Source organism: Flavobacterium sp. YO64 (assembly GCF_004119505.1).
Lineage (GTDB): Bacteria > Bacteroidota > Bacteroidia > Flavobacteriales > Flavobacteriaceae > Flavobacterium > Flavobacterium oncorhynchi.
This window is the reverse complement of the sequence record NZ_NRQV01000018.1, coordinates 1-57,671: the sequence shown is the minus strand read 5'-3', so window position 1 is coordinate 57,671 and position 57,671 is coordinate 1. Positions and strand designations below refer to the sequence as shown.

The 57,671-nt window shown below is 33.1% G+C and carries 47 protein-coding genes and 4 tRNA genes (1 of these 51 running past the window's edge); 41 read left to right on the top strand and 10 right to left on the bottom strand.

Annotation, left to right across the window (positions count from 1 at the left end; all coding sequences use genetic code 11):
• On the bottom strand, positions 1-26 hold the start of the coding sequence (locus BOW57_RS13950) for a hypothetical protein (protein ID WP_129055074.1). The gene continues 412 nt to the left of window position 1, outside the view; the window shows 26 of its 438 coding nt (coding positions 1-26); it begins with the start codon at positions 24-26; its stop codon lies off the left edge, out of view.
• Positions 27-218: 192 nt separating this feature from the next.
• Here BOW57_RS13950 and BOW57_RS13945 point away from each other — a divergent pair, with 192 nt between their 5' ends.
• Together BOW57_RS13945 and BOW57_RS13940 are read left to right on the top strand one after the other, a co-directional pair.
• Entirely contained in the window at positions 219-1,244 is a 1,026-nt protein-coding gene (locus BOW57_RS13945) for a 2-hydroxyacid dehydrogenase (protein ID WP_129055071.1), read from the top strand.
• 38 nt (positions 1,245-1,282) lie between these two features.
• The gene (locus BOW57_RS13940; protein ID WP_129055068.1) at positions 1,283-1,879 is read left to right on the top strand and encodes a hypothetical protein; all 597 of its coding nucleotides are present in this window, start codon (positions 1,283-1,285) and stop codon (positions 1,877-1,879) included.
• 97 nt (positions 1,880-1,976) lie between these two features.
• Here BOW57_RS13940 and BOW57_RS13935 read toward each other — a convergent pair whose 3' ends face one another.
• Positions 1,977-2,420: an STM3941 family protein gene (locus BOW57_RS13935; protein ID WP_129055066.1), complete on the bottom strand. Its 444-nt coding sequence runs from the start codon at positions 2,418-2,420 to the stop codon at positions 1,977-1,979.
• 118 nt (positions 2,421-2,538) lie between these two features.
• The gene (gene lysS, locus BOW57_RS13930; RefSeq protein WP_129055064.1) at positions 2,539-4,239 is read right to left on the bottom strand and encodes a lysine--tRNA ligase; all 1,701 of its coding nucleotides are present in this window, start codon (positions 4,237-4,239) and stop codon (positions 2,539-2,541) included.
• A 225-nt stretch (positions 4,240-4,464) separates the two neighbouring features.
• On the opposite strand from lysS, the gene BOW57_RS13925 reads away from it, so the two are divergent.
• From BOW57_RS13925 to BOW57_RS13900, 6 genes are all read left to right on the top strand, one after another.
• On the top strand, positions 4,465-5,181 hold the full coding sequence (locus tag BOW57_RS13925; RefSeq protein ID WP_129055062.1) for a hypothetical protein: 717 nt from the start codon (positions 4,465-4,467) through the stop codon (positions 5,179-5,181).
• Positions 5,182-5,241: 60 nt separating this feature from the next.
• A complete protein-coding gene (locus BOW57_RS13920) occupies positions 5,242-6,021 on the top strand; it encodes a hypothetical protein (RefSeq protein WP_129055060.1) in 780 nt (259 codons plus the stop codon).
• 68 nt (positions 6,022-6,089) lie between these two features.
• Complete coding sequence (locus BOW57_RS13915; protein WP_129023208.1) at positions 6,090-6,839, top strand: hypothetical protein; 750 nt, start codon at positions 6,090-6,092, stop codon at positions 6,837-6,839.
• A gap of 5 nt (positions 6,840-6,844) precedes the next feature.
• Complete coding sequence (gene lipB, locus BOW57_RS13910) at positions 6,845-7,558, top strand: lipoyl(octanoyl) transferase LipB (RefSeq protein ID WP_129023207.1); 714 nt, start codon at positions 6,845-6,847, stop codon at positions 7,556-7,558.
• A gap of 99 nt (positions 7,559-7,657) precedes the next feature.
• Positions 7,658-8,227 (top strand): Crp/Fnr family transcriptional regulator, encoded by a 570-nt coding sequence (locus tag BOW57_RS13905; RefSeq protein ID WP_241687449.1) that lies wholly within the window; start codon positions 7,658-7,660, stop codon positions 8,225-8,227.
• Between the two features lie 63 nt (positions 8,228-8,290).
• On the top strand, positions 8,291-9,031 hold the full coding sequence (locus BOW57_RS13900; RefSeq protein WP_129055058.1) for an SDR family oxidoreductase: 741 nt from the start codon (positions 8,291-8,293) through the stop codon (positions 9,029-9,031).
• A 46-nt stretch (positions 9,032-9,077) separates the two neighbouring features.
• Here the strand turns inward: BOW57_RS13900 and BOW57_RS13895 are convergent, their stop codons facing one another.
• Complete coding sequence (locus BOW57_RS13895; protein WP_129055056.1) at positions 9,078-9,737, bottom strand: ribonuclease HII; 660 nt, start codon at positions 9,735-9,737, stop codon at positions 9,078-9,080.
• Between the two features lie 698 nt (positions 9,738-10,435).
• On the opposite strand from BOW57_RS13895, the gene BOW57_RS13890 reads away from it, so the two are divergent.
• The 7 genes from BOW57_RS13890 to BOW57_RS13860 all read left to right on the top strand — a co-directional run bounded on the left by BOW57_RS13890 (position 10,436) and on the right by BOW57_RS13860 (position 20,951).
• The gene (locus BOW57_RS13890) at positions 10,436-13,579 is read left to right on the top strand and encodes a TonB-dependent receptor (protein ID WP_129055053.1); all 3,144 of its coding nucleotides are present in this window, start codon (positions 10,436-10,438) and stop codon (positions 13,577-13,579) included.
• Between the two features lie 11 nt (positions 13,580-13,590).
• Positions 13,591-15,066: a RagB/SusD family nutrient uptake outer membrane protein gene (locus BOW57_RS13885; protein WP_129055051.1), complete on the top strand. Its 1,476-nt coding sequence runs from the start codon at positions 13,591-13,593 to the stop codon at positions 15,064-15,066.
• A 282-nt stretch (positions 15,067-15,348) separates the two neighbouring features.
• Positions 15,349-17,316: a putative porin gene (locus BOW57_RS13880; RefSeq protein WP_089053861.1), complete on the top strand. Its 1,968-nt coding sequence runs from the start codon at positions 15,349-15,351 to the stop codon at positions 17,314-17,316.
• 47 nt (positions 17,317-17,363) lie between these two features.
• Positions 17,364-18,725 carry a pyridoxal-phosphate dependent enzyme gene (locus BOW57_RS13875; RefSeq protein WP_089053860.1) on the top strand — a complete coding sequence of 454 codons (1,362 nt, stop codon included), beginning with the start codon at positions 17,364-17,366 and terminating at the stop codon, positions 18,723-18,725.
• 82 nt (positions 18,726-18,807) lie between these two features.
• Positions 18,808-19,290, top strand: coding sequence for a 3'-5' exonuclease (locus BOW57_RS13870; RefSeq protein WP_129055049.1), 483 nt, complete (start codon positions 18,808-18,810; stop codon positions 19,288-19,290).
• Positions 19,291-19,364: 74 nt separating this feature from the next.
• Positions 19,365-20,633, top strand: coding sequence for a DUF2851 family protein (locus BOW57_RS13865; protein ID WP_129055047.1), 1,269 nt, complete (start codon positions 19,365-19,367; stop codon positions 20,631-20,633).
• A gap of 90 nt (positions 20,634-20,723) precedes the next feature.
• A complete protein-coding gene (locus tag BOW57_RS13860; RefSeq protein WP_007810860.1) occupies positions 20,724-20,951 on the top strand; it encodes a PspC family transcriptional regulator in 228 nt (75 codons plus the stop codon).
• Between the two features lie 74 nt (positions 20,952-21,025).
• Here the strand turns inward: BOW57_RS13860 and BOW57_RS13855 are convergent, their stop codons facing one another.
• Positions 21,026-22,477 carry an amino acid permease gene (locus BOW57_RS13855; RefSeq protein ID WP_089053858.1) on the bottom strand — a complete coding sequence of 484 codons (1,452 nt, stop codon included), beginning with the start codon at positions 22,475-22,477 and terminating at the stop codon, positions 21,026-21,028.
• Between the two features lie 274 nt (positions 22,478-22,751).
• Here BOW57_RS13855 and BOW57_RS13850 point away from each other — a divergent pair, with 274 nt between their 5' ends.
• From BOW57_RS13850 to BOW57_RS13755, 20 genes are all read left to right on the top strand, one after another.
• Entirely contained in the window at positions 22,752-23,639 is an 888-nt protein-coding gene (locus BOW57_RS13850) for a helix-hairpin-helix domain-containing protein (RefSeq protein ID WP_129055044.1), read from the top strand.
• A 14-nt stretch (positions 23,640-23,653) separates the two neighbouring features.
• A complete protein-coding gene (locus BOW57_RS13845; RefSeq protein ID WP_089053856.1) occupies positions 23,654-24,796 on the top strand; it encodes an acyl-CoA dehydrogenase family protein in 1,143 nt (380 codons plus the stop codon).
• A 148-nt stretch (positions 24,797-24,944) separates the two neighbouring features.
• On the top strand, positions 24,945-25,139 hold the full coding sequence (gene rpsU / locus BOW57_RS13840) for a 30S ribosomal protein S21 (protein WP_089053855.1): 195 nt from the start codon (positions 24,945-24,947) through the stop codon (positions 25,137-25,139).
• A 128-nt stretch (positions 25,140-25,267) separates the two neighbouring features.
• On the top strand, positions 25,268-26,161 hold the full coding sequence (locus tag BOW57_RS13835) for a tyrosine-type recombinase/integrase (protein WP_129055042.1): 894 nt from the start codon (positions 25,268-25,270) through the stop codon (positions 26,159-26,161).
• Positions 26,162-26,195: 34 nt separating this feature from the next.
• A complete protein-coding gene (hpf, locus tag BOW57_RS13830) occupies positions 26,196-26,498 on the top strand; it encodes a ribosome hibernation-promoting factor, HPF/YfiA family (RefSeq protein ID WP_129055106.1) in 303 nt (100 codons plus the stop codon).
• A 90-nt stretch (positions 26,499-26,588) separates the two neighbouring features.
• Positions 26,589-26,662 (top strand) — tRNA-Thr (locus tag BOW57_RS13825).
• Positions 26,663-26,724: 62 nt separating this feature from the next.
• A tRNA-Tyr gene (locus tag BOW57_RS13820) sits at positions 26,725-26,805 on the top strand.
• Positions 26,806-26,888: 83 nt separating this feature from the next.
• Positions 26,889-26,960, top strand: a tRNA-Thr gene (locus BOW57_RS13815).
• 55 nt (positions 26,961-27,015) lie between these two features.
• The gene (gene tuf, locus BOW57_RS13810; RefSeq protein WP_089053853.1) at positions 27,016-28,203 is read left to right on the top strand and encodes an elongation factor Tu; all 1,188 of its coding nucleotides are present in this window, start codon (positions 27,016-27,018) and stop codon (positions 28,201-28,203) included.
• Positions 28,204-28,267: 64 nt separating this feature from the next.
• Positions 28,268-28,338, top strand: a tRNA-Trp gene (locus BOW57_RS13805).
• 18 nt (positions 28,339-28,356) lie between these two features.
• Complete coding sequence (secE, locus tag BOW57_RS13800) at positions 28,357-28,554, top strand: preprotein translocase subunit SecE (RefSeq protein WP_008466927.1); 198 nt, start codon at positions 28,357-28,359, stop codon at positions 28,552-28,554.
• Positions 28,555-28,564: 10 nt separating this feature from the next.
• Positions 28,565-29,116 carry a transcription termination/antitermination protein NusG gene (gene nusG / locus BOW57_RS13795; RefSeq protein ID WP_089053852.1) on the top strand — a complete coding sequence of 184 codons (552 nt, stop codon included), beginning with the start codon at positions 28,565-28,567 and terminating at the stop codon, positions 29,114-29,116.
• A gap of 67 nt (positions 29,117-29,183) precedes the next feature.
• Positions 29,184-29,621, top strand: coding sequence for a 50S ribosomal protein L11 (rplK, locus tag BOW57_RS13790; protein WP_007807442.1), 438 nt, complete (start codon positions 29,184-29,186; stop codon positions 29,619-29,621).
• Positions 29,622-29,634: 13 nt separating this feature from the next.
• Positions 29,635-30,324, top strand: coding sequence for a 50S ribosomal protein L1 (gene rplA / locus BOW57_RS13785; RefSeq protein ID WP_089053851.1), 690 nt, complete (start codon positions 29,635-29,637; stop codon positions 30,322-30,324).
• Between the two features lie 22 nt (positions 30,325-30,346).
• A complete protein-coding gene (rplJ, locus tag BOW57_RS13780; protein WP_041517376.1) occupies positions 30,347-30,850 on the top strand; it encodes a 50S ribosomal protein L10 in 504 nt (167 codons plus the stop codon).
• 91 nt (positions 30,851-30,941) lie between these two features.
• A complete protein-coding gene (gene rplL, locus BOW57_RS13775; RefSeq protein WP_025572412.1) occupies positions 30,942-31,313 on the top strand; it encodes a 50S ribosomal protein L7/L12 in 372 nt (123 codons plus the stop codon).
• A gap of 262 nt (positions 31,314-31,575) precedes the next feature.
• A complete protein-coding gene (gene rpoB, locus BOW57_RS13770) occupies positions 31,576-35,388 on the top strand; it encodes a DNA-directed RNA polymerase subunit beta (RefSeq protein ID WP_129024104.1) in 3,813 nt (1,270 codons plus the stop codon).
• 260 nt (positions 35,389-35,648) lie between these two features.
• Positions 35,649-39,959 carry a DNA-directed RNA polymerase subunit beta' gene (gene rpoC, locus BOW57_RS13765; protein ID WP_129055040.1) on the top strand — a complete coding sequence of 1,437 codons (4,311 nt, stop codon included), beginning with the start codon at positions 35,649-35,651 and terminating at the stop codon, positions 39,957-39,959.
• 10 nt (positions 39,960-39,969) lie between these two features.
• The gene (locus BOW57_RS13760; RefSeq protein ID WP_012024017.1) at positions 39,970-40,281 is read left to right on the top strand and encodes a DUF3467 domain-containing protein; all 312 of its coding nucleotides are present in this window, start codon (positions 39,970-39,972) and stop codon (positions 40,279-40,281) included.
• Between the two features lie 342 nt (positions 40,282-40,623).
• Positions 40,624-41,358, top strand: a complete 735-nt coding sequence (locus BOW57_RS13755; RefSeq protein ID WP_129055038.1) for a hypothetical protein — start codon at positions 40,624-40,626, stop codon at positions 41,356-41,358.
• A 77-nt stretch (positions 41,359-41,435) separates the two neighbouring features.
• On the opposite strand, the gene BOW57_RS13750 is transcribed toward BOW57_RS13755, so the two are convergent.
• A complete protein-coding gene (locus BOW57_RS13750) occupies positions 41,436-43,028 on the bottom strand; it encodes a peptide chain release factor 3 (RefSeq protein WP_071636614.1) in 1,593 nt (530 codons plus the stop codon).
• A 344-nt stretch (positions 43,029-43,372) separates the two neighbouring features.
• Between BOW57_RS13750 and BOW57_RS13745 the strand changes: the two genes are divergently transcribed.
• The 4 genes from BOW57_RS13745 to BOW57_RS13730 all read left to right on the top strand — a co-directional run bounded on the left by BOW57_RS13745 (position 43,373) and on the right by BOW57_RS13730 (position 51,396).
• Complete coding sequence (locus BOW57_RS13745; protein ID WP_129055036.1) at positions 43,373-44,803, top strand: peptidylprolyl isomerase; 1,431 nt, start codon at positions 43,373-43,375, stop codon at positions 44,801-44,803.
• A gap of 78 nt (positions 44,804-44,881) precedes the next feature.
• Positions 44,882-45,835 (top strand): MoxR family ATPase, encoded by a 954-nt coding sequence (locus BOW57_RS13740; protein WP_129055034.1) that lies wholly within the window; start codon positions 44,882-44,884, stop codon positions 45,833-45,835.
• Positions 45,836-46,241: 406 nt separating this feature from the next.
• Positions 46,242-49,013: a bifunctional aconitate hydratase 2/2-methylisocitrate dehydratase gene (locus BOW57_RS13735; protein ID WP_129055032.1), complete on the top strand. Its 2,772-nt coding sequence runs from the start codon at positions 46,242-46,244 to the stop codon at positions 49,011-49,013.
• Positions 49,014-49,131: 118 nt separating this feature from the next.
• On the top strand, positions 49,132-51,396 hold the full coding sequence (locus tag BOW57_RS13730) for an aconitate hydratase (protein WP_129055030.1): 2,265 nt from the start codon (positions 49,132-49,134) through the stop codon (positions 51,394-51,396).
• Between the two features lie 81 nt (positions 51,397-51,477).
• On the opposite strand, the gene BOW57_RS13725 is transcribed toward BOW57_RS13730, so the two are convergent.
• Positions 51,478-51,810 carry a helix-turn-helix domain-containing protein gene (locus tag BOW57_RS13725; protein ID WP_129055028.1) on the bottom strand — a complete coding sequence of 111 codons (333 nt, stop codon included), beginning with the start codon at positions 51,808-51,810 and terminating at the stop codon, positions 51,478-51,480.
• A 95-nt stretch (positions 51,811-51,905) separates the two neighbouring features.
• On the opposite strand from BOW57_RS13725, the gene BOW57_RS13720 reads away from it, so the two are divergent.
• The gene (locus tag BOW57_RS13720; protein ID WP_129055026.1) at positions 51,906-52,508 is read left to right on the top strand and encodes a nitroreductase family protein; all 603 of its coding nucleotides are present in this window, start codon (positions 51,906-51,908) and stop codon (positions 52,506-52,508) included.
• 93 nt (positions 52,509-52,601) lie between these two features.
• Here BOW57_RS13720 and BOW57_RS13715 read toward each other — a convergent pair whose 3' ends face one another.
• Entirely contained in the window at positions 52,602-53,993 is a 1,392-nt protein-coding gene (locus BOW57_RS13715) for a carboxypeptidase-like regulatory domain-containing protein (protein WP_129055024.1), read from the bottom strand.
• A 247-nt stretch (positions 53,994-54,240) separates the two neighbouring features.
• Here BOW57_RS13715 and BOW57_RS13710 point away from each other — a divergent pair, with 247 nt between their 5' ends.
• Positions 54,241-55,680, top strand: a complete 1,440-nt coding sequence (locus BOW57_RS13710) for a LysM peptidoglycan-binding domain-containing protein (RefSeq protein ID WP_129055022.1) — start codon at positions 54,241-54,243, stop codon at positions 55,678-55,680.
• A 6-nt stretch (positions 55,681-55,686) separates the two neighbouring features.
• Here the strand turns inward: BOW57_RS13710 and BOW57_RS13705 are convergent, their stop codons facing one another.
• Both BOW57_RS13705 and BOW57_RS13700 read right to left on the bottom strand, forming a co-directional pair.
• The gene (locus BOW57_RS13705; protein WP_089053839.1) at positions 55,687-56,082 is read right to left on the bottom strand and encodes a response regulator; all 396 of its coding nucleotides are present in this window, start codon (positions 56,080-56,082) and stop codon (positions 55,687-55,689) included.
• A complete protein-coding gene (locus BOW57_RS13700; RefSeq protein WP_129055020.1) occupies positions 56,072-57,496 on the bottom strand; it encodes a HAMP domain-containing sensor histidine kinase in 1,425 nt (474 codons plus the stop codon). The genes BOW57_RS13705 and BOW57_RS13700 overlap by 11 nt, the downstream gene beginning before the upstream one ends.
• Positions 57,497-57,671 lie beyond the last annotated feature (175 nt).

The following is a 57,671-nucleotide window of genomic DNA, read 5'->3' as shown; positions in this document are numbered from 1 at the left end:
AAAGCAGCGATAAATAATTTTTTCATGATGTAAGTTTTTTAATTGTTTATATCGATTAGACAATGTTAAAATCAATAGGTTTAATTAACTAAGTTAGAATTGTGCTTTATTTAACAAATTGAAACGTAAAACTTTAAAGCTTTATTTTAAAAGAAGCATCTAGAATTATTTTTGTATTTTTAAGGTATAAACAAATTAAAATCCAAGAACAATTCATTATGAGTTTAGTTACTACAATCAGCGGAAGTAAAATCGCCTTTTTTTCAACACAGCCTTACGATAAATCTTTTTTTAATAAATACAATGCCGATTTTGGTTTTGAATTGGATTTTTTTGAAACGCAGCTTAATCCTCAGACTGTTATTTTAATTGAAAATACCGCTGTTGTTTGTGTTTTTGTAAACGATATAGTAAACGAAACTGTAATTAAGCAGCTGGCAGAAAAAGGAGTAAAAATTATTGCATTACGTTGTGCAGGTTTTAACAATGTCGATTTAGAAGCAGCTAAGAAATATAATTTAAAAGTTTGCCGCGTTCCTGCTTATTCTCCGCAAGCTGTTGCAGAACATGCAATGGCAATGATTTTAACATTGAACAGAAAAACGCATAAAGCGTACAATCGTGTTCGCGAACAAAATTTTTCTCTAAACGGATTGTTAGGTTTTGATTTGTTTGGAAAAACGGTTGGAATTATTGGAACTGGAAATATCGGAAAAGCTTTTGCTAAAATAGCTTTAGGTTTTGGTTGTAAAGTACTGGCTTATGATATTATTACAAATGATGAAATGATAAAGGACGGTGTGGCGTTTGTATCGCTGGAAACGATCTTTAAATCAAGTGATATTATCTCGCTCCATTGTCCGTTAAATGCTCAAACAAAGCATGTTATTAATAAAGATTCAATTGCGTCTATGAAAGATAATGTGATGATTATTAATACAAGTCGAGGCGGATTGATTGAAACTGCTTCGGTTATTGAGGGCTTGAAAGAAGGTAAAATAGGTTATTTAGGAATTGATGTTTACGAACAGGAAGAAAAATTGTTTTTCAGAGATTTATCTGCAGATATTATTCAGGATGATGCTATTCAAAGGTTAATGAGTTTTCCTAATGTTTTGGTAACAGCACATCAGGCATTTTTTACCAATGAAGCTTTAACTCAGATTGCGTTGGTTACTTTTAATAATATTAAAGGATTGTTGACTGAGAGTGACATTGAAAATAAGGCAGCTTTGCTTGTTTAGAATTGATTATAGAGATATAAAATTTAAAAGAACAAACTATGAAAAGTAAAATCGTAATTGCAATTGCAATTTTGGCATTGTATTCATGTCAAAATAAAACAGAATCGAAAAATATAGTAAAAACTATTGTGCAGGATACTTTGTCTAAAACATTGGGAGGAACTGCAAATCTCAACGAAGCGCCTCCAAGAGATGATAAAGCAGTCGAATTGATTAGGAAACAATTAGGTGTTTTGTTGAAGAAAGATATTCCAGTTATGACAAAAGACGATCGTTATTTTTATTATCAAGAATTTGATTTGAATAATGATAAGAAAAACGAATATTTTGTGGGTTTCTCAAACTCTTATTTCTGCGGAAGCGGAGGCTGTTCAGGATATATTTTAAATAATGATGGAAGTGTAATCAATCGTTTTACTGTAACCGATTATCCAATTTACGTAACCACTTCATCAACTGAAAAGTTTTATGATCTTATATTTGAAAGCGGAGGAAAATTTCATCTTTTAAAAATGAAAGGCGGAAAATACCCTTCAAATCCATCTGTTCAGGAAGTTATAAAAGGTAATGTTCCTAAAGAAAGTACAAAGGTTTTGGATGTTAATTCTAAAAAATTAGAGAAATATTCTTTTTAAAAATAAAAAACCCGACAGATTTTTAAAATCTGTCGGGCTTGAATATTGTTATATTTTGGAATTTGGAATTTTTAAAATAAGGCTGTAAGTTTCTTATTTATTGTTCTTTAACCTGTTGTTTGGCGCTTAAAAGATTTTTGATTAATCTATATAAAGCCATGAGTAAACCGCCTCCGAAAAATAATATTCCAGCGTAACCAATTATCATTTTGATTACCAGATTCCCTCTTTTAAATTCTTCAGGATATAAAACCAGAAATAAACAATTTAAAACAAAGATTAAGCATCCAAAAAACATTGTAATATTGGTTTTAAAGCTGTCTTTACTTTTGTCAATTTTATTTTCTGTTATAAGATAATAGATGCAGCCTAAACCTCCAAAGAGAAGTATGCCGCTAAGATATTTAAGTCTCATTTTGAATAGAATTACTTCTGAAAATTGTAATTCTGGATTTGTAAATGAATCAATTAATTCATAAACAGAAAGAACTGTGAATAAAATGAATATTGTATAAAGGAAGTACTTTTTAATTTTTGGCATAAATGTTTCTAAGTCAGTAAATTTAAATAAAAAACCCGACAGATAATCTGTCGGGTTTGTATTTTATAAAAACCCATTTTTGAAATTTAGAATTTTCAAAAATGGGGATTTTAATAATCTATCCTACCAATTCCACAAATTTAAATTCACCTTCAACGGCAACTTTAGTCAAACCATGTTTTGATAAATTTTTCATAGCTGCATCCCATTTTTTACCGCTTAAATTAGCTGTAACTTTTAGTTGTGCAAGATCCATTTTGTTTTCGTTCTCTTTAAGGAAGTGAATAATTGCTTTCTCTTCGTCAGATAATTCAATTAATTGTTTTTTCTCCGGACGCATTTGCGGGAACAATAAAACTTCTTGAATAGAAGCATTGTTTGTTAAATACATAATCAAACGATCCATTCCAATTCCCATTCCAGAAGTTGGAGGCATTCCGTACTCAAGTGCTCTTAAGAAATCTTCGTCGATAATTCCGTTAGCTTCATCATCACCCTTTGCAGCCAAACGCATTTGATCTTCAAAACGCTCTCTTTGGTCAATTGGGTCGTTTAATTCAGAATAAGCATTTGCAATTTCTTTACCACAAACCATTAATTCAAAACGCTCAGTCAAGTCTGGATTATCACGGTGCTCTTTACAAAGCGGAGACATTTCTTTTGGATAATCAGTAATGAAAGTTGGCTGAATATAGTTTCCTTCGCATTTCGCTCCGAAAATTTCATCAATCAATTTTCCTTTACCCATTGTTTTGTCCACTTCAATTCCCATTCCTCTTGCCGCTTCAAACAATTCTTCTTCCGTTTTTCCAGAAATGTCAAAACCAGTAAAATGTTTAATAGAATCCGTCATCGTAACACGAGCGTAAGGCGCTTTAAAGTTGATTTTGTGTTCGCCAAAAGTAACTTCGCTAGTTCCGTTTACGGCAATTGCACAATGCTCTAATAAGCCTTCAGCAAATTCCATCATCCAGTTGTAGTCTTTGTAGGCTACATATATTTCCATTGCGGTAAATTCAGGATTATGCGTTCTATCCATTCCTTCGTTACGGAAGTTTCTAGAAAACTCATAAACACCTTCAAATCCACCAACAATTAATCTTTTTAAGTATAACTCATTCGCAATACGCATATAAAGCGGAATATCAAGCGAATTATGATGCGTTATAAAAGGTCTCGCCGAAGCACCACCAGGAATTGACTGTAAAACTGGGGTGTCAACTTCAAGATATCCTGCATCGTTAAAATAACCACGCATTGCTGTAAACAACTTTGTACGTTTGATGAAAGTTTCTTTTACTTGTGGATTTACAGTTAAATCCACATAACGCATTCTATAACGTAATTCAGCATCATTAAATGCATCGTGAACGTTTCCTTCTTCGTCAACTTTTGGTAACGGAAGCGGGCGTAATGTTTTACTCAAGAAAGTAAAACCGCTTACACGAATACATTTTGCTCCAACCTGAGTTGTAAACAATTCACCTTCTATACCAATAAAGTCACCTAAATCAGTTAATTTTTTAAATACTTGGTTGTATAAAGTTTTATCGTCGCCTTCACACAAAACATCACGATTCACGTACAATTGAATACGTCCTTCGCTATCCTGTAATTCAGCAAAACAAGCTTTACCTTGATCACGAACACTCATCAAACGCCCCGCAACGATAACCTTCTTACCTTCTTCAAACGACTCCTTTATTTGCTTCGAAGTATGATTTACAGGAAAAAGATTAGCTGGATAAGGATTGATTCCTAAGCTGCGTAAGTTTTGAAGTTTTTCTCTTCTGATGATTTCTTGTTCTGATAATGCCATTTTTGTGCTTTTTTTAAGAGTGCAAAGATAAAGAAAAGAATGTAGATTTTAGAATGCGTATTTTAGAATTTTTGCAGCAGCAATTTATTGTATTTCAATCCCCTTTTGCCCCGTATAGATTGGTGTGGGGACTCTGTATTGTTTTAAAATAAAATAGTTTTGTAAGAAATTGAATCAGAATCTAGTTATCTTAGCGACTCATAAAAACTCAGAATCTCCTAAAAAATGAAATTTATATCAGCCTTTTTATTACTAATTCTGCTTACAAGCTGCACTATAACTGAAACGATAATAATAAACCCAGACGGAACTGGAAATATTGAAGTTTACAGTCTTCGGGATGAAAATAGTGTTATGCAGTTAGGGAGAAATAGTTCTGATTCAGAGAAATTTATAGATACCATATTTGTTTTTAAAGATTATATTACTAAGTATCAAGAAACTTTTGTGAGATATAGTAAAACAGATCAGGCATTATTTCAAGAACATTCTAATGTGAAAATGCATGTGAAAATGGATCCAATTCAGATGGAGAATTTTAATATTGTTTCGTGTGATTTTAAAAAGATAGAAGAAGTTCCTAATGTTTATAAAAGCCTTAGTTTAGCTAGTTGTTTAAAAGAAAATTATACGGTAGTTCAGCCGTTTTATAAAATAAAATACAGTTTTGATGGTGTTACATTTAGAAGAAATTTGGTAATCACTGATCAAGAAAAATTTGATGAGAGAAGGAAAGAAGTAGAGGGCAAAAAAAATGTATTTTCTAACTATAAATTGAAACAATCTTATGTTTTAAACTACTATTTTCCAAGAAAGATAAAATCGATTTCAAACGAAGAAGCGGTTATAAGTGCCGATAGAAAATCGTTAAGTTTAGAATTTCAGCTTTCAGACTGCCTGCAAAATCCTAATAGGACAAATTTGGAAGTGATTTTAGAATAAAACTTAAATTATTATCAAAAGAAGGTATCTTCGCGGCTTACTAACCAAAAATTTAAAATCATGAAAAAAGGACTGTTTTATATCCTTGCAGTATTATGTATGTCAAGTTGCACCATTAAAGAAAAAGTGGTTATAAATGAAGATGGCTCGGGATCTTTTTCGTATGGATTTGACATGGCGGGAATGTATAAAATGGGAATGAAAAGTTCGGATTCTTTAAAGGATAAAAAGGTTATTGATACTACGTTTAATTTTAAAGAATTATTTGATAAAGCAAAAGATAGTATAGCAAAATTGCCGGCAGCAGAGAAAGAAATGCTTAAGGTTTTGGAGAATTTTAAAATCAGCTTAAAGGTGAACGAAGAGCAGAAGCAAATGGAGTATAATATGATATTTGATTTTCCTAATTTAAACAGTATTCAGAAAATGGCATCTCCAACTCAGGCGATGGAAAAATTAGCTCTTTCTGATAAAAAGCGACTTGGAGCTTTAAGTGCAGCACCAAAATCTGAAGATAACAACTCTACTTCGTTTCTTTATGATGGAAAGAGTTTTACTAAAGTGATTTCGAGTACAGAGGATAATAAAAAAGCAGTTTCGAAGCCTAAAAAGAAAAAGGGAAAAGAGGAAGATGATCCTTTTTCTAAGAAAATGGATGATATGATGAAGGAATGTAAATATTCTATGGAATACCATTTTCCTAAAAAGATAAAAACGGTTTCTTTGAAAAATGCTGTAATTGCTGCTGATAGAAAGAGTTTTGTTTATGATGTTCCTTTAGAGAATATGCAGGATAACAGCAATATGAATATTGGGTTTAAGGTAATATTCGAAGATTAGAAAGCAGGTTTACAAAGTAATATTCTTTTGAATAGAGTTCGTATATTTGATAAAAAAATTACACAACGATGAAATTATTAAAATTATTAAGTTTTTCTTTTTTATTAGCCTTTTTAACAAGTTGTACTTTTACTGAAAGTATTTATATCAATGATAACGGAACTGGAAAATTTTCTGTAGATATGGATGGTTCTGCCTTGATGGAAATGGCTGGCGATCAAATTGGAAGTCAAATGGGAGCTGATGCCAAAAAAGATATTGATTCTAGTTTTACTTTCAAGCAATTGTTTGAAGAGAAAAAAGACAGTATTGCCAAGTTGTCTCCAGAAGTTCAGAAAGAGTTGAAGAAACTGGAAAGTTTTGCTGTTCATACTAAAATGAGTAGTGAAAAAAAGCAATTTTTAATGACTTTATCGACTGATTTTAAAAATGTAAATGAACTGCAGGATATTTTGCAAACTGCCAATGTGCTTCAAAAACTTGAAGGAGGAGCAGGAGCAAGTCCGTTAGGCAATGGTATTGGGAACAATAATAGTGTATTGACTTATACATATGATGCTAAAAAGTTTACTAGAAAGGCTATAATAGATCCTAAGAAAGTTGCCGAAATGGTTAAAGATTCTGCTGGAATGTCAAAAATGATGTTTGCATCTTCAACTTACGTTGTGAGTTATCATTTCCCGAAAAAAATCAAAAAAGTATCAAATCCGAATGCATTATTCAGTGACGATCGAAAATCAATTACAATTCAATACCCTTTTACGGATTATATGGAGAATCCTGACAAACTCAACTTTGAAGTAGAGTTTGAAAAATAATTAAAATGAATAAAAAAATTCAACTTCAAGATCTAGGAAACAGAGATTATAAATCGACGTGGGAATATCAGGAAGAGCTTTTTAAAGCTATAGTTGATTTAAAAATCAAAAATAGAAGGGAAGAACTCGATTTGCCAACTCCCAATTATTTATTGTTTGTTGAGCATCCGCATGTTTATACTTTAGGCAAAAGTGGTGATTTAGAAAACTTGTTGTTAAACGAGAAACAGCTTGAAGCTAAAGGAGCAACTTTTTACAAAATTAACCGCGGAGGAGATATTACTTATCACGGACCGGGGCAAGTTGTGGGTTATCCAATTCTAGATTTAGAAAACTTCTTTACAGATATTCATAAATATTTACGTTTCTTAGAAGAAGCAATTATTCTGACTTTGGCAGAATATGGATTAGAGTCGGGCAGGAGTGAAGGCGAAACTGGAGTTTGGCTTGGTGTTGGTACACCATTTGCCCGTAAAATATGTGCAATGGGCGTTCGTGCTTCGCGTTGGGTTACCATGCACGGATTTGCATTAAATGTAAATGTAGATTTAGGATATTTTGATAATATAATTCCATGTGGTATTCGTGGTAAAGGTGTTACCTCTTTAAACGTTGAACTTGGCGTTGAACGAGTTGATGAGGAAGAAGTGAAGTCTAAAATAAATAAACATTTAGCTCATTTGTTTGAAGCTGAATTTATTACAGAAAAATCGAATTAAAACTAGTTTTAGTTTTTTGAATATTTAGTTTATACCTATTGAATATAATTGCTTTTATGTAAATTATATTCAACGGGTTTTTCTGTTTTAGATATGGATATGATCGATAAAAAGGCAATTTTAGATAGTTTAAGACTTCCTGAAAATGAGCTGGAGGAATTATCGAATATCTGCGAGCATAAAATAATTGATAAAGGAGATTATTTTATTGTGGCAGGTCAAATTCCGCGTAAGATGGCTTTTGTTTTAAAAGGATTGTTTCGATATGTTTATAGTAATGAAAATGGTAACGAGTTTACAAAAAGCATCATTACCGAAAACAACTTTATAAGTTCCTATTCAGCAATGATTCATAATAGTATTTCTCATTTTTCTGTAGAAGTTTTGGAAAATGCAGAAATTTTAGAAATTGATTATTTGAGATGGCTGGAAATGAAAGAGAAAAACTCTTTTTGGAGTGTTTTTTTACTTCAAATATTAGAAAAAGCTTTTTGTGTTAAAGAGAAACGAGAGCGGGAATTACTGCTTTTGGATGCAGAAAAACGATATGAAATTTTTGTTGCTGAGTTTCCAAATTTAGAAAGTAGAGTTTCGCAGCAAATTATAGCTTCATATTTGGGTATTCAACCTGAATCACTTAGTAGAATTAGAAGAAAATTTAAGACTTAACATAGATCAATGCATAGTTTTGCGACGATGGGTATTTTTGATGCTTAATTTAAATATTGAGCTATGAAAATCACGAATAGTACTGTCGTTATTACTGGAGGAAGTTCAGGTATAGGATTTGAAATGTGTAAACAGTTTTTAAAACAAGGTAATACAGTAATTACTTGTTCACGTTCTGTTGAAAAACTCAAAGAAGCTCAAAGAATACTGCCCGATCTAATTGTTTATCCTTGTAATATTGCAAATGAGCATGAATGTGAAGTGTTTGCAAAATGGATTGAGGCTTCTTACCCTCAGATAAATATCTTGATTAATAACGCTGCGATTGTTCATAGAACGGCTTTTATAGAAGATGATTTGATTTTGCAAAAAATGAATGATGAAATTTCAACCAATTTTGAAGCTCCAGTTCGTTTGATAAAATTGTTGTATCCTATTTTAATCAAAAATAAAAATTCTAAAGTTATAAATATTACAACTGGTTTGGTGTATGTGCCAAGAGGTGTTTATACTTTTTACAATGCTGTAAAATCAGCCTTACACTCCTTTACCCAAGTCTTAAGGTATCAGCTTAAAAATGAACCAATACAGATTATTGAGGTGTTATTTCCAGTTGTAAATACACCTTGGCATAATGGTAAACCTCCTAAAATTGCTATATCTTCAGAAAAGGCTGTTGCAGAAATGTTTAAAGGGCTTGCTAAGAATAAGTTGGAAATAAGAATTTCGAAGGTGAAATTATTATACCTGCTTTTTAGAATTGCTCCGCATTTTGCATTCAAAAAAATAAATAGTTTGAATTGATAGTTTTTATTGTAAAATCAAATGAAGCCAATTTTTGCTTTATGATTTAAAATTCTAGAGTTAATTGATCAGGTAAAAGTCTGAAACTCATTCGGTGATATTTTGTTGTTCCGTATTTTTTAATTGCTTCTCGATGCTCTTTGGTTGGGTATCCTTTGTTTTTTTTCCAGTTATACATTGGAAATTCTTCGTGAATTTGATCCATATATTCATCTCGATAAGTTTTTGCTAATACTGATGCCGCTGCAATACTTAGAAATTTGGCATCACCTTTCACAATACTTTTGTTTGGAATAGATTTTAACAATTCTATTTCAGCAGGAGAGAACTGTTTTCCAACCGTATTTTTTAGCCCTAGTTTTGCATTCAAGGCACGGTTTCCGTCTACAATAATATATTCAGGAACTTGACTTAATTTTAAGATGCATTCCTGCATTCCCTTCATTGATGCATTTAAGATATTTATTTCATCAATCTCATCAGGAAATAAATGTGTTACTGAAAAACAGAGCGATTGCTCTTCGATAATTGGTTTTAATAGTGCACGCGTTTTTTCAGACAATTGTTTACTGTCATTTAAAATTGTATTCTCAAAATCTTTTGGAAGAATTATAGCCGCCGCTGTAACAGGTCCTGCTAGACAACCACGTCCTGCTTCATCTGTTCCTGTCTCTAATGTAAATCCTGAATAATTAAGCTGCAGCATCTAGTTCTTTTTTTGAAGTGCAAATATTGTATTTTTTTTCAAAATTTATTAAAAAGGCAAATTGATCAATATCAGTAGAACATATGTATGTTTTCTTTGAATTTTATTTAGATGGATAAGGTGTAGTTCGATAAAATAATTCAAAACACAAATTGTATTTCGTACCAAGATGTTAATTTGTCTTTGATACGTGTTTTTTAATACTGTTTAAATTGAAGATTACTTTCATTTTAGTTAAGATATACTCTAATTCGTAAACAGATCATGTAGTAATTGTATTTTTTCTCAGCTGCATCTATTATGTTAAAAAAAATAAAAACTATTGAATCGAAAGTGGGGTAATTTTTGGGCTTTCAATTGCAAATAATGAACTTAAATAACTAGTTAAGTGTGGAAATGTGCCTTTTTGTTATTTTTTTTGTTAGGATAATTGTTACATTTTAAACAAAACGCACTCTGTTTTAAGGGTTTTGTTACAGTTTAAAATGTTAATATTATGTTAAAATTGTAAAATTAGATATATTCCAGATAGAGCTGTATTGTTATATATAATAGGGTTTTAGCTAAAAAATGTTGATTTACTGCGTTTTACTGTTAATGCGCTATTAAAGTAATGTTGGTGTTCTGTTAAAAAGGCTCTTGTTATTTTAAGAAATAATTAAGATGTTTGTCGCATACTAATTCAAATATATACCAAAATGAAATTAAAATTACAATGGATCTATTCGCTATTGATAGCGCTTTCTATTCAGTTTTCTTATGCTCAAGAGAGGACTGTTACAGGTATCGTTTCGGGTGATACAGGAGTTATTCCAGGAGTTAATGTTATTGTTAAAGGAACAAAAGTTAGTACACAAACAGATTTTGATGGAGGTTTCTCTATTAAAGCTAAAACTGGTGATGTACTTCTTTTTTCTTATGTTGGGATGGATCAGGTTACAGCTGTTGTAGGACCTTCTTCTACAGTAAATGTTAAAATGAAAGATTCAGGGAAAGCTTTAGATGAGGTGGTTGTTGTTGCCTATGGAAAAGCAAAGAAAAGTTCTTATACAGGTTCTGCTGCTTCGATCAAAGCAGAAGATTTTGCAAATAGAGCAGTAACAAACGTTTTATCTACAATTGAAGGAGCTACTTCAGGTGTTCAAATTCAAAGTGCGTCTGGACAACCAGGTGCTGCTCCAGCAATTAGAATACGTGGTTTTAGTTCTATCAATGGATCAAATACACCGTTGTACGTTGTAGACGGAGTGCCGTTTGCAGGTGATATTAGTACTTTGAATTCTGCTGATATTGAAAGCTTAACAGTTTTAAAAGATGCATCTTCAACTTCTCTTTATGGATCAAAAGCTGCTAATGGTGTAATTATTATTACTACTAAAACAGGTAAATCATCAAAAGATAAGTTCTCTTTAAATGTAAGTCAAGGTTTGACTTCAAGATTGATTAAAGAATACGATAGAGTTAGTGCTTTTGATTACTATCCTTTGGAGTGGGAAGCTATTAGAAATAGCCGTGCAATGGGAACACCAGCTCAAATAGCTGCTGCTAATACATATGCATCTGCCAATGTTCAACCTCTGTTGGTTACAAACCCATTTAATGTTCCAAATGGACAAGTTGTTGGAACAGATGGTAAATTAAATCCAAATGCTCAACTTTTGTATCCAAATGATTTAGATTGGACTAGAGAATTAGAAAGAGCTGGAACAAGACAAAATGCTGATTTTTCTTACCAAGGTAAATCTGATAAATCAAATTATTTTGCTTCTTTGGGGTATCTTAATGAAGAAGGATATCTTCAAAATTCTGATTATGAGAGAATTTCTGCTCGTTTAAATATTAATACTACTTTTAATGATTGGTTAAAGACTGGAATTAATTTATCAGGAACTACAACTGATTCTAATTTGGCGGTAAACGGAGTTGATAATTCAACTTCTGTTAATAATCCATTTAGAGCAACTAGATTTATGGGGCCTATTTACCCTGTTTATGATCATAAACCAAATGGAGATTTTTTATTAGATCCAATTACTGGGGATAAAATTTATTCAATTAGTAGAGGTGCTAGTGCTGCACCAGGTAGAAATATTGTTTATGAAACATTAAACAATACCGATAATCAAAAAGGGACGGCTTTATCAGCAAGAACATATGTTGAGTTCAAATTTTTGAAAGATTTTAAATTTACTGCAAATGCAGCGCTGGATAAAACATATTTTAACAGAACGTATTCTTATAATCCAGAAATTGGTGATGGTGCTCCAACAGGGTTAATGGCTAAAGAGAATAGAGTTCTAACTGGTGTTACTTATAATCAGTTATTAAACTATGATAAAAAAATTGGAGAGCATACTATATCAGTTTTATTAGGACATGAAAGTTTTGATTACGAAAGAGAATGGTTAAATGGAACTAAAACAGGTCAGGTTTCGCCAGATAACGTAGAGTTTATTAATTATGCTACGGTAACAGACTTAAATTCTTATACAAGAAATTACGGAACTGAATCTTATTTTTCAAGAGTTGGATATGACTATAAAGATAAATACATCCTTTCAGGATCTTTTAGAAGAGACGGTTCTTCAAAATTTACAAAAGATAACCGTTGGGGTAATTTCTGGTCAGTTGGTGGTGCTTGGGTACTTACAAAAGAAAGCTTCTTAGAAAATAGCGGTTGGATTAATGAATTGAAATTAAGAGCTTCTTTTGGAGAAGTTGGTAACGATTCTCATATCAACCATGACGATTTAAGTTTTTATGCAGGTCAATCTACTTTTAGTTTAGGATATGATAATGGAAGTGAAGGTGGAGTTGTTACAAACGCTAGTGGAGCTGCAAATTTAAAATGGGAAAAAAATACTCAGAAAGATATTGCTGTTGAATTTGGATTGTTTAAAAACAGACTTAGAGGTAGTGTTGAGTATTATAACAGAAGCACAGATGATTTGATCTTTTCTGTACCAAATCCTTTATCTTCAGGACTTGATAACAGAATCGAAAATATTGGTTCTATGTTTAATAGAGGTTTCGAAGTTTCTTTAGACGGGATTGTTGTAAAAACAGCTGATTTTTCTTGGGGATTGAATGTAAATGCATCAACAATTCACAACGAAATTACTAAGCTTCCACAAAAGGAGATTATTAATGGAACTAAGAAATTAATGGTTGGACAGTCTATGTATGACTACTGGTTGAGAGATTGGTATGGTGTAGATTCAACAGACGGATATGCTCTGTATGTATCAGATCCAACTTTAATTGTAGCTGGTGATATTACTCAAAGAGTGGTGAATGGAGTAAATGTAACAACAGATCCAAATAAAGCATTATACCATTATGCTGATTCAGCAATTCCTGATTTGTTTGGAAGTTTTGGTACTAACTTTGAATATAAAGGTTTAAGATTAGAAGTTTTATTTGCTTATCAAATTGGTGGAATGATGTATGATACTAATTATGCGTCACTTATGCATACTGGAAGCAGCTACGGATCAGCTTTAAGTGTAGATGCTCTTAACAGATGGCAAAAACCAGGTGATATCACTGATGTTCCAAGAATGGATGTTAGTAGAAACACACAGTCAAGCGCTGCTTCTGACAGATGGTTGATAGGTTCAGATTATTTATCTTTAAGACAAGTTAACTTATCTTATAAAATGCCATCAGAATTAATCTCTAAATTAGGAGTAGACAATGCTACCTTGTATGTAAATGGTGAAAATTTACTTTTATTCACTAAACGTCAAGGAATGGATCCAAGTCAAACTTTTAATGGAACAACTCAAAATAGATACATGCCATCTAGAGCTATTACATTAGGGTTAAACTTAAACTTTTAAAAAATAATATTATGAAATCAAATTATATAAAACAGATATTTATTGCAATATCGTTATTAGCACTGACGTCATGTTCAGAAGATTTTTTAGATAAAAAACCGACGGAATTTGTTGATTACGACGGGGCGACTAAAACTACTGAAAATTTAATGACGCTTTTAAATGGTATACATAGATCATTGTATATCAGATATGAAAGTAATCAGAATGAGAATGGACTAGGGGGAATGATGCAACAGATGGATATCGTTGGAGATGATTTAGTTTATCCTTCTAATAACACTTGGTTTTTACAAGTTTACAACTGGAATGGTGTAGCAAATGAAAATGCCCAAGATGTTAGATTTCCATACCGTACTTATTATAGAATAATTAGAAATGCTAACACTATTTTAGGTGCAGTTGATGCGTCAACAGGTCCAGACGCAGATAAAAAAGTGTTAAAAGGTCAAGCTTTGCTTTATAGAGCATTTTCTCATTATCAATTGGTTCAGATATTTGGTAAAAGATATGTTAACGGAGTTGATAATTCACAAATGGGTGTTCCTCTTGCTTTAACTGTTAGCGATCAACCTATGGCTCGTGCAACTGTTGAACAAGTTTACACACAAATCAATAAAGATTTAGATGAAGCAAATACGTTATTAGTAGGTTACACAAAACCAAATAATTCTCATTTAGGTTTAAGTGTAGCACAAGGTTTGAAAGCTAGGGTAGCATTAACTCAAGGAAATTGGGCTATTGCTGCAGATTATGCTGCTAAAGCTAAAACGGGTGTAGCATTAATGAATGCTGAAGAATATGTAAAAGGGTTTAATGACTTTAACGCTAAAGAATGGATGTGGGGAAGTCATGTTAACGAAGTTCAAACAGATTATTTTGGTAATTTTGGGGCTTACATGTCTAGAAATTTTAATTCAACAGTTATCCGTGTTTGTCCTAAGGCTATCAACAGTAAGCTTTACAACTTAATCCCAACAACTGACGTACGTTCAAAGTTGTTTGACAAAACAGGGGCACATGCTTCATTAAATCTTTCATCAGCTTTTACTAAATTTCCTTATACAAGTCAAAAATTCTTAGCGGTAAGTACTGGTGACGCTAGATGTGATATTCCTTACATGCGTGTTGCCGAAATGTATCTTATCGAAGCAGAAGCAAAAGCAAGATTAGGACAAGCTGATGCAGCTACTGTATTATTTAATTTAGTAAAAACTAGAGATACTGGATATACTTTGTCTACAAAAACAGGACAAGCTTTAGTAGATGAAATTTGGTTTCAAAGAAGAATTGAATTGTGGGGTGAAGGTTTTAGATTTTATGACTTAAAGAGAACAAATTCTCCTCTTGATAGATCAGGTGCTAATCATAATTCAACAATTACAAACGGAGTAATCAATGTTCCTGCAACAGACAAAAGATGGCAATGGTTGATCCCTAGAGCAGAGATCAATGCAAATCCATTACTTAAGCAAAACGAATTATAATAAATTGTAAAATTTAGTTTAATGGAATTTCTAATTTTTTAAAGATTTTACGATTATTAGAAAATTAAAACGAATGCCCAGATTAAGTTTGTTTTACAATAAATAATAAATATTTTGATTTTTCTTGAAAACCCCGTTTACGTTTGTAAACGGGGTTTTCATTTTAGAAGCGGTTATAAAAATGCAGGTATACTAACATTTTGTTTTTTTTCGTTTATACGTTTTTATCTTTTACCTTTGCTCGACAAATTTTGCCGAAATAATTTTATATAACATTATCAAATGAGAATATTCATTTTTCTATATCTATTAATTATACCAACCTTATTGTTTTCTCAAGAAAAGACTACTTCAAAAAGTAGTTTAGATATGAATTCAAAATATTCAAGTATAACAGACACTGTTAAAAAGAAGAAGGCGAAAATTGCTAAAATAGATCAATATCAGATTATTACTCTAGAGCATGATACTACTTATGTAGATACATCATTGACAATAAAAAGTGCATACAAACAAAACCATCTGCGAAAAGATCTTTTTGGACTGCTGGAGTTCTCAAATATTGGGCAGCCTTTAAATGTTTTACAATACAGTTTAACTAGTTTTTCTCCTTACCCAGAAATTGGCTTTTCGGCAATGCACTATAATTATTTGCAAGCAGATGATATTAGATATTATTCTGCAGCGACTCCTTTAACAGAGTTGTTTTTTAATACCACAATTAATAAAGGACAAAATGTAGACTCGTTTATTACTTTAAATACTTCAAAAAACCTTAATTTTTCTATTGCTTATAGAGGTTTACGTTCAGAAGGAGATTATATAAATCAGTTGGTAAGTTCAGGAAATTTTAGATTTACTACAAGTTATGCAACAACAGATAGAAGATATGCTTTAAATGCACACTTTACTTTTCAAGATAATTCAAACGAAGAAAATGGAGGTATTACCACACCAGAGGATTTTGAAAGTGATAATCCAGATTTTAAAAACCGTCAGCGATTACAAGTTTACTTGACAGATGCAAAATCTTTTTTGAAAGGAAAAAGATTATTTTTTGACCACGCTTTCAGAGTGAATCCAAAAAACGGAAATAATAATTTGTATATAAATCATCAGTTTAACTTCGAAAATAAATTTTTCGAATACAATCAACCTACTGTTCTTTCGACTGTTGACGGACAGCAAGTGCAGCGTTTTGGAGCGTCATATACTACAAGTGGTATAAATGACCAAACTCATTTTGAAAGATTGTACAATAAAGTTGGATTGGCTTATGAAAATTCTCTATTAGGGAAGTTTAATTTTTTTGTAGATGATTACAGATCAAATTACAAATATGATCGAATTTTAGTTGATAAATCAGGAGGAGTGGTTCCAGATAATTTATTTCTTCAGATCAATAATGTAGGTGGACAATATGAATATCAAAAGAATAAATGGAATGGTCGTTTTTTATATACAAGATCTATCACTAACCAGTCACTTTCTGATCTTGATGCAAAATTACGATATAACTTAAATGAGAAAATCCAGTTCGATTTTAAGTATAGAAACGTAAATAAACTGCCAAACAATAATTACAATTTATATCAAAGCAGTTATGTACAATATAACTGGTCGAATGATTTTAAAAATGAAAAAATTAATACGCTTGGAGCCAGCGTGTATACACCATGGCTAAATGCCGAGGTTCAGTATACAGTTTTAAACGATCATTTGTATTTTAAAGATGTTTCAACTCCTGCTCAAGTATTAGCACAAACACAAATTGTAAGACCGGAGCAGTACGGAAATGCTATTAATTATTTAGAAATAAAAGCAAGCAAAGAATTTAAATTTGGGAAATTTGCATTAGATAATACTCTTCTATATCAGAAAGTAGATCAATCTGATTTAATTTTAAATGTTCCAGATTTTGTAACAAGAAACACATTCTATTATTCAAATCACTTTTTTAAGAAAGCATTATTTGCACAAGCAGGTGTTGTCTTTAATTATTTTACAAAATATTATGGTAATGGATATAATCCGGTAGTTGGAGAGTTTTTTGTTCAAAATAATAAAGAGATTGGAAATTATCCACTTTTTGATCTTTTTATAAATGCAAGAATTCGTCAGACACGTTTTTATCTAAAAGCAGAACATATAAATGCTCTTTTTGCAAAAAGTGATTATTATTCGGCACCTAATAATCCTTATCGTGATTTTGTATTGCGATTTGGCTTAGTTTGGAATTTCTTCCAATAAAACAATAAAATTTATTTTATAATACCACATATTAAAACTTAAACAAAATGGACTTTTCAAAAAATATTTTAGAAACAATTGGTAATACACCATTGGTAAAACTCAACAAGATTGTTGCTGAAATTGATGCATTAGTATTGGCAAAAGTCGAGACCTTTAATCCAGGAAATTCTGTAAAAGACAGAATGGCTGTAAAAATGATTGAAGATGCAGAGGCAGATGGACGATTAAAACCAGGCGGAACTATTATTGAAGGTACTTCTGGAAATACAGGAATGGGGTTAGCACTTGTTGCAATCATTAAAGGATATAAATTAATCTGTGTAATATCAGATAAACAGTCTAAAGAAAAAATGGATATTCTTCGTGCTGTTGGTGCAAAAGTAGTAGTTTGTCCTACAGACGTTGAGCCTACAGATCCTCGTTCGTACTATTCAGTTTCAAAACGTTTAGCCGAAGAAACACCAAATTCTTGGTATGTAAATCAATACGATAATTTATCAAATTCATTAGCACATTATGAGCAGACCGGGCCTGAAATTTGGAAGCAAACCGAAGGTAAAATCACTCATTTTGTTGTGGGAGTAGGAACAGGAGGAACAATTTCTGGAGTAGGGAAATATTTAAAAGAGCAAAATCCAAATATTAAAATTTGGGGAATTGATACTTATGGTTCTGTTTTTAAAAAATACCACGAAACTGGAATTTTTGATGAAAACGAAATTTACTCTTATATAACAGAAGGAATTGGAGAAGATATTTTACCTAAAAATGTTGATTTTTCATTGATAGATGGATTTACAAAAGTGACTGATAAAGATGCTGCAGTTTATACTAGAAAAATTGCATTAGAAGAAGCGATTTTTGTTGGAAATTCAGCTGGAGCCTGTATAAAAGGCTTGCTGCAGTTAAAAGAACATTTTAAACCAGATGATGTCGTAGTTGTCCTGTTTCATGATTCAGGAAGCCGTTATGTAGGTAAAATGTTTAATGATGACTGGATGCGAGAGCGCGGATTTTTGGAAGAAAATGTTACCAAAGCTGAAGATGTTATTAAAGATCATATCGATAAAGAATTGATCGTTGTTCGTACAGAAGAATTAGTTTCTCATGCTATTGAGCGTATGCGTAAGTATAAAATCTCACAGATTCCAGTTGTTGATATAAACGGTTTCGTAGGTTCTGTTGATGAAACAGATCTGTTTAGGAGTTATGTTGCAGATAAAAATGTAGCTGAAAAACCGATAAAAGATGTAATGGGAAAACCATTTCCAATTGTAAAATTAGGAACTCCAATCGAAGAAGTTTCTAAACTTTTTACAAAAGAAAATGATGCTGTTTTAATTGATTTAGGAAATGGAAATCATCACATCATCACTAAATATGACATTATTGGATCTATTAAATAGAACAAAGTAATACTTTTATGAAACCATAAATCTATTTATTAACGATAGATTTATGGTTTTTTTATCCTATAAAATTTTTAAAATGAACTTTACTGCAATTGATTTTGAAACAGCAACGGGTTATCATCCATGTTCTGTGGGAATTGTTACTGTCGAAAATGGAATTATTGTAGATGAGTTTGTTACTTTAATAAAACCGCCAAATAACGAGTATAATCCATTTACGATTCGAGTACACGGTATTTATCCAAAAGATACGGTCAATTCAAAATCATTTTTACAGGTTTATCCAGAGATCGAAAAAAGATTAAAAAATAGAGTAGTTGTGGCTCACAACGAAAGTTTTGATCGCAATGTTTTGGTGAAATCAATGTTACTTTACGGATTAAATTATGAAGATTTAAATATCGCTTCTAAGTGGGAATGTACTGTTAAGATTTATAAAGCAAAAGGTTTAAAGCCTACAAAACTGAGCGATTGCTGCAGAGAAATGAAAATACAACTTAATCATCATGAGGCACTGTCAGATGCGCGTGCTTGCGCAAAACTGTATATGCTTCGATAAAAACATTTTATAATTTGTAAGAATAATAGTAAAAATGTTTATTTTTAGTTTTTATTTCAATTAAAAACCTAAAAATGAAAGAAGACTTTCTTCATTATCTCTGGAAATTCAAAAAGTTTGATACTCTGAATTTAAAAACAGTTCAAGGTGAATTAGTTACGATTATTAAAACTGGCGACTATTTGCAACGTTCTGGGCCTGATTTTTTTAATGCTTATATTAAAATTGGAGATCAAAAATGGGCAGGAAACGTTGAAATTCATCTAAAATCATCAGACTGGTATTTACATAATCATGAGAATGATTCAGCCTATGAAAATGTTATTCTGCACGTAGTTTGGGAGAATGATACTGCGATTTTTAGAAAAAATAATACTGAAATACCAGTTTTAGTCCTTAAAGATTATGTGAAAGCAGAAGTACTTGCAAATTATCAAAACTTGCTTTCTACTAAAACTTGGATTTCTTGCGAAAATCAAATAATTGAAATTGATGAGTTTGTTTTTAAAAATTGGCAGGAAAGATTGTTTTTTGAGCGATTAGAACGCAAATCAGAGCTTGTTTATAAGTTGTTGGAAGAATTCAATCAAGATTGGGAAGCTGTTTTGTTCTGTCTATTAGCTAAGAATTTTGGCTTAAATACAAATGGTTCTTCTTTCTTACAAATAGCCAAATCAATTCCCTTTTCAATTATTAGAAAAGAAAGTTTTGAAGCAGAGAATTTAGAATCTTTATTTTTTGGAACAGCCAATTTATTAAGTGAAGAGAAAGAAGATGAGTATTTTAAAGATCTAAAATTTAGATATTTTTATCTCTTACATAAATACCAATTAGAAAGATCTTACATCGATCCTCTTCAATTTTTTAAGCATAGGCCAGACAATTTCCCAACAATTAGGCTTTCACAATTGGCAGTTCTATATCATACACGTCAGAATTTATTCTCGAAGATTATTAGAATAAAATCAGTTAAAAGTGTTTACGAAACCCTGAACGTTTCTACTAGTTCTTACTGGAAAGGGCATTTTCAGTTCGATAAAGAAAGTCCAAAGAAAGAGAAAACACTATCAAAGTCATTCCTTGATTTAGTAATCATTAATACTATTATTCCAATTCAGTTTGCATATTCAACAACTATTGGAGAATCTATTTCCGAAGACTTAATTAGTTTTATGAATGAAGTCTCTCCAGAAAAGAACTCAATAATAGAAAAGTTCACCTCTTTTGGTATTAAATCAATAAATGCATTCGAAACTCAGACTTTATTGGAGCTTAAGAATGAGTATTGTAATAAAAAAGCTTGCTTGAAATGTGCTGTTGGAATGGAGCTTTTGAAAAAATAATTGGATAATTAGAAAATGTGATAATGAGATAATTTGTACTTTTGTAATCAAAAATCATCCTGATATAATTAGGATTAAAAAAAACTAAAAATGTCGGCTATTTTAAAATTAAAATTCTTTTTCGAAAAATATGGCTTTCATGTATCGTCAAGACTAGCAGACAAACTTGGTATGCGTGTAACAAGCGTGAGGTTGTTTTTTATTTACATCTCTTTTGTAACGGCTGGTTTGGGTTTTGGGGTTTATTTAACCTTAGCTTTTTGGATTCGATTAAAGGATTTAATACGTGCGAAAAGAACTTCAGTCTTTGATTTGTAATTTATAATAAGCATAAAAAAAAGGATCTTAAAGAGGTTAAACTCTAAGATCCTTTTTTATTTATATGCTAAAAATTATTTTTCCGGATTGTTTAATTTACTGTTTTTCTTACCGTATACAAAATAAATTAAGACACCTAATGCCATCCAAATTACTAGTCGTGCCCAGCTTTCGTTTGGTAAAGAATACATCAAAGCTAAACAAATTAGGATTCCTGCAATAGGTACAAAAGGAACTAAAGGAGTTCTAAATGATCTAGGTGCATCAGGCATTTTATAACGCATTACCATAACTCCAATACATACAAGAACAAACGCTAATAAAGTTCCAATGCTTACCATATGTCCTAAGTCACTTACAGGAACTAGTCCAGCAAATAGACTTACAAATATTAAAAAGAAAACATTGGTTTTCCAAGGTGTGCGGAATTTTGAATGTATTTCACTAAAGAATGGAGGTAATAAACCGTCTTTACTCATAGTGTAAAACACACGGCTTTGTCCCATAAGCATTACCAGAATTACCGAAGTGTATCCTGCTAAAATTGCAATGATTAAACCTGTTTGTAAAAAATCATATCCTGTAACAGCAAATGCAGTAGCAGCAGGTTTTGCATCTCCAGCAAATTTGTAGTAAGGTACAAGTCCTGTCATTACGTGAGCAAATAATACATATAATATTGTGCAAATTACTAAAGATCCTAAAATACCAATCGGCATTCCTTTTTGAGGATTTTTAGCTTCTTGAGCAGCAGTCGATACAGCATCGAAACCAATAAAAGCAAAAAATACAGTTGCTGCACCAGTTGCGATTCCTGACCATCCAAACTCTCCGAAAACTCCAGTATTTTTAGGAATATATGGAGTATAGTTGCTAGTATCAATAAATTTCCATCCTAAAACAATAAAAACGATAACTACAGCTACTTTTACTACAACTAATACATTGTTGATAGTTGCAGACTCTTTTGTTCCTTTAATTAATAATAATGAAAGCAGTGAAACAATGAATATAGCAGGTAAGTTTACAATTCCGCCTTCAATTACGGTACCATTACTAAGTGTTAAAGTTTCCCATGGAGAACAAATTAAGCTCGGAGGAAGATGAATGTTAAATTTTGCTAATAACTCTAATAGGTATCTAGACCAGCTTACACCAACTGTAGCGGCTCCTAAGGCATACTCTAAAACTAAATCCCAACCAATAATCCAAGCCATGAATTCTCCCATAGTGGCATAAGAATAGGTGTAGGCACTACCTGCAACAGGTATCATAGAAGCAAATTCGGCATAGCAAAGTCCTGCAAAACCACAACCTATAGCTGCTAATATAAATGAGATAGTTACTGCAGGTCCGGCATGTTCTGCGGCGGCAATTCCAGTTAAAGAGAATAGCCCAGCTCCAATGATGGCGCCAACTCCAAGTGCAACAAGCGAACGTGAAGATAAGGTTCTTTTTAGTCCTTTTTCAGATTCGGATGCTTCACCGAGCAATACCGAAAGAGGTTTAGTTTTCCAAATTGACATACTATAATATTGGTTTATTTGTTATTAAGCTCCAAATGTATCGTTTTTTGTAAAAAATAAAAACAATTATCATGTTTTAAGTTATAAAATATTTAAAATTTTAAAGAAACACTCGGTAAAGCCTTATGACAAGCTGACAATCATTAAATTAATTGATAGAAATTTGCGGAATGTATAATTCTGACAAAAGTTAAATTTTAATGTATTTTCTTGTTAAGTTTGGTAGTTTTCTTGTATTTTAGATCCCTTACAAATAGTTTAATTTATAATAGCAATGAGTTTTAAGAAGATTATGATGCATTTTAAGTTTACTAGTCAACAGCGAACTGGTATTTTTTCATTATTCGTTGTCGTAATTGTTTTACAGCTTTTTTATTTCTTTTTTGATTTTAATAAATCAGAGGTTTCTTTTGGTGCAGAAAAACAATGGATGTCTTTGCAAAAAGATATAGATGCGGCTAGAATAGAAAAATTAACTGAAAAAGGAAAGGTATATACTTTTAATCCAAATTTTATTTCAGATTATAAAGGTTATAAACTTGGGATGTCAGTTCAAGAAATCGATAGATTGTTGGCTTTTCGAAAAGAGAATAAATATGTAAACTCTGCAAAAGAGTTTCAGGAAGTGACACATATTTCTGATTCACTTTTAAAAGTGATTTCCCCATTGTTTAAATTTCCTGATTGGACACAGAAAAAGAATGAGTTTAAAATAGAGAAAAAAGAATATCCTGCGAAAATACCTTTTAATAAAGTGACCATAGTACTTTCAGATATTAATACCGCCAGTCAGGAAGATTTGATAAAAGTATATGGGATTGGCGAAGCATTATCTTTGAGGATATTAAAACAAAAAGAGATTCTAGGAGGTTTTGTTTCTATGGAACAGATGGAGGATGTTTGGGGGCTTTCGCCTGAGGTGATAGTTGAATTAAACCGACGATTTAAAGCTGTTACTCCTTCAGGATTTAAAAAGATAGCAATAAATGATGCTTCTTTAAAAGAATTATCACAGTTTCCATATTTTAAATATTCTCTTGCAAAACAAATTGTAACTTATAGAAGCATGAATGGAAATTTTAATAATATTGAGGAATTATCAAAAATTAAAGGTTTTCCTGTTGAAAAAGCAAAAATAATTAGTTTATATTTGGAGTTCTAAAAAGATAGTACACAATGAATTTTGATTATAACGAGACGCAGTCAATGATTGCACAATCTATAAAAGATTTTGCCGAAAAGAATATAAAGCCATTTATAATGGAGTGGGATGAAGCTCAGATTTTTCCAATTGATTTGTTTAAGAAACTTGGAGAAATGGGGTTTATGGGGGTTTTAGTGCCTGAAGAATACGGAGGGTCGGGATTAGGTTATCATGAATATATTACAGTAGTTGAAGAAATATCAAAGGTTGATCCTTCAATTGGTTTGTCGGTTGCGGCTCATAATTCGTTATGTACAAATCATATTTTAACTTTTGGAAACGAAGAGCAAAAGAAAAAGTTTTTACCAAAGTTGGCAACAGCTGAATTTATTGGCGCATGGGGATTAACAGAGCATAATACTGGTTCTGATGCCGGAGGTATGAATACAACAGCCGTTAGAGATGGAGATTCTTGGATTGTAAATGGCGCAAAAAATTTTATCACTCATGGTATATCTGGAGATGTAGCAGTTGTTATTGTTCGAACAGGAGAAAAAGGCGATTCTAAAGGAATGACTGCTTTTGTGTTCGAAAAAGGAATGTCTGGCTTTTCTTCAGGTAAAAAAGAAAATAAATTAGGAATGCGTGCAAGTGAAACTGCTGAATTGGTTTTTGATAATTGTCGTGTGCCAGATGCAAATAGATTAGGAGAAGTTGGAGAGGGATTTGTTCAGGCAATGAAAATTTTAGACGGAGGAAGAATTTCTATAGGAGCTTTGTCTCTAGGTATTGCAAAAGGAGCATATGAGGCGGCTTTAAAATATTCAAAAGAAAGATATCAGTTTGGGCAGCCAATTAGTAGTTTTCAAGGAATTTCGTTTAAATTGGCAGATATGGCAACTGAAATTGAAGCGTCAGAATTACTATTACATAAAGCTGCTTTCTTAAAACAAAAACACAAACCAGTAACTACATTAGGAGCGATGGCAAAAATGTATGCTTCAGAAGCCTGCGTGAAAATTGCAAATGATGCCGTTCAAATTCATGGAGGTTATGGTTATACCAAAGATTTTCCTGTAGAGAAATTTTATAGAGATTCTAAATTATGTACCATAGGAGAAGGGACTACTGAGATTCAAAAATTGGTTATCTCAAGAAATTTGTTGAAAGAATAGCTTCTGTGAATTGTTAAAAGTAAGATGCAAAATAGTTTTAGATATTAAGCCAGTTGTGTTTTACTAGAAAAATAATTTAAAATTTATGATTCATAATTAATAATTAATTTTTACATTTGCAGCCTTAACGAGAGGAGGTGTCAATATTATGTTAATTATACCAATTAAAGACGGAGAAAATATCGATAGAGCATTAAAGCGCTATAAAAGAAAATTTGATAAAACAGGAACTGTTCGTCAATTAAGAGCACGTACTGCTTTTATTAAGCCTTCTGTAATCAAAAGAGCTCAAATTCAAAAAGCTGCTTACATCCAAACATTGAAAGATGGTTTAGAGAGTTAATATATTGCTTTTTTAAAATAATTACCGTTAGTGATCAAAAAGTTTTAACTTTGGTCCTAACGGTTTTTTGTTTTTGTAATCTTTTCTAAATGATTTGTCTGTAACTGGGTAAGTCGAAAAAAAATCTTATGCAGTCTAATAAAGAAGCTTTTCGTGATTATTTGCAGTTGGAGAAAAAATATTCCCCACATACTGTTAATGCTTATTTAGCTGATTTGGATTGTTTTGAAGAGTTTAATAAAGTGCGGTTTGAGCAAGGGGAGGTGGATACTGCTAATTATGGTCAAATTAGAAGTTGGATTGTTTCTTTGGTGGATCAGGGAATTTCAAATGTGTCTGTAAATCGCAAAATGGCTTCTCTGAAAGCGTTTTATAGATTTCTATTAAAAATAAAACAAATAGAGGTTAGTCCGATGTTGAAACATAAGGCACTCAAAACGCCAAAAGTTGTCCAGATTCCTTTTTCTGAAAAAGAAATAAGTGATTTAATGTTGGGGGTTGGTTCTTCTTTTGGGTTTGAAGAAATAAGAGATAGGCTTGTTGTGGACTTTTTTTATACTACAGGAATGCGTCGTGCTGAATTAATTGGTTTGATGGTGAAGAATGTTGATTTGTCTTCTAATGTGGTTAAGGTTTTGGGGAAAAGAAATAAAGAAAGGATTATTCCGCTTTTGCCTATTGTTGCGGATCAGGTTGGTTTGTATTTGCAGGAGAGAATTCGGCTTGATGAGATTCGTGATTCAGAATATTTTTTTATTTCAAAAAAAGGGTTAAAATTGAGTGAATCTTTTGTGTATCGATTAATAAATTCTTACTTTAGTAGGGTCTCTGAAAAGGTGAAAAAGAGCCCGCATGTGCTACGGCATACTTTTGCAACTCACTTATTAAATAATGGAGCAGATTTAAATTCAGTTAAAGAATTGTTAGGGCATTCAAGTTTGGCGTCGACTCAGGTTTATACCCATAATAGTTTGGCGGAGCTTAAAAAAGTATATGGCGATGCACATCCAAGAAATAAATAATGATTCTGAAATGTTTAACCCTAAAATTAGTATTATGAAGGTAGATGTTCATGCAGTTAACTTTACTGTTGACAGAAAATTGGTTGATTTTATTCAAGAAAGAATGGATAAGCTGGAGAAGTATTATGATCGAGTTGTTTCGGCGGATCTTTTTTTAAAAGTTGAAAGAACGAGTGATAAGGAGAATAAAGCAGTAGAGATTAGGATTAATGTTCCGGGAGATGATTTTTTGGTAAAAAAGCAATGTAAGTCCTTTGAGGAGGCTGTTGAGAATTCGGCAGAATCGTTAGAGCGATTGCTTGTGAAAAGGAAAGAAAAAATAAGAGCACATATATAATTGAAATTTTTTTTAAAAAATGTTTTGATTAAAAGATAAAATAGCTACATTTGCAGTCCGTTAGAAATAGCGGACTTTTTTAATGTATTCGCCGATGTAGCTCAGCTGGCTAGAGCAGCTGATTTGTAATCAGCAGGTCGTGGGTTCGAGTCCCTCTATCGGCTCAAAAAAAGTTTCAAATGCGATTTGAAACAAGTTCTTTTAAAAGATTGAAATTTTAAAATTAGGGGAGATACTCAAGCGGCCAACGAGGGCAGACTGTAAATCTGCTGTGTGAACTTCGCAGGTTCGAATCCTGCTCTCCCCACAAAAAAAAGAAGGTGAGATTTTAGGTTTTAGATTTTTAAAAGTCTGAAATCTAAATTCAAGAATCTAAAATCAGAACTCTCTGCCGGTGTAGCTCAGGGGTAGAGTGCTTCCTTGGTAAGGAAGAGGTCTCGGGTTCAAATCCCGACATTGGCTCAAGTAAGTAGGAAATTGAAAATTAATATATAACTAAGATTAAAAATTAAGTAAAATGGCAAAGGAGAATTTTAATCGTTCCAAACCGCACTTAAACATAGGTACAATTGGACACGTAGATCACGGAAAAACTACATTAACTGCTGCAATTACAAAAGTATTGTCAGATGCTGGTTACTGTCAAGCAAAATCGTTTGATCAAATCGATAACGCTCCAGAGGAGAAAGAAAGAGGTATTACTATTAATACATCACACGTAGAGTATGAAACTGCTAACCGTCACTACGCTCACGTTGACTGTCCTGGTCACGCGGATTACGTAAAGAACATGGTTACTGGTGCTGCTCAAATGGACGGTGCTATCTTAGTAGTTGCTGCTACAGATGGTCCAATGCCACAAACTCGTGAGCACATCCTTTTAGGACGTCAGGTTGGTATTCCAAGAATCGTTGTTTTCATGAACAAAGTGGATATGGTTGATGATGCTGAGTTGTTAGAGCTTGTTGAAATGGAAATTAGAGATTTATTATCTTTCTACGAATATGATGGAGATAATGGTCCTGTAGTTCAAGGTTCTGCTTTAGGAGGATTGAATAATGATCCTGCTTGGGTACCAAAAATCATTGAATTAATGGATGCTGTTGATGCTTGGATCGAAGAGCCAGTGCGTGACGTAGCAAAACCATTCTTGATGCCGGTTGAAGACGTATTTACAATTACAGGTCGTGGAACTGTTGCTACAGGGCGTATCGAAACTGGTATTGCTAATACAGGTGATGCTGTTGAAATCATTGGTATGGGAGCTGATAAATTAACTTCTACTATTACAGGAGTTGAGATGTTCCGTAAAATCCTTGATAGAGGTGAAGCTGGAGATAACGTAGGTTTATTATTAAGAGGTATTGATAAAGAATCTATCAAAAGAGGAATGGTTATCATTAAGCCAGGATCAGTAAAACCACACTCTACTTTCAAAGCTGAGGTTTATATCTTGAAAAAAGAAGAAGGTGGACGTCATACTCCATTCCATAATAACTACCGTCCACAGTTCTACGTACGTACAACTGACGTAACAGGAGTTATTACTTTACCAGAAGGAGTAGAGATGGTAATGCCAGGAGATAACTTAACTATTAATGTTGCTTTATTAAGCCCAATCGCAATGAACGTAGGTTTACGTTTTGCTATTCGTGAAGGTGGTAGAACAGTTGGTGCTGGACAGGTTACTGAAATTGTAGAGTAATTTCTATAAAAATTATAAAAAAAAAGCCAGTTGATTTTCTTAACTGAAGTCACTGGCTTTAATTACGGGCGTAGTTCAAGGGTAGAATAGCGGTCTCCAAAACCGTTGATGGGGGTTCGAATCCCTCCGCCCGTGCAATAAAAAACATATCAAATGACAAAAGTTACTAATTATTTATCAGAGGCTTTCGAAGAGTTAAAGTCAAATGTTACTTGGCCTGCTTGGGCTGAGGTTCAAAAATTGACAATTGTCGTGGCTGTATTTTCGATTCTATTTGCTTTGGCAACATGGGGAGTAGACGAATTTTTTGCAAAAGCTTTGGCTGGATTTTTTAACTGGTTAAAAGGATAATTTTTTTGTGATGGCAGATAATAATGTGAAAAAATGGTACGTAGTTAGAGCAGTTAGTGGTCAAGAGAATAAAGTGAAAGCTTACATCGAGACTGAGATTGCGAGATTAGGTATGGAGGATTATGTTTCTCAGGTTTTAGTTCCTACTGAAAAAGTGGTTACTGTAAAAGATGGGAAAAAATCATCTAAGGATAAAGTTTACTTTCCTGGATATGTTATGATTGAAGCTAATTTAGTTGGTGAAATCCCTCATATTATTAAGTCAATTACTAGTGTTATTGGATTTTTAGGTGAGATCAAGGGCGGAGAACCTGTTCCTTTGAGGCTTTCTGAAGTAAATAGAATGTTAGGTAAAGTTGATGAGTTAGCTGTAAATACAGATACTCGCGCTATTCCTTTCAACCTAGGGGAAACTGTTAAAGTGATCGATGGTCCATTTAACGGATTCAACGGAACGGTTGAAAAAATTAATGAAGAGAAGCGTAAACTTGAAGTTATGGTTAAGATTTTCGGAAGAAAAACACCATTAGAGCTAAGTTTTATGCAAGTTGAAAAAGTATAATTTTTGTTACATCTATAATAACCACTATAATCGCTTCCAATGATTATAGTGTTAAATTTTTTAAAAAATGGCTAAAGAAATTAGTAAGGTAGTTAAACTACAAGTTAAGGGAGGTGCTGCGAATCCGTCGCCACCGGTTGGACCTGCTTTAGGAGCTGCTGGGGTTAATATCATGGAGTTCTGTAAGCAGTTCAATGCTAGAACACAAGATAAACCTGGCAAAATATGCCCAGTACAAATTACTGTGTATAAAGACAAATCATTTGATTTTGTTGTAAAAACTCCTCCAGCTGCTGTCCAATTATTGGAAGCTGCAAAGCTAAAGTCTGGATCAGGTGAACCAAATCGTAAAAAAGTAGCAAGTGTTACTTGGGATGTTATCAAAGCAATCGCTGAAGATAAAATGGTAGATTTAAATGCATTCACAATCGAATCTGCAATGAGCATGATCGCTGGAACTGCTAGATCTATGGGTATAACTGTATCAGGAGATGCTCCTTTTTAATTAAGAGAAAGAAATGGCAAAATTAACAAAAAAGCAAAAAGAGGCTGCTTCAAAAATTGAAAAGAACAAGCTATATACTTTAAAAGATGCAGCTGCATTAATTAAAGTTATTGCTTCTGCAAAATTTGATGAGTCTGTTGATATCGCAGTTCGTTTGGGTGTAGATCCAAGAAAAGCGAATCAAATGGTTAGAGGTGTAGTTACATTACCTCACGGAACAGGTAAAGATGTTAAAGTATTAGCATTAGTTACTCCAGATAAAGAAGCTGAGGCTAAAGAAGCTGGAGCTGATTATGTAGGTCTTGATGATTACTTACAAAAAATTAAAGATGGTTGGACAGATGTTGATGTAATCATCACTATGCCAGCTGTTATGGGTAAATTAGGTCCATTGGGTCGTATTTTAGGACCTAGAGGTTTAATGCCAAACCCTAAAACAGGTACAGTAACTATGGATGTTGCAAAAGCTGTTCAAGAGGTTAAAGCTGGTAAAATTGACTTTAAAGTTGATAAAACTGGTATCGTACATGCAGGAATTGGTAAAGTTTCTTTTGGAGCTGAGCAAATTTATGACAATGCACACGAAATTATTCAAACATTAATCAAACTTAAGCCAACTGCTGCTAAAGGTACCTACATTAAAGGTATTCACCTTACAAGCACTATGAGTCCTGCAATTGCATTGGACCCTAAAGCAGTATAATTGGTAGTTAATAATTTTTAGTATGACTAGAGAAGAAAAATCAATCGCGATTGAAGATTTAACTGCACAGTTAGCTGGTACAAATATTATTTATGTATCTGATATTTCTGGGTTAAACGCAGAAACTACTTCAAACTTGAGAAGAGCTTGTTTTAAAGCAGGTATTAAATTAGAAGTTGTAAAAAACACTTTGCTTGCAAAAGCAATGGAAGCTTCTGCTAATGACTATGGAGATTTACCTTCAGTATTGACTGGTAATAGTGCTATATTTATTTCAGATGTTGCAAATGCACCTGGAAAAATAATTAAAGATTTCAGAAAAAAATCAGCTAAACCTGTATTAAAAGGAGCTTATATTAATTCTGAGGTTTATATTGGAGATGATCAATTAGATGCATTAGCAACTATTAAATCTAAAGAAGAACTTCTTGGAGAACTTATTGGATTATTGCAGTCACCAGCACAAAGAATTATTTCTGCTTTACAAAACAAATTCGCAGGAAGCGAAGAAGAAGCAGAGGCATAATAATCGATACAAGGAGATCAAATTCCTTGTTGCTTAATTAGCGCACAATAAATAAATTATATTTTACAAATCATTTTAAACGATAGAAAAAATGGCAGATTTGAAACAATTCGCAGAACAATTAGTTAACTTAACAGTTAAAGAAGTTAACGAATTAGCAACAATATTAAAAGACGAGTATGGTATCGAGCCTGCTGCTGCAGCTGTAGTAGTTGCTGCTGGTGGTGGAGAAGGTGCTGCTGAAGAAGCACAAACTGAATTTACAGTTGTATTAAAAGAAGCTGGTGCTTCTAAATTAGCAGTTGTGAAATTAGTAAAAGAACTTACAGGTTTAGGTCTTAAAGAAGCTAAAGATGTAGTTGATGGTGCTCCAAGTACTGTTAAAGAAGGTGTTTCTAAAGAAGAGGCTGAAGGTCTTAAAAAATCATTAGAAGAAGCTGGAGCTGTAGTTGAGCTTAAATAATTCAACACGGTTTTAAGAACTAGGTTTAGGTCCTGAGTTAACACTCAAAGGCCTAAACCATTTTTCGTATAATAAAATATATCAAGTTTTATTATCAAATAGTTTAAAATACGAAAAAGTTTTTGATCAATACGAAGAAAAAAAATTGAACTTACTTTTGGTTTATTTTTAAAGATGTATTGATTATAATAAGAAAGTATAGATTAAACAGTGTGTTTTACACAAAAAAATTACTTTTTTTTAATCAAAATTTTGTCCATTGATGATAACAAATCAGACTGAAAGATTGAATTTTGCCTCTACAAAAAATATTCCTGACTATCCAGATTTCTTAGATGTTCAGGTTAAATCTTTTAAAGATTTCTTTCAATTAGAAACGAAATCTGACGAAAGAGGCAACGAAGGGTTATACAACACCTTCATGGAAAACTTCCCAATTACAGATACAAGAAATAACTTTGTATTGGAATTCCTAGATTATTTTGTTGACCCACCACGTTATACAATTCAAGAATGTATAGAGAGAGGTCTTACTTATAGTGTGCCTTTAAAAGCTAGGTTAAAACTATACTGTACAGATCCAGAACACGAAGATTTTGAAACAATTGTACAAGATGTTTATCTTGGAACAATACCTTACATGACTCCAAGTGGTACTTTTGTAATCAATGGTGCCGAGCGTGTTGTAGTATCACAATTACACCGTTCTCCTGGGGTTTTCTTTGGACAGTCATTCCACGCAAATGGAACAAAACTTTATTCTGCCAGAGTAATTCCTTTTAAAGGATCTTGGATAGAATTTTCTACAGATATCAACAGCGTTATGTATGCATATATCGATAGAAAGAAAAAATTACCTGTAACAACTTTATTCCGTGCTATCGGTTTCGAAAGAGATAAGGATATCCTTGAAATTTTCGACTTAGCTGAAGAAATTAAAGTTTCTAAAACAGGAATTAAGAAATATATTGGAAGAAGACTTGCTGCGCGTGTATTGAACACTTGGCACGAGGATTTCGTAGATGAGGATACTGGAGAGGTAGTTTCTATCGAACGTAACGAAATCATCCTTGATCGTGATACAATTATCGACAAAGATAATGTTGAAGAGATCATCGATTCTAACGTAAAATCTATTTTGTTACACAAAGAGGACAACAACCAAGCAGATTATGCTATTATCCACAACACGTTACAAAAAGATCCAACAAACTCTGAAAAAGAAGCTGTAGAGCACATTTACCGTCAGTTGCGTAATGCTGAACCGCCTGATGAGGAAACTGCTCGTGGTATTATAGATAAATTGTTCTTCTCTGATCAACGTTATAACTTAGGTGAAGTTGGTCGTTACAGAATGAACAAAAAATTAGATTTAGATATCCCTATGGATAAGCAAGTGCTTACCAAAGAAGATATCATTACAATTGTTAAATATTTGATCGAATTGATCAACTCTAAAGCAGAGATTGATGATATTGATCACTTATCAAACCGTCGTGTTAGAACAGTTGGTGAACAATTGTCTCAACAATTCGGTGTTGGTTTAGCACGTATGGCTAGAACTATTCGTGAGAGAATGAACGTTAGAGATAACGAGGTGTTTACACCAATTGATTTGATTAATGCTAAAACATTATCATCAGTTATCAACTCTTTCTTTGGTACTAACCAGTTATCTCAATTTATGGATCAAACGAATCCATTAGCTGAGATTACACACAAAAGAAGACTTTCTGCACTTGGACCAGGTGGACTTTCGAGAGAGAGAGCTGGTTTCGAGGTTCGTGACGTTCACTACACACACTATGGTCGTTTATGTCCGATTGAAACTCCTGAGGGACCAAACATTGGTTTGATTTCATCTCTTGGTGTTTATGCAAAAGTTAATGGAATGGGATTCATCGAAACTCCATACCGTAAAGTAACTAATGGTGTAGTTGATTTAGAAAGTACTCCAATTTACTTAAGTGCTGAAGAAGAAGAAGGTAAAATGATTGCTCAGGCAAACATTGAAATGGACGAAACTGGTAAAATTACAGCTAGCAATGTTATTGCTCGTGAGGAAGGTGACTTCCCAGTTGTTGAGCCATCAGTAGTTCATTATACAGACGTTGCGCCAAACCAGATCGCTTCGATTTCTGCATCTTTGATTCCTTTCTTGGAACATGATGATGCGAACCGAGCGTTGATGGGGTCTAACATGATGCGTCAGGCAGTTCCATTGATCCGTCCTGAAGCTCCGATTGTTGGTACAGGTTTAGAGCGTCAAGTAGCTTCAGATTCAAGAGTATTGATCAATGCTGAAGGGCATGGTACTGTTGAGTATGTTGATGCAAATATTATTACTATTAAATACGATCGTACAGAAGACGAGAGAATGGTTAGTTTTGATGCTGACGAGAAAACGTACAACCTTATTAAATTTAGAAAAACCAATCAAGGTACAAGTATTAACTTGAAACCAATCGTAAGAAGAGGTGATAGAGTTGTTCCTGGACAAGTATTATCAGAAGGATATGCTACTCAAAATGGTGAATTAGCTTTAGGTAGAAACTTAAAAGTTGCGTTCATGCCATGGAAAGGGTACAACTTCGAGGATGCGATTGTAATTTCTGAAAAAGTAGTTCGTGATGATATTTTTACATCTATCCACGTTGATGATTATTCATTAGAGGTTAGAGATACTAAGTTAGGAAATGAAGAGTTAACAAACGATATTCCTAACGTTTCTGAAGAAGCTACTAAAGATTTAGATGAAAACGGTATGATTAGAATTGGAGCAGAGGTTAAACCTGGCGACATTCTAATTGGAAAAATTACACCAAAAGGAGAATCAGATCCTACTCCAGAGGAGAAATTGCTTCGTGCAATCTTCGGGGATAAAGCAGGTGATGTAAAAGATGCTTCATTAAAAGCTTCTCCATCTTTACATGGTGTAGTTCTTGACAAAAAATTATTTGCAAGAGCCGTAAAAGATAAACGTAAACGTACTCAGGATAAAGATGCTTTAGGTGCTTTAGAAATGGAGTTCGAAACTAAATTTGTTGAATTAAAAGACAGATTAGTTGAGAAATTATTCCTGATTGTGAACGGAAAAACGTCTCAAGGTGTAATGAATGATTTGGGTGAAGAAGTTTTACCAAAAGGTAAAAAATATACTCAAAAAATGCTTTACGCAGTAGAGGATTTTGCTCACTTAAGCAAAGGTCAATGGGTTGCTGATGACGCTACAAATAAAATGGTTAATGATTTAATTCATAACTATAAAATTAAGCTGAACGACTTACAAGGATCTTTAAGAAGAGAAAAATTCACTATTACAGTTGGAGATGAATTACCATCTGGAATCTTGAAATTGGCTAAAATCTATATCGCTAAAAAACGTAAGTTAAAAGTTGGTGATAAAATGGCAGGACGTCACGGTAACAAAGGTATTGTTGCAAGAATCGTTCGTCATGAAGATATGCCTTTCCTTGAAGATGGAACACCAGTAGATATCGTATTGAATCCACTTGGGGTACCTTCACGTATGAACATTGGTCAGATTTATGAGACTGTTCTTGGATGGGCTGGTATGAACTTGGGTAGAAAATTTGCTACTCCAATTTTCGACGGTGCTTCTCTTGACGAGATCAACGCTTTGACTGATGAAGCTAACGTACCACGTTTCGGACATACTTATCTTTATGATGGTGGAACTGGAGAGCGTTTTGCACAAAAAGCAACTGTGGGTGTAATTTACATGCTTAAATTAGGACACATGGTTGATGATAAGATGCACGCACGTTCTATCGGACCATACTCATTGATTACGCAGCAACCACTTGGAGGTAAAGCTCAATTTGGAGGTCAGCGTTTTGGAGAGATGGAGGTTTGGGCACTTGAGGCTTATGGAGCTTCTAGTACTTTACGTGAAATCTTAACTGTTAAGTCTGATGACGTTATTGGTAGAGCTAAAACTTACGAAGCTATCGTTAAGGGAGAATCTATGCCAGAACCAGGTTTACCAGAATCATTCAATGTGTTGATGCACGAATTGAAAGGTCTTGGACTAGACATTCGTTTAGAAGAATAATAAAAGTTTTGTAATCAGTCTCATTTTTTAATGGGACTGATTACTCATTTATAAAAGTTTTTAAAGATTTATACCCGTAACCCGTTCCGATTTTTTATAACAATGCTAGGCATTTTATAACTAGCGCTTCAAATTTAATTTTGAGGTTTAGAGAAGTAACCCGAGGTAGTAGCTGAATGATTAACTCTTAGTTTTAAAAAGAGTAGATTATAAATCTAAATTCAATTTTTTTAATTGCAAATAAATCAATAGTAAAAACTATGATGAATAATAGAAACAATAATAAGGATAAAAATCCAGTTAAAAGATTTAACAAAATCTCAATTGGATTAGCTTCACCAGAATCTATCTTGAAAGAATCAAGAGGAGAGGTGTTGAAACCAGAAACAATTAACTACAGAACTCACAAACCTGAGCGTGACGGACTTTTCTGTGAAAGAATCTTCGGACCTGTTAAGGATTTTGAGTGTGCTTGTGGAAAATATAAAAGAATTCGTTACAAAGGTATCATCTGTGACCGTTGTGGTGTTGAAGTTACTGAGAAAAAAGTACGTCGTGACAGAGTAGGACACATCAACCTTGTTGTGCCAATTGCTCACATCTGGTACTTCCGTTCTCTTCCAAACAAAATTGGTTATATCCTTGGTCTTCCATCTAAGAAATTAGATATGATCATTTACTACGAAAGATACGTAGTAATCCAAGCTGGTATTGCTAAAAATGCTGATGGAGAATCTTTACAAAGATTAGATTTCTTAACTGAAGAAGAATACTTAAACATTTTAGATACTCTTCCACAAGAAAACCAATATTTAGATGATTTAGATCCTAATAAATTTGTTGCCAAAATGGGAGCAGAGTGTATTATGGATTTATTAGCTCGTATAGACTTAGATGCTTTATCTTACGAATTAAGACACAGCGCTAATAATGAGACTTCTAAACAAAGAAAAACTGAGGCTTTAAAAAGATTACAAGTTGTTGAGTCTTTCCGTGAGTCTAACGAAAACCGCGAAAACCGTCCAGAATGGATGATTATGAAAGTGGTTCCTGTTATCCCGCCAGAATTACGTCCACTTGTGCCACTTGATGGAGGTCGTTTTGCAACTTCAGATTTGAACGACTTATACCGTCGTGTAATCATCCGTAACAACCGTTTGAAAAGATTAATGGAGATTAAAGCTCCAGAAGTTATCTTAAGAAACGAGAAACGTATGTTGCAAGAATCTGTAGATTCATTATTTGATAACACTCGTAAAGCTTCTGCTGTTAAAACAGAATCAAACAGACCATTAAAATCATTATCTGACTCATTAAAAGGTAAGCAAGGACGTTTCCGTCAAAACTTACTTGGAAAACGTGTGGATTATTCTGCTCGTTCGGTAATTGTTGTTGGTCCAGAGTTAAAATTATATGAGTGCGGATTGCCAAAAGATATGGCTTCTGAATTATACAAACCTTTCGTTATCCGTAAATTGATTGAAAGAGGTATTGTAAAAACAGTAAAATCTGCTAAGAAAATCATTGACAAAAAAGAGCCGGTAGTTTGGGATATTTTAGAAAACGTAATTAAAGGACACCCAGTATTACTGAACCGTGCTCCTACTTTGCACAGACTTGGTATTCAGGCTTTCCAGCCAAAATTAATTGAAGGAAAAGCAATCCAGTTACACCCATTAGTATGTACGGCTTTCAACGCCGATTTCGATGGTGACCAGATGGCGGTTCACTTACCATTAGGACCAGAAGCTATTTTAGAGGCACAATTATTAATGTTGGCTTCTCACAATATCTTGAACCCTGCAAATGGTGCTCCAATTACTGTACCTTCTCAGGACATGGTTTTGGGTCTATACTATATGACCAAAGAGCGTATTTCTACAGAAGATCACATTATTTTAGGTCAGGATTTGACTTTCTATTCTGCTGAAGAAGTAAACATTGCATTAAACGAAGGAAGATTAGAATTGAATGCTCGTGTGAAAATTAGAGCAAAAGATTTTAATGACGCTGGAGAATTAGTGTACAAAATTATTCAAACAACTGCAGGACGTGTATTATTTAACGAAGTAGTACCTGAAGCAGCTGGATATATCAATGACGTATTGACTAAGAAAAACCTTAGAGATATTATTGGACACATTTTAAGTGTGACTGATGTACCTACAACGGCGGCTTTCTTGGATAATATGAAAGATATGGGTTATAAATTCGCATTTAGAGGAGGTTTGTCATTCTCTTTAGGTGATATTAGAATCCCAGAACAAAAAACGAAGTTAATTGCAGATGCTAGAGAGCAAGTTGAAGGTATCTCAACTAACTATAACATGGGTCTTATCACAAATAACGAGCGTTACAACCAAGTTATTGACGTATGGACTTCAGCAAATGCTCAGTTAACAGAATTAGCAATGAAAAATATTAGAGAAGACCAACAAGGTTTCAACTCTGTATACATGATGCTTGACTCTGGGGCGAGGGGTTCTAAGGAACAGATTCGTCAGTTAACTGGTATGCGTGGTTTGATGGCTAAGCCTAAAAAATCTACTGCTGGTGGTGGTGAGATTATTGAAAACCCGATTCTTTCTAACTTTAAGGAAGGTCTTTCGATCCTTGAGTACTTCATTTCTACTCACGGTGCTCGTAAAGGTCTTGCGGATACGGCTCTTAAAACGGCCGATGCTGGTTACTTAACAAGAAGGCTTCATGACGTTTCTCAAGATGTTATTGTTAACATCGAAGATTGTGGAACTTTAAGAGGTGTTGAAGTTGCTGCATTGAAGAAAAATGAGGAAATCGTTGAGTCATTAGGAGAAAGAATTTTAGGACGTGTTGCATTGCAGGATGTTATAAATCCACTTACTAATGAAGTAATGGTTCAGTCAGGTCAACAAATTACTGAAGCAATTATGAGAACTATCGAAGCTTCTCCAATTGAAAAAGTAGAAGTTAGATCTCCATTAACTTGTGAGGCTTTAAAAGGAATTTGTGCTAAATGTTACGGTAGAAACTTAGCTACCGGAAAAATGACACAAAGAGGTGAAGCTGTCGGAGTTATTGCAGCTCAGTCTATTGGAGAGCCAGGTACACAGTTGACACTTCGTACGTTCCACGTTGGAGGGGTTGCTGGAGGTATCTCTGAAGAGTCTAGTATTGTTACAAGATTCGCTGGTAGACTTGAAATTGAAGATTTAAAAACTGTTAAAGGTGAAGACAGCGAAGGTAATGCGGTAGATATCGTAGTATCACGTTCAACTGAATTAAAATTAGTTGATGAGAAAACTGGAATCGTTTTGAACACACATAATATTCCTTACGGTTCTAGTATTTTTGTAAAAGACGGAGAAAGTGTTGGTAAAGGAGCTATAATCTGTAAATGGGATCCATATAACGGTGTAATTGTTTCTGAGTTTACTGGTAAGATTGCTTACGAAGATTTAGAGCAAGGACAATCGTTCATGGTTGAGATCGATGAGCAGACTGGTTTCCAAGAAAAAGTAATTTCTGAGGCTAGAAACAAAAAATTAATCCCAACTTTATTAGTTTACGGTAAAGAGGGTGAATTGATTCGTTCTTACAACTTACCGGTAGGTGCACACCTTATGGTTGAAAATGGTGAGAAGATTAAAGCAGGTAAAGTATTAGTAAAAATCCCACGTCGTTCTTCTAAAGCAGGCGATATCACGGGAGGTCTACCAAGAATTACTGAGTTGCTTGAAGCTCGTAACCCTTCAAACCCAGCGGTTGTATCTGAAATTGATGGTGTTGTTTCTTTTGGAAAAATCAAAAGAGGTAACCGTGAGATCGTTATCGAGTCTAAATTTGGCGAGATTAAAAAGTATTTAGTTAAACTTTCTAGTCAAATCTTAGTACAAGAAAATGACTTCGTAAGAGCGGGAGTTCCATTGTCTGACGGTGCAATTACACCAGATGATATCTTAAGAATTCAAGGGCCGGCTGCTGTTCAACAGTACTTGGTAAATGAAATTCAAGAGGTTTACCGTTTACAAGGGGTAAAAATTAATGACAAGCACTTTGAGGTTGTAATTCGTCAAATGATGCGTAAAGTAAGAGTTCAGGATCCAGGTGATACTTTATTCTTAGAAGATCAATTAATTCACACTAAAGATTTCATTGTTCAAAACGATAAATTATACGGTATGAAAGTAGTTGAAGATGCTGGAGATTCTAGCGTATTGAAACCAGGTCAAATTATTTCTCCTCGTGAATTACGTGATGAAAATTCATTATTGAAACGAAATGATAAAAATCTTGTTGTAGCAAGAGACGTAATTACTGCAACTGCAACGCCAGTTTTACAAGGTATTACAAGAGCTTCGCTACAAACTAAATCATTCATTTCTGCGGCTTCGTTCCAGGAGACAACGAAAGTACTTAACGAAGCTGCAGTAGCTGGTAAAGTTGATGATTTAGAAGGATTAAAAGAAAATGTAATTGTTGGACACAGAATTCCTGCGGGAACTGGTATGAGAGAATACGATAATACTATCGTAGGATCTAAAGACGATTACAACGAAATGATGGCTAATAAAGAAGAATATATTTATTAATTAGGAAACTATGAGTAATCCGAAACAACAACAAGAGCAAATTAATATTGAGTTAGACGAAACTATTGCAGAGGGAATTTATTCTAATCTAGCGATTATAAATCACTCATCATCAGAGTTTGTTTTAGATTTTGTGAGCATTATGCCAGGTATTCCTAAAGCCAAGGTAAAGTCAAGAATTGTCTTGACACCGCAACATGCTAAAAGATTATTGAGAGCAATAGGTGAAAATATTCATCGATTTGAAGCTGCCCATGGCGAAATCAAAGAGACCGAACAAGCGCCAATTCCGCTTAATTTTGGTCCTGCGGGACAAGCATAAATTTAAGAAGCCCCATATTTTATGGGGCTTTTTTTTGATGTTTAGTTTTAAATATGTTGTAGTTTGTCTGATTTAATTTAGTTTCGTCGACTAAATTCCTTTTTGTTTTTAAATTATTCTAAATTAACATTTCCTATGAAAGATTAATTTTTGAAATATAAGACTTAGTAAGGTTGATTTAATTCAAAGTTTAAAAAAGCGCTAATTTTAATTAGTGCTTTTTTTTATGCTTAATTATTAGATGATTAATTTTTTTTTATTTCTTCCCAACCTTTATGTAAAATATGTACTCTATATAAGTAAGAACCGATATAAAGGATTTTAACATAAAGAGAGTATAGTATGAAAAAGAAATTCACCTTAGAAATAGCGAACCCATGTTCAGAAAATTTTGATAAAATGATTCCTAATGCAAACGGTTCATTTTGTGGTTCTTGTATGAAAAATGTAATCGATTTGAGTAAAAAAACGAATTCTGAAGTTGCTAAATTCATTGCGGAAAATAAAGACCAAAGCATTTGTGCCCGACTAAAAACTGCACAGCTTACCGAGCAGTTTGAACATAACGAAACTTCAAAGATTAATAATTTTAAATATGCTGCAGTCGCGGCATCTCTTATGATTGCTTCAAATTTAAGTGCGCAAGAAAAAGAGCCAGTTAAAACTGAAATAAATTGTCCAGAGCCAAGTGTTTATAAGTTGGGTAAAATTGCTTATAATCATGTTAAAAATGAAGAAATTTCGTTTTTAATAAAAGGTAAATTGTTAGAGAGTAAAACAAATCGACCTTTTGATAGGGAAGCATATCCAAATTTGATGCTTTCTGTTAACGGTTTAGAAAATCCGGTAAAAATAAATGCAAAAACTGGGGAGTTTTCTATAGCTGCAAAGATTTTGAAAAGCAGTAAAAGCTTGATGGTTACAATTACTAGTAATGATTACTATCTTTCAAAAGAAATATCTTTTTCTATAAAATCAGTTAAGAATAATGTCTTGATACAAAATATTAGTATCAATTCGGAAGAGCTTACGAAAATTTATATTGCTGGTGGATTGGGAATTAATTATACTAGATAATGATCTATTTGTAAATAAAAAACGGGCTGTCTAATATTAGTTAGGCAGCCCGTTTTTATATTTTATTTTAAAAGAATTTAATCAAACTCAGAAGTAAAATATAATTTCACACTTGGATATTTACTTTGTGTCATTTGAATTGTAAAATCAGAATCAGCTAAGAATACCAATTGACCATATTTATCGTGAGCTAAGAATTTTTGCTTGATACGTTTAAATTCTTTAAATTCTTCGTTCTTCGCATCATCAGGTTTCACCCAGCATGCTTTGTGTACAGGGAAATTCTCATAGGTACATTTTGCGCCATATTCATGCTCTAAACGATATTGAATAACCTCATATTGAAGAGCTCCAACCGTTCCGATAACTTTACGATTATTCATCTCCAAAGTAAATAACTGTGCAACACCTTCATCCATTAATTGATCAACCCCTTTTTCTAATTGCTTAGCTTTCATAGGATCTGCATTATTAATGTATCTAAAGTGCTCTGGAGAGAAACTAGGGATACCTTTAAAGCTCATTACTTCACCTTCAGTTAAAGTATCTCCAATTTTAAAGTTTCCTGTATCATGCAAACCAACAATATCTCCTGGATAAGAAATATCAACGATTTCTTTTTTCTCAGCGAAAAAGGCATTTGGGCTTGAGAATTTTAAATTTTTCTTCTGACGAACGTGGTAATAAGGTTTATTTCTTTCAAAAGTTCCCGAAACAATCTTTATAAAGGCTAAACGGTCTCTGTGTTTTGGATCCATATTAGCATGGATTTTAAAAACAAAACCAGTCATTTTTTCTTCTGCAGGATCAACCAAACGAGTTTCAGAATCTTTTGGTCTAGGAGATGGGGCAATTGTAACGAAACAATCTAACAATTCGCGAACTCCAAAATTATTTAAAGCAGAACCAAAGAATACCGGCTGGATTTTTCCATCTAAATAATCCTGACGCTCAAATTTTGGATAAACTTCATCAATTAATTCTAATTCTTCTCGAAGCTTTTCAGCAGCCTTTTGACCAACAATTTTATCTAACTCTGGGTTGTTTTGAACGTCAGAGAAAGCGATAGTTTCTTCGATATTTTTACGACTGTCTCCACTAAAAAGATTGATGTTTTCTTCCCATAAATTATAAATTCCTTGGAAATCATAACCCATTCCGATTGGGAAACTTAAAGGAGTAACTTTTAATCCCAATTTTTGCTCTACTTCATCCATCAAATCAAAAGCGTCTTTACCTTCACGATCTAATTTGTTGATGAAAACAATCATAGGAATGTTACGCATTCTACAAACCGAAACTAATTTTTCAGTTTGTTCCTCAACCCCTTTTGCAACGTCAATCACAACAATTACACTATCAACAGCGGTTAAAGTTCTAAAAGTATCTTCAGCAAAATCCTTGTGCCCGGGAGTATCAAGAATATTGATTTTTTTGTCTTTATAATTAAAAGCAAGTACAGAAGTCGAAACCGAAATACCTCTTTGGCGTTCGATTTCCATGAAATCACTAGTTGCTCCTTTTTTTATTTTATTGTTTTTTACGGCTCCAGCTTCCTGAATAGCACCTCCAAACAACAATAATTTTTCTGTTAAAGTTGTTTTACCAGCATCAGGATGCGAGATTATTCCAAATGTTCTTCTGCGTTGTATTTCTTTTAAAAAACTCATATTTTATATAAATAGGTTGCAAAAGTACTATTAATTACGCCGATTTAAAAATAAATAAGACTCTGTTTTTGGAGTTGACGTTTTGGATTTTAGGCAGATATCGTATCAAAAATCCTTTAACTAATTCTTTTTAGTATATTAGTTTCTATAATGCATATAATTTTTTGTTAATAGTATGGCTGATAGTTGTATTATGTAATTGAATTGTTATTTTTGTTCGTTTTAAGTAAAAGAAATAGAAATTAACTATTTTGGATTTTTAGAAAATGCTTTTTGCAGAAACTAGAATAGTTGGCTAGATTACAGACAATACAGATCTTTACATTCAAATTAAATTTAAAATAATGTTATTAAAAAAATTACAGCTAAAAACAATTGGTTATAGACTAGTCTTAACAATGTGTTTTTTACTTTTTTTCAACTCCGTGATTTCAGCTCAGGAAATTATTAAGGATCCTGTAGCCGAGAAACCTGCAGAACTTCATACGGGGCAAAAACAGAAAATTGATGGTATTATTGCCACTGTTGGAGATTATATTGTTTTAGATTCGGATATTGATAAAGGCTACTTAGAAATTGCAAGTCAAGGAGGTAATGTAAAAGATATTACAAGATGCCAAATGCTTGGAAAATTATTAGAAGATAAACTATATGCACATCAAGCAATTCAAGACAGTATCGTTGTAAGCGATGCAGAGGTTAGAGGAATGATGGATGAGCGATTGAATTATATGGTACAACAAGTTGGAGATATCAATAAAGTTGTAGAATACTATAAAAAGAGTTCAGTTGAAGAGTTTAAAACGTATTTTGCCGACATCTTGAAAGAACAAAAATTAGCCTCAGAAATGAGAGATAAAATTGTTAAAGATGTTCAAATAACACCTGAGGAAGTTCGTAATTTCTTTAAAAAAATACCAAAAGATGAATTGCCGACTTTTGGAGCAGAGATGGAAGTAGCACAGATTGTTGTTGATCCAGCAGTTTCTAAAGAAGACAAGCAAAAAGTAATAGATCGATTAAATGATATTCGAAAAGACGTTTTAGAAGGGTCTAGTTTTGCAACAAAGGCTGTTTTGTACTCGCAGGATCCAGGATCTTCACCTAATGGTGGTTATTACAAAATGACACGTAAAACACCTTTTGTAAAAGAATTTAAAGATGTTGCATTTAGCTTACAGGAAGGTGAAATTTCTGCGCCATTCGAAACCACTTTTGGATTCCATATCATTATGGTTGATAAAATTAAAGGACAAGAAGTTGAATTGCGTCATATATTAATTGCTCCTACAGTTTCTGAAAATGCTTTAAAAGAAGCAAAAGAAAGAGCGGCAAATATTAGAGCTAAAATTGTAAGCAAAACGATCACTTTTGCAGATGCAGCAAGAACTGAATCTGATGAAAAAGAAACAAAAGCAAACGGAGGAACTTTAGTAAATCCGAATACACAGGATACTCGTTTTGAATTGACTAAAATGGATCCAACTTTATACAGTCAGGTTTCAAACTTAAAAGATGATGAAGTTTCTCAGCCAATTTTAAATACCGATGATAAAGGAAAGAAAACGTATAAATTAATTACGGTTACTAATAGAATTGACGAGCATACAGCAGATTATGCTAAAGATTATACTAAAATTAAGGAATTAGCATTAAAAGAAAAACAAATCAATGCAATTGCAAAATGGTTTGATGCTAAAATTAAAGATACTTATATCAAAATTATTGGAGAATACAGAGATTGTACTTTTGCTAACAATTGGTTGAAAAAATAATTTTTATTAAATAAAGAAAAAGAGTTAGTTTTATGAATTCATAAAGCTGACTCTTTTTAATTTTAAATACACTTATAAATGTCTGATGTAACAGCAATTCATAATTTAGTTCAGAAACGCAATGAACTAAAAAACGAAATAGCAAAGGTAATTGTAGGGCAGGATGCCGTAATTGACGAAATTTTACTTTGTATATTTTCTGGCGGACATGCACTTTTAATTGGTGTTCCAGGACTGGCAAAAACATTAATGATAAATACTTTGGCGCAAGCTTTAGGTTTAGATTTTAAAAGAATTCAGTTTACACCAGATTTAATGCCATCAGATATTTTAGGAAGTGAAATTTTAGATGAAAACAGGCATTTTAAATTTATTAAAGGGCCAATATTTTCTAATATTATTTTGGCAGATGAGATTAATAGAACGCCTCCAAAAACACAAGCTGCATTGCTTGAAGCAATGCAGGAACGTTCAGTTACAATTGCGGGACATAATTATAAATTAGATTTGCCTTATTTTGTGCTAGCAACGCAAAATCCAATCGAGCAGGAGGGAACTTATCCGTTGCCTGAAGCGCAGTTAGACCGTTTTATGTTTGCTATTAAATTAGAGTATCCAACTTTTGAAGAAGAAGTAAAGGTGGTAAAGCAAACAACATCTGATAATAAAGTTGAAGTTAAGTCTTTGTTTACGGCACAGGAAATTATTGATTTTCAGCATTTGATTCGTAGAATTCCTGTTGCTGACAATGTTGTTGAATATGCAGTTACTTTAGTGAGCAAAACGCGTCCTGATAATTCATTGTCTAATGATTTTGTAAAGAATTATTTAGATTGGGGAGCGGGACCAAGAGCATCTCAAAATTTAATTTTAGCGGCGAAAGCTCACGCAGCTTTCAATGCTAAATTTTCGCCGGATATTGAAGATGTAAAAGCGGTAGCAACTGGAATTTTGAGACATAGAATTATTAAAAATTATAAAGCCGACGCTGAAGGGATAACTGAAGAAGTTATTATTAAAAAGCTGATGTAAATTATACTATTTAGATTGTAAAAAAGCCTGATAAATACTATCAGGCTTTTTTGTTTTAATTTGGAAAAAGTATTGAATTTTTGATTCCGAACGAAAGGTGAAATTGATGTATAAAAACGCAACTATAACGTTATAATTGCTTATTTAGAACTGTTCTGTTCAAAAATAGAAGTAAAATCTCACTTACATTATTTTGTCTAATTTCGACTTTGCTAAAGAAAGGTTTTTAAAATATCAATAATTCATTTTTTTAATGTAAAACTGATATTTTGACAAAAACAAGTAGCGAAAATCGTTTTTTAATAATAATAATTTTTGAAAATGCGACTTCTATTATATTATTTTTAATTCTCGGCTTTAATATTTAAATTTGCGTACAAAAAAACAAAAATACTTCTAACATATTATGAATACTTACAAAGATTACATTAAAGAAATCGAAGAAAGAAAAGGCCAAGGACTTCATCCAAAGCCAATTGATGGTGCAGAATTAGTAAGCGAAATTATTTCGCAGATTAAAGATTTAGATAACGAATACAGAGAAGATTCTCTTAAGTTTTTTATCTATAATACTTTGCCAGGTACTACAAGTGCTGCTGGTGAAAAAGCTAAGTTTTTAAAAGAAATTATATTAGGTGAGTCAGTAGTAAAAGAAATCACTCCAACTTTTGCTTTTGAATTATTATCACACATGAAAGGCGGGCCTTCTATTGAAGTGTTGTTAGATCTAGCTTTAGGTAATGACGCTGCAATTGCAGAAGCGGCAGCAAAAGTGCTGAAAACGCAAGTTTTCCTTTATGAAGCAGATACGGATCGTTTAATAGAAGCATTCAAAAGTAATAATGCAATAGCAAAAGAAATTCTTGAAAGCTATGCAAAAGCTGAATTCTTTACAAAGCTGCCAGAAGTAGCAGATGAAGTTAAAGTTGTAACTTTTATTGCTGGTGAAGGTGATATCTCAACAGATTTATTGTCTCCGGGTAATCAAGCTCACTCACGTTCAGATCGTGAACTTCATGGGCAATGTATGATTACTCCTCAAGCACAGAAAGAAATTAGAGAGCTGCAAGCACAGCACCCTGATAAAAGCGTAATGTTGATTGCAGAGAAAGGAACAATGGGAGTAGGTTCTTCAAGAATGTCAGGTGTAAATAACGTGGCTCTTTGGACAGGGAAACAAGCAAGTCCATATATTCCATTCGTAAACATCGCTCCAATTGTTGGTGGAACAAACGGAATCTCTCCAATTTTCTTAACAACTGTTGATGTTACAGGTGGAATAGGTTTAGATCTTAAAAACTGGGTAAAAAAGGTTGATGCAGAAGGTAATGTTGTTCGTAATGAAAATGACGAGCCAGTTTTAGAGCAAACATATTCTGTTGCTACAGGAACAGTGCTTACAATCAATATTAAAGAGAAAAAATTATATAACGGCGATCAAGAGTTAATTGACATTTCGAAGGCATTCACGCCTCAAAAAATGGAATTCATTAAAGCTGGAGGTTCGTACGCAATTGTATTTGGTAAAAAACTTCAAACACTTGCAGCAAAAGTTTTAAATGTTGAGGCACCTCTTGTATTTGCTCCATCAAAAGAAATCTCTCATGCAGGACAAGGTCTTACAGCAGTAGAGAAAATCTTCAACAAAAATGCAGTAGGTATCACTCCGGGTAAAGTATTGCACGCTGGTTCAGATGTTCGTGTTGAAGTTAACATTGTAGGTTCGCAAGATACTACGGGGTTAATGACTGCTCAGGAATTAGAATCTATGGCTGCAACAGTGATTTCGCCAATCGTTGATGGTGCGTACCAATCAGGTTGTCACACTGCTTCAGTTTGGGATAAAAAAGCACAGGCAAACATTCCAAAATTGATGAAATTTATGAACGATTTCGGATTAATCACAGCTCGTGATCCGAAAGGTGTTTATCATGCAATGACCGACGTTATTCATAAAGTTCTTAACGATATTACTATCGACGAGTGGGCTATTATTATTGGTGGTGACTCTCATACAAGAATGTCAAAAGGGGTAGCTTTTGGTGCCGACTCAGGAACAGTTGCTCTTGCACTTGCTACTGGAGAAGCTTCTATGCCAATTCCAGAATCTGTAAAAGTAACTTTCAAAGGAGATATGAAAGGTTATATGGATTTCCGTGATGTGGTTCATGCTACACAAGCGCAAATGCTGCACCAATTTGGAGGAGAAAATGTATTCCAAGGAAGAATCATTGAAGTTCACATTGGAACACTTACTGCTGACCAAGCATTTACATTTACAGACTGGACTGCAGAAATGAAAGCAAAAGCGTCTATCTGTATTTCAGAAGATGATACTTTAATTGAATCATTGGAAATTGCTAAAGGCAGAATCCAAATCATGATCGATAAAGGTATGGATAACGAAAAACGCGTTCTTCAAGGATTGATCAATAAAGCGGATAAGAGAATTGCAGAAATTAAATCGGCAGAGAAACCAGCTTTAACTCCAGATGCTAATGCTAAATATTATGCTGAAGTTGTAGTAGATCTTGATCTGATTTCTGAGCCTATGATTGCTGATCCAGATGTAAATAATGCTGATGTTTCAAAAAGATATACTCACGATACCATTAGACCTTTATCTTTCTATGGCGGAGTGAAAAAAGTAGATCTTGGATTTATTGGATCTTGTATGGTTCATAAAGGCGATATGAAAATCCTTGCTCAAATGTTGAAAAACGTAGAAGCGCAAACAGGAAAAGTTGAGTTTAATGCTCCTCTTGTTGTTGCTCCTCCAACTTATAATATCGTTGATGAGTTGAAAGCTGAAGGTGACTGGGAAGTTTTACAGAAATACTCTGGTTTCGAATTCGATGATAATGCTCCAAAAGGTGCTGCACGTACAGAATACGAAAATATGTTATACTTAGAGCGTCCAGGATGTAACCTTTGTATGGGTAACCAGGAAAAAGCGGCAAAAGGAGATACTGTTATGGCAACTTCAACACGTCTTTTCCAAGGAAGAGTTGTAGAAGATACTGAAGGTAAAAAAGGAGAATCATTACTTTCTTCTACACCAGTTGTAGTTTTATCTACAATTTTAGGTAGAACTCCAACATTAAATGAATATACAACTGCGGTTGAAGGTATCAACTTGACTAAGTTTGCGCCTTCTAACAAATCGTTAGTAATGTAATCTTACGATTATTAATATATAAAGAGCCCGAGTGATAAACTCGGGCTTTTTCTTTTATTGCTCTTCTATTTTTTGTAACTTGTCATGTTCAAAAAAATAAAACAAAAAACAATTACTTATGGCTTTTGATATTGAAATGATTAAAAAAGTGTATGAGAACATGCCGGGTCGTGTTGATAAAGCACGCGAAATTGTTGGTCGTCCACTTACATTAACAGAGAAAATTTTATACAATCACCTTTGGGATGGAAATCCAACTCAGGCGTTTGGAAGAGGTATTGATTATGTTGATTTTGCACCAGACCGTGTAGCGTGTCAAGATGCGACAGCGCAAATGGCATTGCTGCAGTTTATGCATGCAGGTAAATCTAAAGTAGCGGTTCCTACAACAGTACACTGCGATCACTTGATTCAGGCAAAAGTGGATGCTGCGACTGATTTGGCTAGAGCAAAAACACAAAGTAATGAAGTTTTTGATTTCTTATCGTCTGTTTCTAATAAATACGGAATTGGTTTTTGGAAACCAGGAGCAGGAATTATTCACCAAGTAGTACTTGAAAACTACGCTTTTCCTGGTGGAATGATGATTGGTACCGATTCTCATACTGTAAATGCAGGTGGTTTAGGAATGGTAGCTATTGGTGTTGGTGGAGCCGACGCTGTAGACGTAATGTCTGGAATGGCTTGGGAACTTAAATTTCCTAAATTAATCGGAGTAAAACTAACTGGTAAATTATCAGGATGGACAGCTCCAAAAGATGTTATTCTTAAAGTTGCTGGTATCCTGACTGTAAAAGGTGGTACAGGTGCTATCGTTGAATATTTTGGAGAAGGAGCGACTTCTATGTCGTGTACAGGGAAAGGAACGATTTGTAATATGGGCGCTGAAATTGGTGCAACAACTTCAACTTTTGGTTACGATGCTTCAATGGGGCGTTATTTGCGTTCTACAAACAGAGCTGATGTTGCAGATGCGGCCGATAAAATTGCTTCATACTTGACTGGAGATCCAGAAGTGTATGCAAACCCAGAAAAATATTTTGATCAAGTTATCGAAATCAATTTATCTGAACTAGAGCCTCACTTAAATGGTCCTTTTACACCAGATTTAGCGACTCCAATTTCTAAAATGAAAGAAGAAGCAATCAAAAATAATTGGCCATTACAAATTCAGGTTGGTTTAATAGGTTCTTGTACGAACTCTTCTTACGAAGATATTTCTCGTGCAGCTTCTTTAGCAAGACAAGTAGCAGATAAAAATTTAAAAACAAAAGCAGAATTTACTATTACTCCGGGTTCTGAAGTAGTTCGTTCAACGATCGAAAGAGACGGATTTATTGATACATTCCACAAAATTGGAGCAACTGTTTTTGCTAATGCCTGCGGACCATGTATTGGTATGTGGGATAGAGAAGGAGCAGAGAAAGAAGAAAGAAATACAATTGTTCACTCTTTCAACCGTAACTTTTCAAAACGTGCTGATGGTAATCCTAATACATTAGCTTTTGTTGGTTCTCCAGAACTAGTAACTGCAATGGCAATCGCTGGTGATTTAAGCTTTAATCCATTAACAGATAAACTAATCAATGAAGATGGAGAAGAAGTAATGCTGGATGCTCCAACAGGAGATGAACTTCCTGCTAAAGGTTTCTATGCTGAAGATCCCGGATTTCAAGCTCCAGCAGCGGATGGTTCAGGAGTTCAGGTTGTAGTGAATCCTGCATCAGAACGATTACAATTATTGGCTCCGTTTGATGCTTGGGATGGTAAAAACATTACAGGTGCTAAATTATTAATCAAAGCATTCGGAAAATGTACAACAGACCATATCTCTATGGCTGGTCCATGGTTGCGTTTCCGCGGGCATTTAGATAATATTTCAAATAATATGTTGATTGGAGCGGTGAATGCTTACAACCAAAAAACAAACTCAGTTAAAAACCAATTAACTGGGCAATACGATGCTGTTCCTGCTGTTGCCCGTGCATACAAAGCAGCTGGAGTACCTTCTATTGTTGTGGGAGATCACAATTATGGTGAAGGTTCTTCTCGTGAACATGCTGCTATGGAGCCTCGTTTCTTAGGTGTAAAAGCAGTATTAGTAAAATCTTTCGCTCGTATCCATGAAACAAACCTTAAAAAACAAGGTCTTTTAGGATTAACATTTGCGAACGAAGCAGATTATGATAAGATTCAAGAAGACGATACAATCAATTTCTTAGATTTAACCGAATTTGCGCCAGGAAAACCATTGACATTAGAATTTGTTCACGCAAACGGTTCTAAAGATATTATCTTAGCAAATCATACCTACAACGCAGGTCAAATTGGCTGGTTCGTTGCAGGATCGGCATTAAACTTAATTGCAGCCGGAAAAGCTTAATATTTTTTATATTCAATTATACTAGAAACGTTCTGTGAAAACAGAGCGTTTTTTATTTATTATAATTAGAAACTAATTTATTTAAAGCTTTAAGGTTTCGGCAGTTTTGCTTCCCCATTGAGCAATGGCTTGAAGCAACGGAATAAGTGTCCTGCCAAAAGAAGTTAATTCATAATCTACCCTCAAAGGAGGTTTGTTTGTGTGTACAGTTCGTGTAATAAGTCCATCTTCTTCAAGTTCTTTTAATTGAAGGCTTAATGTTCGTTCGGTAATAACTTTACATTCTTTCCTTAATTCACTATATCGCTTTTTTTCGATTAAATGAATGAGAATTACTGCTTTCCATTTGTCACCTATGTACTTCATTGTTAGGCTTGTACTGCAAGGATATTGTTTGTTGTCTATACTATACATCTGTTACTATCAATTTTATCCGTTATTGCAAAGATAGTTTACTATACTTAGTTTTGTAACAATAAAAAGTATAGTATAAATAAAAAATTAAAAATATGAATTTTTTAGACCTTGCAAAGAGTAGGTACGCAACAAAAAAGTATGATGCGGCCAAAAAGATTACAGCAGAACAAATTGAAGAGTTGAAAGAGATCATTCGATTAAGTCCTTCTTCTATAAACAGTCAGCCTTGGAAGTTTACTTTTGTTACCAATGAAACAGTAAAAAGAGAACTAGCAGCTCAATCTTATATGAACGAACAATCTATCAACGATGTTGGTCTTTTAGTGGTGTTTAGTGTAATGGAAGATATTGAGCATTTTGAAAAACGAAATATCTCTATTCTGCCAGAAGCGTGGAGAACTCTTTTTTACGAACCAATGATAAAATCGAATGGAGATGTCGCAACGAAATCTTGGATGGAACATCAAGTATATCTTTCGTTAGGTTATTTTTTAAGTGCTTGTGTAAGTATGGGACTTGATGCTACGCCAATGGAAGGTATAAACATTGAAGGCTATAAGCAAATATTGCCGCAAGACGGATATGCACCGCTATTTTCTGTTACAGTTGGATATGCTGATTTAAATGATTGGGCGCATCCGACGGTTTTGCCAAAATCTCGTTTTGAACTAGATGAGGTTGTGCATTCTATTTAAAGTAAAAACAGGTGTCATTTTTATGATGCCTGTTTTTATTTTTAGGCCGTTTCGATCCAGGATACGGCTGTAGTTTTCAGGACTATTAAAAAACTATTGATTTTCTTTAACTAAAGGAGTTTTTGAGTTTAACGTTTTAATACGGATTGGCTTCGTGTTTTCGAATTCATCAACAGAAATACTATAAGTGGCAGCAGAAGGATTCGTGCTGTATTCATTGTAAGTGTAACCGCCAATTATGTATAATTTGTCTCCGTAAAAATGCATTGTCGAAGATTTCAACTCAAGATCAATTAAGTATTCTTTTAGCTGATTTGATTTTATGTCATACACATACAATCTTCGATCATTAAAAAAGTAAATTGTGTTATTTTGAGAAGTAACTGCAGGATTTTCTAAAGGAGAAAAAAGATCTCCCTCAGTTTGCCATTTTTCATCAAGCAAATTCAAACTTACTATTTCAGATAAAGGTTGTCCATTATTTCCGCCAATTAAATAAATTATATCTCCTATTAAAACACCATTTGCTTCTTTCGCAGTCGGCATATCTGAAAGTTCATACCACAAGCCAGAAGGAATATTGTAAAAACGAACTTTGTTAGTGAAGGTTTTTTTACCTTTCAGAGTCTTTTTTATTGAGCCCCCCATAACAATAATATTGTCTTTGTAAGTAAACGAAGAAAAATTGACTGCCTGATGCGGATTAGTCTTATCAATCGTAATTGTATTTTTGCTTAAATCAAGAACTTCAATTTCATTTTCTAAATATTCAAATTTAGCATTTCTAGATATTCGCTTTCCTCCCAAAACATAAATCTTGTTATCGTAATAATGGAGTTTATTATAAGCTCTTTTTTTGAATTTTATTTCAGAAGTCTGCCAGCTGTCAGCATTGATGTCATAAATCAGAAAATCACCTCTATATGAATGAGAGCCTTCTTGACGACGAAGTTCATCATAAAAAGTTTTCATGAAAATTTCGGTATCTGTATTTACTGTTTTATCCTTTGCCTTTTGAAAAGCATCAGATTCATAAGAAGCGTCGCCTCCAACAATATAAATTTTACCATCTTTTGCCAGAGACCCAAAAGAATAAATAGCATTTTTTAAAGGAGCCAATTTCGTAAAAGCAATTTTCGATTTTAATTTTAATTTGCCATTCGCAGAAACAGCTATTTCAGATAAATTTTCTGTTTCCTCTTTCAGATAAATTTTAAAATTAAGCTTTCTAAGCTCTTTAAAAGAAATTTTAGAAATCTGGTATCCAATATGAGAGAATTGTAAAGTATCAGTTTCATTAAAACTTGATTCTTTTCGTATCATAAACTTCCCTTTTCTATCACTCAATGTTTTAAAGTTTTTTGAAGAATAAACGATATTTACATCTGAAATAGGTTGATTGCTTGTAGAAACTACAGTTCCTTCAGTATTTTGTGCATTTGATAAAAACGAAGATAAAAGAAAGATGAATAGTAATTTTTTCACAAGTTTTTATTAGTTAAGTTAAGGATAAATCTCTTTTAGAACATTATTTTTGTTTAAAAAACTGCAATTCAAAAAGTTGACACAATTTTGATGCCGTACTTGTTAAAATGAAGTGAATTAGTTGTTAAAAATAGTGTGTTTTTTACTTTAAAAAGTTAAATTCGCTTTTTAGGTAATATAGTTACTCTTTTTGAGTTTAAATTATTATCTAAACTTAAAAAAGATAGATAAACTTTAATAGGTGAGTATGGTTTTTAGATTAATTATAGTATTGTTTTTTTTTAGTGTTGGTGCTTTTTCTCAAGAAAAATTTACCAAACATAAAATCTCAAAAGGAGAAAACATTACTGTAATTGCTAAAAAATATGGTGTAAAAGTAAAAGATATCCAAGATGCAAATCCTAATGCACCTAAAGTTTTAAAACTAAATTCGGTTTTGCTAATCCCGAATAAAAATGTTCGTACTGCGCAAAAATCTTCTCAAACTGAAGCAAGTAAAACGAAAAATATAGCTTATGATACTCCAGGTTCACATGAAGTTTCGCAAAAAGAAACACTTTGGGGAATCGCTAAAAAATTCAATGTTTCTGTTGATGAATTGAAAAAAGCAAATCCAGCATTAGAAACAGACGGTTTAAAAATAGGACAGCATCTAAATATTCCTTCTAATGCTGTAGTAAGTTCAGAAAATGCAGTTAATACAAATGGAGCAACACCAGAAATTGTTCCTATTGCAAATACAGAGCTTAACGTTAAAGTACAAGTTAAAGAGACAAAATACTCAATTGCTAAGAAGTATGGAATAACGGTAGCAGAATTAGAACGTCAGAATCCTTTAATCAAAAAGAAACTCCGGGTAGGGCAATCTTTAAAGATTAGTATCACAGCAGAAAAAGCCAATCAGTTATTAGAAACAAACGATTTAAATGCTGAGAAGGAAGGTAGTACTTCTTCAAATGCGATCGCAACTGCCACAACTGGAATTAATACTGATGTAACAAAACCTGAAATTATTACTTCAGAAAATGCAGAAGTTGTCGTTGAGGTGCAGCCAAAAGAAACAAAGTATGCTATTGCAAAAAGATACGGAATTACAGTAGCTGAGCTAGAACGACAAAATCCATTTATAAAAGGGAAACTTCCGGTAGGATCTGTTTTAAAGATTAAAACCACTAAAGAAAAGGCAGATGCTTTAAATGTAAATTCATCTCAAGTAATCGATAGTGCACAGCCTTCAATAGTAGTCGCAGATAACTCAAATGCAGTCAAAGATTCGGGAGTTGTTAGACTAAGTAATCATTCCGATTTAATTAATCAGCTGATTAGTAATGCAACTGAAAATATTGGAACACGTTACCGTTCTGGCGGAACTACAAAAGCAGGTTTTGATTGTTCAGGATTAATGTTTTGTACTTTTGGGAACTTCGATATCAAACTGCCAAGAAGTTCAATAGAACAATCTCGAATAGGAACAAAAGTAGCTTCAGAAGAAGCTCAAAAAGGAGATTTAATTTTCTTTAAAACCAATGGAAGGCGCCATATAAACCATGTTGGTATGGTTGTTGAAAATGTCGATGGCGAGATTAAATTCGTACATTCTTCTACTCACGGCGGTGTTATGATTTCTTCGACAAAAGAAGCTTATTATACAAGAGCATTTTCGCAGGTAAATCGTGTTTTAGAATAAAATTATTTAAATAGTTAAGTAAATTTTTGTTTTAAATTCTTCAATTGAAAGAGGTTTGCTTAAAAAATCAGTTATATATTTACTATTCTTGATTTCTTGAATTTCATTAGTGTCTAATGTTGATGAAAGTACATAAATTTGAATCCCTCTTTTAAAATCTTCGCTTAGCTTGTGGAACTCATTTAAAAAATCAAAACCATTCATTATAGGCATTTGAATGTCTAATAAGATGACTAAGGATTGATTCTTTTTTTTATTATTGTTAAGCCATAAAATTCCCTCATTACCATCATTAGTGATACTTAGCTCGGTTATATTAAACACTTTTTTTAATAGTTGTTTAATAACAAGCTGGTCTATCAAATTGTCTTCAATTAATAAGAATTCTGGTTTAGGCATCATATGTATTTGGAATTGTTACAATAAATTTGCTTCCTATATTAGTTTTTGAGGATACAGATATGTTTCCTTTAATATTTTCGACGGCCTCTTTTACTATATATAGCCCTAGTCCTGATCCTTTATTTTTGTTAGTCCCAAAGTACATTTCAAAAATATGATCCCTGAATTCCTCTTTAATGCCAATTCCATTATCTGATATTTCTATTTTATGAAAACCGCCGTCAAAATAAGTTTTTATAGAAATAAGCATTTCTTGTTTGCTGTTGTCGGCATATTTTATTGCATTTGAGAGTAAATTACTTATGATAATTCTTAAGCGTAAACGATCACTTTGAATTTGATCAAGTAGTAATTCTTTGGTAAAAGTTATCTTGTTAGCATTTTCAATATGCATTAATTGCGCAATTGCTTCGTCAAATAATTCTTTTAGATTAACGGGTTCTATGATTGTTTGTATCCTTTTGTTTTTGGAATAATCTATAATATCACTTATAAATTGATCTTGTTTGCAAAGACTCTGATGCATTAAATTTAAATAATCTTTGATTTGGTCTATATCGTCTTCAAGCTGGGTAATTTGGATGAGCCCTTTTAGAGAGGTTATAGGGGATCTTAAGTCATGTGATGCGCTGTAAACAAATCTATCGAGTTCATGGTTGACTAATATTAGATTTTCATTTTTGACTTCAATTTCCTTTTTAGAAACAATTAATCGTTTAACCATGATTGAATAATAAAGAGAAACGCTGCAAATAATTATTAATATAAAAACAATATTGATAATGATAAGAAGGTCTTTTATTGTGCGAGTTCCTTCTCCTAGTGTGTTAGAGAAGTTCCGTTCATTGATAGTTAGTTTATCACTGATGCTGCTAATTTGTTGAAGAAATTTTTGTTGATCGGCATCAGTTAGTTGGTCGCATTTTATTTTTGAATCTATTTGTTGTCCAATAATAAATAATTGATAGATTAATTTGTCACCTTGTTCCCATTCGTGAATTGCTTTTGCTAAAAATGGAATCTCTTTAAAATGAACAAACAGCCAAACAAGATCATCTAAATCAGCTTCGTTATTTCGGCCCGTAAGAAGACCTTTTCGAGCTGCCTCATTGTCGCCAACTTTTAAAAGTGTTACCCTGGCAATTCCATCACCTTGCGGAACTTTTAATTCCTCTAAGTATAAATTCCATTGGTTTTCATCTTTTGTGTAGAGATAGGTTAAAAGATGTCTGGAAGCATCTTTTTGGCCTTTTGAATAATGTGATTCGCCATTTACATAAGCTCTATTTGCAGATAATATTTTGATGGTAAAAAAATTAATAAATATTAGTAAAGCGCAAGAAAGAAATACAATTAATAAAAGAACAAAAACATTTGGATAACGGAGTTTTTTAAAAAAATGACCTTTAGACATAGCTTTTGGATTAGTAGGTTAATAGTTTTAATTTCTGCCTTTAAAGTATTTTTTGAGCTGTTTTTTTTGTCTTAATTATATATTTAAAATGATTGCTTGTCAGTTGGTTAAAATGATAAACAATTGTTAATAAAAGATGTGGTATTTTAAGAAAATTGAATGTCCTTATCAAAAT

Coding starts and splice junctions, on each gene's coding strand:
- rpoC (WP_129055040.1), top strand. CDS start 35,649: ATGATGAATAATAGAAACAATAATAAGGATAAAAATCCAGTTAAAAGA.
- nusG (WP_089053852.1), top strand. CDS start 28,565: ATGGCAGATAATAATGTGAAAAAATGGTACGTAGTTAGAGCAGTTAGT.
- BOW57_RS13720 (WP_129055026.1), top strand. CDS start 51,906: ATGAATTTTTTAGACCTTGCAAAGAGTAGGTACGCAACAAAAAAGTAT.
- rplL (WP_025572412.1), top strand. CDS start 30,942: ATGGCAGATTTGAAACAATTCGCAGAACAATTAGTTAACTTAACAGTT.
- BOW57_RS13905 (WP_241687449.1), top strand. CDS start 7,658: ATGATCGATAAAAAGGCAATTTTAGATAGTTTAAGACTTCCTGAAAAT.
- rplJ (WP_041517376.1), top strand. CDS start 30,347: ATGACTAGAGAAGAAAAATCAATCGCGATTGAAGATTTAACTGCACAG.
- BOW57_RS13945 (WP_129055071.1), top strand. CDS start 219: ATGAGTTTAGTTACTACAATCAGCGGAAGTAAAATCGCCTTTTTTTCA.
- BOW57_RS13700 (WP_129055020.1), bottom strand. CDS start 57,496: ATGTCTAAAGGTCATTTTTTTAAAAAACTCCGTTATCCAAATGTTTTT.
- BOW57_RS13860 (WP_007810860.1), top strand. CDS start 20,724: ATGTCGGCTATTTTAAAATTAAAATTCTTTTTCGAAAAATATGGCTTT.
- rplA (WP_089053851.1), top strand. CDS start 29,635: ATGGCAAAATTAACAAAAAAGCAAAAAGAGGCTGCTTCAAAAATTGAA.
- BOW57_RS13880 (WP_089053861.1), top strand. CDS start 15,349: ATGAGAATATTCATTTTTCTATATCTATTAATTATACCAACCTTATTG.
- BOW57_RS13710 (WP_129055022.1), top strand. CDS start 54,241: ATGGTTTTTAGATTAATTATAGTATTGTTTTTTTTTAGTGTTGGTGCT.
- BOW57_RS13885 (WP_129055051.1), top strand. CDS start 13,591: ATGAAATCAAATTATATAAAACAGATATTTATTGCAATATCGTTATTA.
- BOW57_RS13850 (WP_129055044.1), top strand. CDS start 22,752: ATGAGTTTTAAGAAGATTATGATGCATTTTAAGTTTACTAGTCAACAG.
- BOW57_RS13935 (WP_129055066.1), bottom strand. CDS start 2,420: ATGCCAAAAATTAAAAAGTACTTCCTTTATACAATATTCATTTTATTC.
- BOW57_RS13915 (WP_129023208.1), top strand. CDS start 6,090: ATGAAATTATTAAAATTATTAAGTTTTTCTTTTTTATTAGCCTTTTTA.
- BOW57_RS13890 (WP_129055053.1), top strand. CDS start 10,436: ATGAAATTAAAATTACAATGGATCTATTCGCTATTGATAGCGCTTTCT.
- BOW57_RS13920 (WP_129055060.1), top strand. CDS start 5,242: ATGAAAAAAGGACTGTTTTATATCCTTGCAGTATTATGTATGTCAAGT.
- rplK (WP_007807442.1), top strand. CDS start 29,184: ATGGCTAAAGAAATTAGTAAGGTAGTTAAACTACAAGTTAAGGGAGGT.
- BOW57_RS13735 (WP_129055032.1), top strand. CDS start 46,242: ATGAATACTTACAAAGATTACATTAAAGAAATCGAAGAAAGAAAAGGC.
- rpoB (WP_129024104.1), top strand. CDS start 31,576: ATGATAACAAATCAGACTGAAAGATTGAATTTTGCCTCTACAAAAAAT.
- BOW57_RS13730 (WP_129055030.1), top strand. CDS start 49,132: ATGGCTTTTGATATTGAAATGATTAAAAAAGTGTATGAGAACATGCCG.
- tuf (WP_089053853.1), top strand. CDS start 27,016: ATGGCAAAGGAGAATTTTAATCGTTCCAAACCGCACTTAAACATAGGT.
- BOW57_RS13835 (WP_129055042.1), top strand. CDS start 25,268: ATGCAGTCTAATAAAGAAGCTTTTCGTGATTATTTGCAGTTGGAGAAA.
- BOW57_RS13755 (WP_129055038.1), top strand. CDS start 40,624: ATGAAAAAGAAATTCACCTTAGAAATAGCGAACCCATGTTCAGAAAAT.
- lysS (WP_129055064.1), bottom strand. CDS start 4,239: ATGGCATTATCAGAACAAGAAATCATCAGAAGAGAAAAACTTCAAAAC.
- BOW57_RS13925 (WP_129055062.1), top strand. CDS start 4,465: ATGAAATTTATATCAGCCTTTTTATTACTAATTCTGCTTACAAGCTGC.
- BOW57_RS13855 (WP_089053858.1), bottom strand. CDS start 22,477: ATGTCAATTTGGAAAACTAAACCTCTTTCGGTATTGCTCGGTGAAGCA.
- hpf (WP_129055106.1), top strand. CDS start 26,196: ATGAAGGTAGATGTTCATGCAGTTAACTTTACTGTTGACAGAAAATTG.
- BOW57_RS13750 (WP_071636614.1), bottom strand. CDS start 43,028: ATGAGTTTTTTAAAAGAAATACAACGCAGAAGAACATTTGGAATAATC.
- BOW57_RS13745 (WP_129055036.1), top strand. CDS start 43,373: ATGTTATTAAAAAAATTACAGCTAAAAACAATTGGTTATAGACTAGTC.
- BOW57_RS13870 (WP_129055049.1), top strand. CDS start 18,808: ATGAACTTTACTGCAATTGATTTTGAAACAGCAACGGGTTATCATCCA.
- BOW57_RS13900 (WP_129055058.1), top strand. CDS start 8,291: ATGAAAATCACGAATAGTACTGTCGTTATTACTGGAGGAAGTTCAGGT.
- BOW57_RS13705 (WP_089053839.1), bottom strand. CDS start 56,082: ATGATGCCTAAACCAGAATTCTTATTAATTGAAGACAATTTGATAGAC.
- lipB (WP_129023207.1), top strand. CDS start 6,845: ATGAATAAAAAAATTCAACTTCAAGATCTAGGAAACAGAGATTATAAA.
- BOW57_RS13725 (WP_129055028.1), bottom strand. CDS start 51,810: ATGTATAGTATAGACAACAAACAATATCCTTGCAGTACAAGCCTAACA.
- secE (WP_008466927.1), top strand. CDS start 28,357: ATGACAAAAGTTACTAATTATTTATCAGAGGCTTTCGAAGAGTTAAAG.
- BOW57_RS13845 (WP_089053856.1), top strand. CDS start 23,654: ATGAATTTTGATTATAACGAGACGCAGTCAATGATTGCACAATCTATA.
- rpsU (WP_089053855.1), top strand. CDS start 24,945: ATGTTAATTATACCAATTAAAGACGGAGAAAATATCGATAGAGCATTA.
- BOW57_RS13740 (WP_129055034.1), top strand. CDS start 44,882: ATGTCTGATGTAACAGCAATTCATAATTTAGTTCAGAAACGCAATGAA.
- BOW57_RS13875 (WP_089053860.1), top strand. CDS start 17,364: ATGGACTTTTCAAAAAATATTTTAGAAACAATTGGTAATACACCATTG.
- BOW57_RS13760 (WP_012024017.1), top strand. CDS start 39,970: ATGAGTAATCCGAAACAACAACAAGAGCAAATTAATATTGAGTTAGAC.
- BOW57_RS13865 (WP_129055047.1), top strand. CDS start 19,365: ATGAAAGAAGACTTTCTTCATTATCTCTGGAAATTCAAAAAGTTTGAT.
- BOW57_RS13895 (WP_129055056.1), bottom strand. CDS start 9,737: ATGCTGCAGCTTAATTATTCAGGATTTACATTAGAGACAGGAACAGAT.
- BOW57_RS13940 (WP_129055068.1), top strand. CDS start 1,283: ATGAAAAGTAAAATCGTAATTGCAATTGCAATTTTGGCATTGTATTCA.